We start from the raw sequence: 55485 nt of genomic DNA, 5'->3' as shown, positions 1-55485 counted from the left end.
CGGCGGAAGTGGTCGCACTGAGCCTGAAATCCATCGGCATGGAAAACACCTTCTATTGGTACGTCACTGCGATGATGGCGGTGGCCTTCCTGTTCAGCTTGCGCCTGCCTAAACAGGCGGCGTACCTGCATCACGATTTGTAAGGGATGAGTTATGACGCTGCGCACGAGCAATCAACTGTTCGACGCTTACTTCACCGCCGCCAGCATGGCCGAAGTGTTCTGTGACCAGGGACGCTTGCAGGGCATGCTGGATTTCGAGGCGGCGCTGGCCCGGGCCCAGGCTCGGGTCGGGTTGATTCCCCAGGCTGCCGTCGCGCCGATTGCCCAGGCGTGCCTGGCTTCGCTGTATGACGTCGATGCGCTTGGCGCGGCCATTGCCACGGCGGGTAATTCCGCGATTCCTGTGGTGAAGGCGCTGGGCAAGTTGATCGCCAGCGAAGATGCCGACGCCGAGCGTTATGTGCACCTGGGCGCGACCAGTCAAGATGTGATGGACACCGGCCTGGTGCTGCAAGTGCGTCAGGCGCTGGTGCTGATCGAGGCGGATTTGGCGCGCCTGGGGGACGTGCTGGCTGCCCAGGCGCAGCGCCACGCCGCCGTGCCGTTGGCTGGCCGCACTTGGCTGCAGCACGCGACACCGGTCACCCTGGGCATGAAAATCGCCGGTTGGCTGGGCGCCGTGACACGCAGTCGCCAGCGTCTTGCCGAGTTGAAACCGCGCCTGTTGGTGCTGCAATTTGGCGGTGCGTCCGGCACCTTGGCTGCGCTCGGCGAACACGCCATACCTGTTGCCGAAGCCTTGGCCGCCGAGTTGCAACTGGGCTTGCCGGAGCAGCCCTGGCACACCCAGCGCGATCGCCTGGTGGAATTTGCCAGCGTGCTCGGTCTGATCGCCGGCAGCCTCGGCAAACTGGGGCGCGACATCAGCCTGTTGATGCAAACCGAGGCGGCAGAGGTGTTTGAGCCCGCCGCCCCGGGCAAGGGCGGTTCATCGACCATGCCGCACAAACGCAACCCCGTAGGCGCCGCCGTATTGATCAGCGCTGCCACCCGCGTGCCGGGCCTGGTGGCGACCATGTTCAGCGCCATGCCCCAGGAGCACGAACGCAGCCTGGGCCTGTGGCACGCCGAATGGGAAACCTTGCCAGAGATTTGCCGCCTGGTGTCCGGCGCCTTGCAACAGGCGCTGCTGGTGAGTGAAGGGCTGGAGGTCGATACCGCGCGCATGGCGCAGAATCTCGACCTGACCCAGGGCCTGGTGTTGGCTGAAGCAGTCAGCATCGTGCTTGCCCAACGCCTGGGCCGCGATACCGCACACCACCTGCTGGAGCAATGCTGCAAACGCGCCGTGGCCGAGCAGCGTCACTTGCGCGCCGTACTGGCGGATGAGTCCCAGGTGACTGCCGAGTTGTCAGCGGCTGAACTGGACCGCCTGCTCGACCCGGCTCATTACCTGGGCCAGGCCCAGACCTGGGTCACGCGTGCCGTGACTGAACACTTTGCTTTGACTGCCTGAGGAGACCGCTGTGGCTTTTGTACAACTCGCCGAGGGCGAATTGCATTACCAATTGGACGGGCCGGGGGATGCACCGGTGCTGGTACTGTCCAACTCCCTGGGCACCGACCTGCATATGTGGGACGTGCAGATTCCGGCGTTCACCGAGCATTTTCGCGTGTTGCGTTTCGATACCCGCGGTCACGGCAAATCCCTGGTCACCGAGGGGCCGTACAGCATCGAACAACTGGGGCGAGACGTGCTTGCGTTGCTGGATGCGCTGGATATCCAGCGCGCGCATTTTTGCGGCCTGTCCATGGGCGGCTTGATCGGCCAATGGCTGGGCATCCACGCCGGCGAGCGTTTGCGGCGTCTGGTGGTGTGCAATACCGCCGCCAAGATCGGCACGCCTGAGGTTTGGAACCCGCGCATCGAAATGGTCCTGCGTGACGGCGCCGCTGCGATGGTGGCGTTACGCGATGCTTCGATTGCGCGCTGGTTTACCGCGGATTTCGCTGCGGCCAACCCGCACCAGGCCAAGCAGATCACCGACATGCTCGCGGCCACATCGCCCGAGGGCTACGCCGCCAATTGCGGCGCCGTGCGCGACGCGGATTTTCGTGAGCAACTGTCGTTGATCAAGGTGCCTACCCTGGTGATTGCCGGCACTGAAGATGCGGTGACACCGCCGGCTGGCAGCCACTTTATCCAGCACCATGTGCAGGGCGCCGAATACGCCGAGTTCTATGCGGCGCACCTGTCCAACGTGCAAGCCGGCGCTGCCTTCAGCGACCGCGTGATCAACTTTCTGCTGGCTCGCTGAGGAGCGTTTTGTGGACGAGAAACAACGTTACGCCGATGGCCTGCAGGTGCGCCGCGAAGTGCTGGGCGATGCTCATGTCGACCGCAGCCTTAATGCCCTCACCGAGTTCAACAGCGAGTTCCAGGAAATGATCACGCGCCATGCCTGGGGCGATATCTGGACGCGCCCCGGGCTGCCTCGGCATACCCGCAGCCTGATCACCATCGCCATGTTGATCGGCATGAACCGCAGTGAAGAGCTCAAGCTGCACCTGCGTGCGGCCGCCAGCAATGGTGTGACCCGCGCCGAGATCAAGGAAGTGCTGATGCAGAGTGCGATCTATTGCGGAATACCGGCGGCGAATGCGACGTTTCACTTGGCCGAGTCGGTGTGGGATGAGCTCGGGGTTGAGTCCCGCCAGCCTGACTGAATGATCATCGAGTGAAATCTCTTACGTTGAATAGTTTTTCAACGGCATATACTGCCAATCCCAGTGCGGATGATGTTGAGTTAGAGCTGACGCTGACTGCTTCAGTTGTGCCTATCGATATCAAGCGAGTGATATAGAGGTCAGGTTTCTCGAGCGCTGTGCATTTTCCTGACACGACATGAGCCCTGACGCCCAATGAAATTAATGCTTCATCCAGCCAGGGCGGTTGCCTTGGTGTTCCTGGCAGCGATTGTGGCTGGAACGGTCATTTTGATGCTGCCGATCTCTCAATCCGAGGGTATCGCGGCTCCTTGGCTGACTGCCTTCTTTACTGCGGTATCGGCTGTCTGCGTGACCGGGCTGGTAGTGGTGGATACCGGCACGTACTGGTCAACCTTCGGCCAATCAGTGATTTTGTTACTGTTCCAGCTCGGTGGCTTCGGCATCATGACAGTGGCGACCTTGCTCGGTTTGATGGTTAACCGCAGTTTTCGTCTACGCACCAAAATGGTTGCACAGTTGGAATCACGCTCATTAGGGGCGGGCGACATCGCCAGCGTGGCCAAGCTGGTGTTGTTAGTGACATTCGCCTTGGAATTCATTGCGACCGTGTGGCTTACACTTAGACTCCATTGGGCTTATGACTTGCCGTGGGCCGTTGCAGCCTGGAATGGCCTGTTCCACGCAGTATCGGCATTCAATAATGCGGGTTTCTCCCTTTATCCCGACAGCCTGATGCGCTATGCCTCAGATGGCTGGATCCTGCTGCCGATCATGGTTGCGATTGTTATCGGCGGCATTGGGTTTCCCGTGCTGTATGACTTGCGCAGTAGGTTCAAGCATCCCCGTCGTTGGTCCTTACACACCAAATTCACCCTGACTGGAACGGTAATCCTGTTACTGGGCGGGTTTTTCACCGTGCTTCTGTTCGAGTGGGACAATTCGGCGACGATTGGGCCGATGGCGTTAGCCGATAAAATCCTCTCGGCTGCATTTGCTTCCGTTTCTGCGCGTACTGCCGGGTTCAACGCCCTCGATATAGGTGCATTGACGCCTGAAAGTTGGGCAGTGCACTACTTTCTGATGTTTGTCGGGGGGGGCAGCGCCGGAACGGCGGGTGGGGTCAAAGTCGGTACTGTCGCCATTTTGGTCTTGCTGGTTGTTGCCGAAATTCGTGGTCACAGTGACAGCGAGGCATTTGGCCGGCGAGTCGGTGCCCCGGCCCAACGTCAAGCCATCACGGTGCTCGTTCTAAGCAGCGCCATGATCGTACTGGCGACGCTCTTTATCTTGCGTGGAACAGATTTGCCTACCGATCAGGTCATATTTGAAGTCATCTCGGCGTTTGGCACCGTCGGGTTGTCCACTGGCATCACCGCTGATCTACCCCCATCGAGTCAACTGGTGCTGACGCTGCTGATGTATGCCGGACGGGTCGGCACCATTACACTTGCGGCGTCATTAGCCTTGGGCGAGCGCCGCATGCCCTATCGCTACCCTGAGGAACATCCAATTGTTGGCTAAACTTTTGTTTTCAGAGCAGTTTTCATTTTCCAAGGGCGATAGCGTGGTGGTGGTCGGTCTTGGCCGCTTCGGCGGCTCCGTGGCTCAGTCGCTGATGCGCCTTGGTCACGATGTGATGGGCATCGACCTGGACCCCGCACCTGTCCATGAGTGGGCAGATCTGTTGACTCATGCGGTTCAGGCCGACTCCACCAACCTGCAGGTCTTGCGCCAGTTGGGAGTTGCCGACTTCGCTCATGCCATTGTAGGGATAGGCACCGATCTGTCAGCCAGCTTGCTGACCATCATGACGCTGACCGAACTGGGTATCCCTGATATCTGGGTCAAGGCCCGCACTGCCGAGCATGGGCAAATAGCCCAGCGCATTGGTGCCCATCATGTTGTCTATCCGGAGAGAGAAATGGGCGAGCGTGTTGCTCATCTCATTACCGGGCGGATGATCGACTTCATCGAGTTCGATGACGGCTTCGCCATTGCCAAGATTCATTCACCCCTGTCGAGCCATAACAGCACGCTGGCCGACGGCCAGATCCGTGAGAAATTTGGCGTAACGGTCGTAGGGCTGAAGCGCGCGAGTCAAGACTTCCAGCATGCAACTCCTGGTTCGCTGGTTCTGCCGGGTGATTTGTTAATTGTTTCTGGCCCAACCCATCTGATACAAAAATTTGCGGGTCACTCGACATAACCCGCGTGGCTGCAATGGGATCAGCTCGGTCACCGTCGGCAGCCGCATCACCTACGATTGGTATGAAACGCTACGGCGTCATAGAGGGTCAGCGGGAAACGGATCAGCACTTGGGCTAGCAGGCGCAATCCCGAGCGTAAAAAGAGTGAAAACCCACCCCCTGGTTATCAGGTGGGTTTTTATCACGTACACCTAGGCTCGGAATTCATTCACCGTGCGCCGATGCAAACTTGGCGTGGGGTGAGGTTATGCCATATCGGGGGTCAGACACTGGTTTCGACAGGTTTGTAGTTTTGCGTGGTATAGCGCTGCCTCAAATTGGGCTCTTCTTCACCCGAAACGAACCCGCCGCCACTGTACAAAGTGCCTGCTTTACCCTCGCCCATGTTGATAAAGGCATAGTTCTTTACATTAGAGTCGATGGTGACTTTATCGTCTCCGTCTCCGGCTTGAATGAACAGCCTGGAACCACCTGCTGGATCGTTTTTAATAGGCAGGAGGAATTGTTGCCCATTCACTTCAGCTAACAATGAATTGTCTTCTGCTGCGCTGATACGAATAGTGTCATTGCCGCTGCCGGCGGTTATTTGCATGACGCCGTCGCCGAACTGCCTTGGGTTGGCGTTTGGCGAGAACTTGAAGGTGGTCTCGTCATGTTTGAACTCGGCGCCTTTTTGCAGGTGAGGTGCAATGGCGATGATTCCGGGTTGCGAGAATGTTTTCACGCCCGCTGACTCGGGGGCGGAGGTATAGCCATTGGTCCCGGAAACCGTGTGGTTGTCGTTAAGACTCACAGTGGTTTGGAACCAGACGTCGTCTGCAATCGTGACGTGGTCATCGCCACCCTTGGTTTTTATTTCCACGGTCTCGGTTATGCCGCCAGCATTCTGAACCGGTAATAGGTATCGCCTGCCGTTTATTTCTGCGACGACCCCAATGTCCGGAAGACTCTTGAGGTGAACGTTGTCTGCACTATTACCGGTTTCGATGGTGACTTTGTTGCGCAGCATGGGAACGCCGTGAAAACTGCCTTCATGAGCCGTTGCCGAGGTGATCTTGACGTTGCCGTTATCGTACGTGTGAGTGGTCGGGGTACTGGTGAGGGCGCGTGGTACTTCGGTGATGGGGTTTGATTCGATGGGCTGTTGTGCTGGAGCCGTAGCTGCGGAATTGACGGGTTTATCCATCGAGGAGTTAGGGTTGTAAAGGCTGTGCGAATAGTTGTTCTGTAAGGGAGTTGTCAACATGACTAAGTCCTTTTAAAGGTTGGCAAGTGTGAGAAGGTTGGGCAGTGCGCGGTAAGTCTTGCGAACTACTGATCCGATAGTGGGCGGGAAGGAGTACTGAGTTCCAACGCCACTTTTTTCACTTTCCTACGTATTCAAAGGGCTTATGGTCAGTGGGTGGTTAATAAGGTGGGCGTGGTGGGGCAGGATGGGACTACCTGTCTGACTTAAACATCTTACTGTTGTAACTGTTTGTAGCTTTCAGTGTGAGTCCGCATCCCATATCCAGTTCCATACACCCGGCAGATGGGCCTCTTCATTCACATCCTTCACGGTGCGTGCCAGTGCTGCGCGTTCCAGCATGGCAGTGTCGGTGTAGAACGGCTCGGCAGCGGTCTTCACTCCGTTGATTCGCGCGCTGTCCATCAGGATCTGCATGTATTCCTGCATATGCCGGGCGGTGTAGCGGTTGATGTCATGGAAGGTCACTACCACCGGTATCACGCCTTCCACCATCGGCAGTTCACCCAGCGCGATGCGCTCACGCACGACCGACAGCTGCCGATACAAATTGGCCCGCCGGCGCGGGCTGGCGTTGAAGCCCCAGATCTTGCCGTCATTGGCGCTGAGGTCCGTCAGCAGTACGTGCATGCCATGCCGCTGGTAGGCGGCGAAGGTACGGCGGTCGTAGTTCCAGAACGGTGGGCGTACCAGCATGGGCGGCGTGCCGGTGATGGCGGCAATGTCTGCCGCACCTTCGGTAAGGGTGCGTTCCAGCTCTGCATCGTTCAGCCAGCGGTGATTGGTATGAAACGCCGTCGCCGTGTGGAAGGCCAGTACATGGCCAGCGGCGAATTCACGTTCCATGGTCTTGCGCCCGCGAGAACTGCCGCCGGAGCGAGCGGCTTCGGTCTGAGAGAAGAACACCGCCTTGATCCCCGGCAATACCGGGTTATTCGCCAGATCCGCCACGACCGAACGGCTCGGGTTGTTGTAGCCCGAGGCGCTGGGGCCGTCATCGAAGGTCAGCAGAAAGCGGATCGGCGCCTGGGCTTGCAAGCGTTGCTGGGTTGCCGGTGTCAGGGCAATGGGCGCGCCGATGCAGCCACTCAGGCTCAGGGCCAAGGCAAACACTACGCTCGCTGCGGCAAAGGGTTTCATCAGGTACGCAGGCTCGATAAAGGCCGCTGCTGGGGGGATCAGCAGCGGCAGGCGCGCACCATACAGCAAGTCCGGCGCCGGTTTACAGCAGACTGATGGGGTAGCTGACGATCAACCGGTTTTCGTCGAATTCGTTGTTGCTGTAGTCGCGGCGCATGCTCGAATTACGCCAGCGCACCGTGAGGTTTTTCAGGCCGCCGCTCTGCACGGTGTAGCCCACTTCACTTTCGCGGCCCCACTCCTTGCCGTCGGTGATAGTGCCGGTGTGCACGTTGCTGCCGCTGATATAGCGGTTCATCAGGGTCAGGCCAGGAATGCCCAGGGCGGCAAAGTTGTAGTCGTGGCGCACTTGCCAGGATTTTTCCTCGGCGTTGTCGTAGCTGGAGTTATAGCTGTCGTTGGCCAGGGTGCCGCCACTGGTGCCGTTGACGCGCATCCAGGCGCTGTTGCCGGTGAGTTTTTGCAGGCCAACGTAGAAGGTATTGCCGCCGTACCTGGCAGAAAGCAAGCCGGACCAGGTTTTGTTGTCCAGGTTACCTGCGCGGGCGCTGCCATCGTCCTTGCCGTAGAAGAACCCGAGGTTGGCGCCGAGGATCCAGGCGCCGACAGGTTGGCTGTGGATCAGGTTGAGATACTGCTGGCTGTAGATGTCCTTGAGCTGGGCATTCCATACGCCGACCTGGGTGCGCTTGTCGTTGAATGCGTACTCGGCACCTTGGAAATTGAAACGGTCGGAAGTGAAGGCGGTTTTGCCGAACATCGACATGTCGCTCATGCTGCCGTCGTCACGCGGGCTGTTGGCGCGGAACTGGCCGCCATACAGGGTCAGGCCGTCGATTTCCTTCGAGGTGATCTGCCCGCCGCGCAGGGTCTGCGGCAGGGAGCGGCCGTCGTCGGAACGCAAGATCGGCAGCACCGGCATCCATTCGCCTACCTTCAGCTCTGTCTTGGAAAACCGCGCCTTGAACGCCACGCCCAGGCGCCCGAACTCATCCGCCGGACGGCCATCATGGTCCAGCGGCAGCAACTGGGTGCCGCCCGTGCCGCGCCCGCCATCAAGCTTGAGCGAGTACAGGCCCAGCACATCCACACCAAAACCCACGGTGCCTTGGGTAAAGCCGGACTTGGCGTCGAGGATGAAACTCTGCGTCCACTCCTGCGCGCCACCCTGGGCCTTGGTCGGGTTGGTGTAATTGCGGTTGAAGAAGAAGTTACGCAGGTTGAGGTTGGCGCTGGCATCTTCAAGAAAACCGTGTTCTTCGGCGATTGCAGGAACGGCAAGACTGCCGACAGCGGCAGCCAGCAACAGCTGGCGCGGGTGAAAAGTGCTCATGGTGTTGGACCTGTTGTTATTGGGTTTATGCAGGTGGCGGCCATGGTGCGCGGCGGTATGGGGGCGATGAAAGTGGGGGAGGGCGGGTTGTGGGCGGTGATCGAACGCAAGTTGGCGAGGTAAAAAACCAGGCATAAAAAAACCGCTTCCGGTAAGGGAAGCGGTTTTCTTACACACGCGCTATCAGAACAACTTCAACGGCGGTGCTTGTTCTTTCAACGGCTCGTTCTTGGCGGTCTGCTCATTCCAGCCACCGCCGAGGGCCTTGTACAGGTTGACCTCGCTGGTCAGCTGCGCCAGGCGGTCGGTGATCAGCGATTGCTGGGCACTGAACAGTTGGCGCTGGGCGTCGAGGAAAGTCAGGTTGCTGTCGACACCAATGCGGTAGCGACGCTCGGCCAGGCGGTAGTAATCCTGGTTAGCCTCGACGAAGCCACGTTGGGCATCCAGTTGCTGCTTGTAGGTCTGACGCGCAGCGAGGCCGTCGGAGACTTCCTGGAAGCCGGTCTGGATGGCTTTCTCGTAGTTGGCCACGTTGATCTCTTTCTGGATCTTCGAGTAGTCCAGGCTTGCGCGCAGGCTACCGGCGTTGAAGATCGGGATGTTGATCTGCGGGGCAAACGCCCAGGTACCCGAACCGCCTTTGAACAGGCCGCCCAGGGTTGGGCTGGCGGTACCGGCACTGGCCGTCAGGCTGATGCTCGGGAAGAACGCCGCACGGGCCGCGCCGATATTGGCATTGGCAGCCTTGAGGTTGTACTCGGCCTGCACAATGTCGGGACGACGTTGCAGCAGGTCTGACGGCAAGCCGGCAGGCACTTCGCTGAGCAGGTCATCGGACAGCGGCTTGCTGGCGATATTCGCCGGCAGGCCGGTGCCCAGCAACAGGGTCAGGCTGTTTTCGTCCTGAGCCACCTGGCGCGTATAACGTGCCAGTTGCACCCGGGCGTTTTCCACCGAGGTGCGTGCCTGGCTGAGGTCCAGCGCCGACGCCACGCCGACTTCGTTGCTGCGCGAGGTGAGCTTGAAGCTCTGCTCGAACGCACCCAGGGTGTCCTGGGTCAGCTTGAGCAGTTCCTTGTCGGCCTGCCAGGTCAGGTAGGCATTGGCCACGCTGGCCACCAGGCTGATCTGGGTACTGCGCCGCGCTTCTTCAGTGGCGAAGTACTTCTGCAGCGCTTCTTCACTCAGGCTTCGCACGCGACCGAACAGGTCCAGCTCATAAGAGCTGATCCCCAGGCCCGCCGAGTACTGGCTGGCGATAGACGATTCGCCGGTCTGTGACAGCTTGGCCGGGGTGCGCGAACGGCTGCCGTTACCGGTGGCCGATACCGCCGGGAACAGGTCGGCACGCTGGATCTGGTACTGCGCTGCATAGGCGTCGATGTTCAGGGCCGCGACACGCAGGTCACGGTTGTTCACCAACGCGGTCTGGATCAGCTGTTGCAGGGCAGGGTCATGGAAAAACTGCTTCCAGCCCTGCTCGGCAGCGGCCTGGTTCGGCGCCTGGGCCGACGAATACGCCGGCCCCTGCGGGAACTGTGCAGCCACCGGCGCATCGGGGCGCTGATAGTCAGGTATCAGCGAGCAGCCACTGAGCACGAATGCCGTGACGGCTAGGGAAAGTAGCGACTTGCTCATTGGCCAGCCTCTTTAGGAGTTTCAGTAGTGTCTTTCTTTTTGCGTTCGCCGGCCGAGGACACGGTTGCGTAGAACAGTGGCACCCAGAAAATGGCAAGCACAGTGGCGGTGATCATACCGCCGATCACGCCGGTACCGATCGCGTGCTGGCTGCCTGAGCCGGCACCGCTGGAAATCGCCAGCGGCAGTACGCCGAGCACGAACGCCATGGACGTCATGATGATCGGGCGCAGACGCATACGGGACGCTTCGATAGCCGCCTCGACGATGCCTTTGCCTTGCTCGTGCAGCTCTTTGGCGAATTCCACGATCAGGATGGCGTTTTTCGCCGCCAGGCCCACCGTCACCAGCAAGCCCACCTGGAAGAACACGTCGTTGGACAAGCCCCGCATACTGGTAGCGATCAGTGCACCGATCACACCCAGTGGCACAACCAGAATCACCGCGATCGGGATCGACCAGCTTTCGTACAGTGCCGCCAGGCACAGGAACACCACCAGCAGCGACAATGCGTACAGGGCTGGCGCCTGGGAGCCGGACAGGCGTTCTTCGTACGACAGGCCGGTCCAGGCATAGCCGACACCGGCCGGCAGTTCTTTGGCAATGCGTTCGACTTCGGCCATCGCGTCACCGGTACTGTAGCCTGGTGCCGGGGTACCGAGGATTTCCATCGCCGCTACACCGTTGTATCGCGAAAGCTTGGGCGAACCGTAGATCCACTGGCCCGACGAGATGGCCGACAGCGGCACCATTTTTCCGTCGCCGCTGCGTACGTACCATTTGTCCAGGTCTTCCGGCGACATGCGGCTGGCGGCGTCACCTTGCACATACACCTTCTTCACACGACCACGGTCGATGAAGTCGTTGATGTAGCTGCCACCCAAGGCAATGGCCAGCGTCTGCTGGATATCGGCAAGGCTGATGCCCTGGGCACTGGCTTTCTCGTCGTCGACGGTCAGCTCGTACTGCGGCTCATCGTTCACGCCGTTAGGACGTACGCCCGCCAACACCTTGCTTTGTGCCGCCGCACCCAGGAACTGGTTACGTGCAGCCATCAGCTTGTCGTGGCCGACGCCACCCTGGTCTTGCAGGAACACGTCGAAACCGGTGGCGTTACCCAATTCCAGAACCGAAGGCGGCACGATGGCAAATACCATGGCGTCCTTGAAGGCCCCGAAGAAGTAACCCTGGGCACGCTTGGCCACTTCGAATACCGATTGGGTCGAGTCACGCTCGTCCCACGGCTTGAGCATCACGAACGCAAGGCCCGAGCTCTGGCCACGGCCGGCGAAGTTGAAGCCGTTTACGGTAAACACCGAGTTCACCGACTTGCCTTCGCCAGGCTCGCCTTCCTTGTCGTTCAGCAGGAAGGCACGCATATCGTCGACGACTTTTTGCGTACGCTCAGCCGAAGCACCGACTGGTGTCTGCACCTGGGCGAAGATCACACCCTGGTCTTCCTCTGGCAGGAACGCGCTTGGAATACGGGTGAACATCCAGATCATGCCGGCCAGAATCAGCACATACACCAGAAACGCCGGGATCTTGTGCTTGATCATGTTGCCCACGCCGCGCTCGTACTTGAGTACGCCGCTGTCGAAGGTGCGGTTGAACCAGCCAAAGAAGCCGCGCTTGGGCTGGCCGTGCTTTTCCGGATCGATCGGCTTGAGCATGGTGGCGCACAAGGCCGGGGTGAAGATCAGGGCAACCAGTACCGACAACGCCATCGCCGAAACAATGGTGATGGAGAACTGGCGGTAGATCACACCGGTGGAGCCACCGAAGAACGCCATCGGCAGCAATACCGCCGACAGTACCAGGGCAATACCCACCAGGGCGCCCTGGATCTGGCCCATGGACTTGATCGTCGCTTCCTTGGGCGACAGGTGCTCCTCGGCCATGACCCGTTCGACGTTTTCCACCACGACGATGGCATCGTCCACCAGCAAGCCGATGGCCAGGATCATGCCGAACATGGTCAGGGTATTGATGGTGAAGCCGCACGCGGCCAGGATCCCGAAGGTACCCAGCAATACCACCGGTACGGTCATGGTGGTGATGATGGTGGCGCGGAAGTTCTGCAGGAACAGGAACATCACCAGGAACACCAGCACGATCGCTTCGACCAGGGTGTGAACCACGCCGGAGATCGACTCGGTCACTACCGGCGTAGTGTCATAGGGCACCACCGCCTTCATGCCTGGCGGGAAGAACGGTTCCAGAGACTTCACTGTTTCGCGGATGGCCTTGCCGGTGTCCAGTGCGTTGGCACCGGCCGCCAGCTTGATTGCCATACCCGAGGCCGGCTTGCCGTTGAATTGCGCACTGATGCTGTAGTTCTGGCCGCCCAGTTCGATACGCGCGACGTCACCTAGGCGAACCTGGGAGCCGTCGGTGTTCACCTTCATCAGGATCTTGGCGAATTCCTCTGTGCTTTGCAGGCGCGTCTTGCCGATGATGGTGGCGTTCAGTTGGGTGCCGGGCAGCGCAGGCAGGCCGCCCAGTTGGCCGGTGGCCACCTGCACGTTCTGGGCCTTGATGGCATTGCTGACGTCCACTGGCGTGAGCTGGTAATTGTTCAGTTTGGCCGGGTCGAGCCAGATACGCATGGCGTACTGCGAACCGAACACCTGGAAGTCACCCACCCCCGCGGTACGGGAGATCGGGTCCTGGATGTTGGACACGATGTAGTTGGAGAGGTCGTCCTTGGTCATGCTGCCGTCTTCCGACACCAGACCGATCACCATCAGGAAGTTCTTCACCGACTTGGTGACGCGGATACCCTGTTGCTGCACTTCTTGCGGCAGCAGCGGGGTGGCCAGGTTCAGCTTGTTCTGTACCTGAACCTGGGCGATATCCGGGTTGGTACCCTGGTTGAACGTCACGGTGATGGTCATGCTGCCGTCGGAGTTACTGTCCGAGGATACATAACGCAGGTTGTCGATACCGTTGAGCTGTTGCTCGATGACCTGCACCACGGTGTCCTGCACGGTTTGTGCGGAAGCGCCCGGGTAGGTCACCTGGATATCAATGGCCGTTGGCGCAATGGCCGGGTATTGGTTGATGGGCAACTTCAGGATCGAGAGTGCCCCGACCAGCATGATCACCAGGGCAATTACCCAGGCGAAAATGGGACGGTCGATAAAAAATTTCGACATGGATTACTCCCCTTGACCAGCAGCGGCAGCAGGCGCTGCAGCAGTACCGGCGGGTTTAGCGTTGGAGGCTTCCGTGACCTTCACCTCGGCGCCCGGCTTGACGTACTGCAAGCCTTCGGTGATGACGCGGTCACCGGCATTGAGGCCTTTTTCCACCAGCCAGTAGGCACCCGCGGTACGGTTGGCAACCAGTTCGCGTTGCTCGACCTTGTTGTCCTTGTTCACGATCAGCGCCGTCGGAATGCCGCGCAGGTCACGGGTCACGCCTTGCTGCGGAGCCAGGATGGCCTTGCTGTTCACACCGGCCAGCAACTGGGCGTGTACGAACATGCCCGGCAGCAGCACGTGGTCAGGGTTGGGGAACACGGCACGCAGGGTCACGGAACCGGTGGTCTGGTCGACCGACACTTCGGAGAATTCCAGCTTGCCGTCCTGGGCGTAAGGCGTGCCGTCTTCCAGGGTCAGCTTGACCTTGGCTGCGTTTTCGCCGGCCTTCTCCAGCTGGCCGCTTTCCAGGTCGCGGCGCAGTTTCAGCATTTCAGCCGAGGACTGCGTAACGTCGACGTAGATCGGGTCCAGTTGCTGAATCACGGCCATGGCATCGGCCTGGCCATTGCTGACCAGTGCGCCTTCGGTCACCGAAGAACGACCAATGCGCCCGGAGATCGGTGCAAACACTTTGGTGTAGCGCACGTTGATCTGGGCGGTTTGAACGTTTGCTTCGGCGGTCATGCGGTTGGCGACGGCGGTGTCGTATTCCTGACGGCTGACGGCCTGTTCATCGACCAACTGCTTGTAGCGGTCGCTGATGGACTTGGTCTGGGACAGGCTGGCTTGTGCGCTTTTCAGCGTGGCCTCATACACCGACGGGTCGATCTGGTAGAGCTGTTGCCCTTCCTTCACGTCGGCGCCTTCCTTGAACAGGCGCTTGAGAATGATGCCGTTGACCTGAGGCCGGACTTCCGCGATGCGAAAGGCCGTGGTGCGGCCTGGCAGCTCGGTGGTCAGGGTATAGGCTTGCGGTTGAATGGTGACCACGCCGACCTGAGGGGTTTGAGCGGGCGGTGCCGCTTCTTCCTTTTTACATCCGCTGAGCAGCGATGCCAGGGCGACGGCAGTGACCAGAGCGGTAACAGCTGGCTTAAGTTGCATGAAGATCCTCGGGTCAGGCGCGCAGAGTGCGCACAAGAAGTGTGGAAGGGTAAAAAACAAGCCGTGAGTGGATAAGTAGCTTGCTACGCAATATACTTACGTTCATGGTTGTTTGTAAACTCTTGACAGGCTTGGCGCATTGTTGACAAAGCACTGCCGCAAGCCTCGATTCTAGTACGTTCGGTGCCCATGACGGCGTCGTCCCATAATTATTCAGATGATGGTCAAGTACCATCCACAGTGTCCCGATTGAGGTTTTACTGCCATGGTTCGTCGCACCAAAGAGGAAGCTCAGGAAACGCGCAGCCAGATTCTCCAAGCCGCCGAGCAAGCCTTTTATGAGCGCGGCGTCGCGCGGACCACCCTGGCGGACATCGCCACGCTGGCAGGGGTGACGCGCGGGGCTATCTACTGGCACTTCAGCAACAAGTCCGACTTGCTTCAGGCACTGCTCGACACGTTGCACGAGCCCCTGGACGAACTGGCGCGGGCCAGTGAAAGCGAGGACGAAGCCGACCCGCTGGGCTGTATGCGCAAGCTGCTGATTCATCTCTACCATGAAGTGGCCCTGGACCCGAAAACCCGGCGCATCAACGAGATTCTGTTTCATAAGTGCGAGTTCACCGATGAAATGTGTGACATGCGCCGCCAACGCCAGACCCACACCCTTGAGTGCAACCTGCGCATCGGCTTGACGTTGCGTAACGCGGTCCATCGCGGGCAACTTCCAGCCACGCTGGATACCACCCGCGGCGCCGTGTGTATTCATGCCTTTATCCACGGCTTGATCGGCCAGTGGCTGCTGGTGCCTGACAGTTTTCAATTGCATCAGGACGCCGAGCGCTGGGCTGATATAGGGCTGGACATGCTGCGCCTGAGCCCCAGCCTGCGCAATTGAGACAAAATGCGTAATTGCGACCAGTTGTGTCAACAGTAAAGCCTAAGGACGGTCAATCGTCCTCCTGCCTGATTTGTGGGATGACTTTATATACGGGCTGGCGGGCCGTTGATAGGTAGCCGGCTAAGTATTTTGTAGCGATATTGTTGCCGTTCTGTGAAGCAATGTTTCCGCAGGCGCTACAAACAGGCAAATGTGGGAGGGGGCTTGCCCCCGATAGCGGTGGATCAGTCACTGATGTGTTGACTGAAGCACTGCTATCGGGGGCAAGCCCCCTCCCACATTGGTTTTGCGGATCAGGTTAGATCGGCAGCGTCGGGTAGTCGGTGTAACCCACCGGGCCTTTGCCATAGAAGGTTTCTGGGTGCGGTTTGTTCAACGGCGCATCAGCCTTCAAGCGCGCCGGCAGGTCCGGGTTGGCGATGAAAGGAATACCGAAGGCCACCGCATCCGCTTTGCCCGCCGCCAGCCAGGCGTTGGCGCTGTCTTTGGTGAAACGTTCGTTGGCGATGTAGACGCCGCCGAAGGCTTTTTTCAGTTGTGGGCCGAGGCTGTCCGCGCCTTCTTTTTCACGGGAGCAGATGAAGGCGATGCCACGCTTGCCCAGTTCGCTGGCGACGTAGGTGAAGGTTTCGGCCAGGTTGGCGTCGCCCATGTCGTGCGCATCGCCACGCGGTGCCAGGTGCACGCCCACGCGGCCGGCGCCCCATACTTCGATGGCGGCGTCGGTGACTTCCAGCAGCAGGCGCGCACGGTTTTCCAGGGAACCGCCGTATTGGTCGGTGCGCTGGTTGGTGCTGCTTTGCAGGAACTGGTCGAGCAGGTAGCCGTTGGCGCCGTGGATTTCCACGCCGTCAAAGCCTGCGGCCTTGGCGTTTTCGGCGCCCACGCGGTAAGCGTCGACGATGTCGGCGATTTCAGCGGTTTCCAGGGCGCGCGGGGTAGGGTAGTCGGCCAGTGGGCGCACCAGGCTGACGTGACCTTTGGCCTGGATCGCGCTGGGGGCCACCGGGGTTTCGCCGTTCAGGTAGGACTCGTGGGAGATGCGACCCACATGCCACAGTTGCAGGAAGATCTTGCCGCCCGCGCCATGCACGGCCTTGGTGATGTTGGCCCAGCCACGCACCTGGTCGTTGGACCAGATGCCCGGCGTGTCCGGGTAACCCACGCCCATGGGCATCACCGAGGTGGCTTCGCTGAGGATCAACCCGGCGGATGCGCGCTGCACGTAATACTCGGCCATCAGCGCGTTGGGCACGCGGCCGGCGTCGGCACGGCAACGGGTCAGTGGCGCCATGATGATGCGGTTCGACAGTTCCAGGTCGCCCAGTGTGATTGGATCGAAAATAGTCGTCATGGGAAAACACCTTTGTCTTTAAGTTGATCAGTTGGTCGCGGGGGCCAGGTCGGCACCGCCGCTCTGGCGGAAGGTAATCAGGGTCACCAGCAGCGCGAGAATCGCCAGTGCTGCAGCGGCCAGGGGCACGCTGGTCAGGCCGAAGCCGTGGGCAATCACGCTGCCACCGACCCAGGCGCCGAGGGCGTTACCGATGTTGAAGGCACCGATGTTCAGGGTGGACACCAGGTTGGGGGCGGCCTTGCCGAAGGTCACCACGTTGATCTGCAGCGCTGGTACGGCGGCAAACGAGGCGGTGGCCCACAGGAACAGGGTGATTTCGGTCGGTATCAGTGCAACGCTGGTCCAGCTCAACACCGTGGAAACCACCGCCATGCTGATGAACACGCCGATCAGGGTGGCCGCCAGGCGTTTGTCGGCCAGCTTGCCGCCGATGATGTTGCCCACCGTGAGGCCCAGGCCGATCAACAGCAGGGTCCAGGTCACGCCTTTGGGCGACACGCCGGTCACATCGCCCAGCAGCGGGGCTACGTAGGTAAAGAGGGTGAACATGGAGGCGGCGAACAGCGCCGTCATGCTCAGCGACAACCAGATACCCGCGCCTTTGAGGGCAGCGAGTTCGGCGCGCATGTCGAGTTTTTCTTCGTCACGCTTGGCCGGCAGGAAGCGGATCAGGCCGATCAAGGCGATCACGCCAATCACGGTCACTGCCCAAAAGGTCGAGCGCCAGCCAGCTTCCTGACCCAGTGCAGTGCCCAACGGCACGCCGAGCACGTTGGCCAGGGTCAAACCGGTGAACATCAAGGCCACCGCAGAAGCGCGTTTATTGGCCGGCACCAGGTTGGCCGCCACCACGGAACCGATCCCGAAGAAGGCACCGTGGCACAGCGCCGTGACGACGCGGGCAAACATCAGCACGTTGTAGTCACTGGCCAGGGCGCAGAGGAGGTTGCCGACAATAAAGATGCCCATCAACGCTACCAGAGCGGCCTTGCGTGGCAGCCTGGCGGTGGCCAGTGCCATGAAGGGCGCGCCGATGGCCACGCCCAAGGCGTAGCCGGTGACCAGCCAGCCGGCGCCGGGAATCGACACACCCAGGTCCGCCGCGACATCGGGCAGCAGCCCCATGATGACGAACTCGGTGGTGCCGATGGCGAAGGCGCTCAGGGCCAGTATGAGGAGCGAGAGGGGCATTTGCGTTTCCTTGGTTATTGCGGTGCGCTGAGTTCGGTTATGAGCGCCGTGAGAAAGGCTTGGATCGTCTCCTCATTGCGTTTGAAAAAGTGCCATTGCCCGGCCTTCTGGCTGCTGATCAATCCCGCCCGTTGCAAGGTTGCCAGGTGCGCCGACACGGTCGACTGGGACAGGCCGCAGCGCTGGTCGATCTGCCCGGCGCAGATGCCGTATTCGTGGTTGTGCAGTTGCTCGGGGAATTGCACTTTCGGGTCTTTGAGCCAGGTGAGGATGTCTCGTCGTACTGGGTGCGCCAGGGCTTTTATTATTTCGTCGAGGTCGATGGACATGGCAGGGTGCTCGGTGTCGTAAAGCGTTATATCGCGATGAGGCGAACTTTAAATCGTCATATCTCGATATACCAATATGATTTTGATCTGAGGCCAAAGCGAATCGGTATATCGGGTTATAACGATATGAGTGCGGCAGTGATAGACTGCGCGCCATGAATTATCTCGCACATCTGCACCTGGGCGGCCAACTTCCTGCGCAACTGCTGGGCAGCCTGTATGGCGACTTCGTCAAAGGCCGCCTGCAGGGCCAGTTCAGCCCGCAAATCGAAGCAGCGATCCAGTTGCACCGTTCGATTGACCGGTTTACCGATAGCCACCCGTTGGTGGGCGAGGCGTTGTCGCGCTTCAGCCTGACCCGCAGGCGCTATGCCGGGATCGTGCTCGATGTGTTTTTTGACCATTGCCTGGCGCGGGATTGGGCGTTGTATGCCGAGCAGCCTCTGGAGCGTTTTACCTCGCAGGTGTATCGCGTGCTGGCGGCAGAACCTGAGTTACCGGGGCGGCTGGCGCAGATTGCGCCGTATATGGCGGCGGATGACTGGCTGGGTTCGTATCGCGAGTTCGCGGTGATGGAGCAGGTGCTGCGTGGAATTTCGCGGCGGCTGACTGACCCGCAGGCACTCGGATTTGCGATGCACGAGTTGCGCGAGCTTTATAAGCCGTTAAGTGAAGATTTCCGGGTGTTCTATCCCCAATTGCAGAGATTTGCACAGATCCAACTGACCACCGATGTCTAAATGTGGGAGGGGGCTTGCTCCCGATTGCGGTGTGTCAGTCACTGTCTATGTTGACTGAACAACTGCTATCGGGAGCAAGCCCCCTCCCACATATGACTGTGCCCGCTTTATGCCGCGAACGCAGGTCGAGCAGCCACTTGCTCAGCTTCCGGCACCGGGCCAAACAACGCCTTTTGCACCGCCTGCTGCGCCTGATACGCCAGTGCCGCGCGTTCCTGCCCGGCGCAGGCAATCGGCTTGAGCAGATGAATCTGCACATCGCCCTGGTCGTTGGAAAACAAGCGCATCAAGTGCGAGAGCAAATCGTCATCGCCAATGAACGGCGCCAGCGGATCAACCCCACCGTCACGCAGATAACGAATCGCCACCGGTTGCAGCGACACATCCGCATCGATTGCACTGGCCAGCAAACGCCCGTGAAAAGTACGCAAGCTGCGCCCGTCGGTAGTGGTGCCCTCGGGGAACATCAGCAGCGGGTGCTGTTGCTCCAGATGGCGGGTCATCTGTTTGCGGATTAACTGGCTGTCACCCGCGCCACGACGAATGAACAGACTGCCGGCCTTGGCCGCCAGCCAGCCGGCTACCGGCCAGGTGCGGACTTCGGCCTTGGACAAAAACGACAGCGGCGTGACCATGCCCAGCAGTGGGATGTCGGTCCAGGACACGTGATTGCTCACCCACAGCATCGGCGCTTGCGGCAACTCGCCGTGCACCGTTACGCGAAAGGGCAGGGCGTTGCTCAATCGCGCCATAAAGAACCGCGACCAACGCTGGCGCCGCACCATCGAATTGGCCACGCCCAGACGTTCGAACAGGCCAAACACACTGGCCATGCTCAAGCCCAGCGCCACCACCAACAGCACGCGGGTGATGCGCCCGTAGATGCGCAGGCGGTTCATCACATCGCCGCCTTGAAGTGGCGCGCGTAGCGCGGGCACAACTCATCGCGCTTGAGCAGGATGAACACATCGGCCACCTGGAAGTCTTCATCCCAGCACGGCTCGCCGCAGATCTTCGCGCCCAGGCGCATATAAGCTTTGAGCAGCGGTGGCATTTCGGCGATGACGTTGGACGGCAAGTCCAGGGCCGGCAGTGGCTTTTTCGGCTCGGCGCGCAGGTGTTCGTTGCACAGGTAGCGCTCGCGCAAGCGCTGCATGATTGCGTGGGCCTGAATGCCGCCATCGTGCATCGGGATGCTCGCGCAGCCCATCAGGTAGCTGTAGCTGCCCTGGTTGAGCACTTCGGCCAGTTCGCCCCAGAGCACCGCGATGGTGCCGCCGTTGCGGTAAGCCGGGTCGACGCAGGTGCGACCGATTTCCAGGATCGGGCCTTGCAAGTGCAGCAAGCCATGCAGGCTGAATTCTTCTTCGCTGTAGAACCGGCCCAAAGTGCTGGCGGCCTGGTGGTCGAGCAGACGGGTGGTGGCGACGAGTCGACCGCTGTTCAAGTCCCGCACGCCGATGTGGCTGCAGTGAACATCATAGTCATCCATGTCCAGGCCCAGTTCCGCGCCTTTCAGCTTGGCGTTGAACTCGCCGCTGAACACGTTGAACCGCAGGGCCTGGGCTTCCTGCAAGGCCTTGGCGCCCACCAGGCGTTCGGCTTGCAGACGGCGTTCATTGCCTTTGTCGCTGATGCGGGCGATCTGAGTCATAGCGAGTCTCCGGGTGCCGGCCAGGTTGCGGCCAGTCGACTTTGTTGTCCAAAGTCAGGCTATGTAGCCTCGGTGTCATCTCCATGAACTTACGGTGACGGTTGGGTGACAGCCCCCGTGTAGCAAATCTGTCATTGGTCTGCGCTAGGCTCGCGGGCTTGAATGCCCCCTTGAGTTCGTGCCCATGGTCCGAGGCCTGCTGTGCGTTGTTGTGCTTTTAGTCACCGCTACCGTCCGCGCTGAAACCTGGCCCGAAAAAGAATGGGCCACGGGCACGTCACTTGAAGGTCCCGCTGTCGATGCCCTGAACGCCTACGCTTTCCCGACCCGTGACGACACCACCCGCAAAGGCATTCGTACCGACGCGCTGCTGGTCATTTGTGACGGCGAAATCATCTACGAACGCTACGCCGCGCCAACCACCGCCAGCACGCCGCACCTGACCTGGTCGGTGAGCAAAAGCCTGATGGCCACTGTGCTCGGCGTGGCCTACGGCGAAAACCGTTTCAAGCTCACCGACCCGGCCGCACGTTTTTATCCGCCAATGAAGCAGCACCCCAAGGTGAGCATGGCCGACTTGCTCCATTGGGCTTCGGGGCTGGATTGGCAGGAGGACTATGAATACGCCCCGTTGAAGTCTTCTGTTGTGGCGATGCTCTATACCCGTGGGCGTGACGATATGGCGCAATTTGCCGCCGATACCGAAGCCGCCGCCGAGCCCGGCCAGGCGTTCCGTTATTCCAGTGGCGACAGCAATATTCTGTCCGCTGCGCTTAAAGGGATGCTCGGCCACCAGGCGTACATGAGCTATCCGTGGGATGCGCTGTTCAAGCCATTGGGCATTCGCAACGCGACGTGGGAAACCGATGCCGACGAAACCTTTGTTGCCTCGTCCTACGCCTACCTCACTGCTCGCGATCTGGCGCGGGTCGGGCTGCTGATGGCACGGGATGGGCGCTGGGGTGAGCAACAGTTGCTGCCCAAAGAGTGGGTGGCTTTCAATCGGCGGCCTTTCGACAAATACAAAGCCGGCCAGGATGAAGCGGTACCGGGCGGCCACTGGTGGCTCAACAAGGGGACGCCCCAACCCTGGCCCGACGCCCCGACCGACACCTTTGCTGCGCTGGGGCACTGGGGCCAGGCACTGTTTGTACTGCCCTACGAGCACTTGGTGATCGTGCGCTACGGCGATGACCGCGATGGCAGCTACCGCCACAACGAACTGCTCAAGCGCGTGCTGGCGGCGGTGCGGTCATGATTCGTCGTCGGCCATTTACCAGCCTGCTGCTACTGCTGTTGCTGGCCCTATTGGGTTGGGTATGGCACGAGCGCGTCAACCTGCAAGCCTTCCCCGACATCATCGCGGCGTACACGGCCAAGGAGTATTGCTCGTGTCGGTATGTGGAGAACAACCCGGCGCAGTATTGCCTGGGGTATGTGAAGCAGTACGTGTCGACCAGTGCGTTCACTGACTCGCCGGAACGCAGTGAAGTCACCACAAGCGGTTTAGGGCGTACGCACACGGCGCGGTGGTTGGGCGACCGTCAAGGCTGCCGCCTCAACCCCTGACACACCCAAATTCCCCTGTGGGAGCTGGCTTGCCTGCGATAGCGTCAGGTCAGCCAACATCACTGGTGCCTGTGCCGCCGTCATCGCAGGCAAGCCAGCTCCCACATTTAGATTATCTGCGTGGGTTCTCGGAAAAAGAACCGGCCTTGAGGTTCCACAGGGTGGAACCACCTTTGATTGTCCTCACGCCCACATCGCGCTTAGCTGTCGATGTGTCGCCAACAAGAACGGGACCACCCGCCTGTGAGGAGAATCACCATGCGCCCACACCAGCACATTCTGGATTGGCTCAGCGATGTCGCCAGCGACTTGCACGCTGTGCGCCACGATATCCACGCCCATCCCGAACTCGGCTTTGAAGAGAACCGCACCTCAGCGCTGGTCGCGCAGTCCCTGCGGGATTGGGGGTATGAGGTGCATACCGGCATCGGCAAGACCGGTGTGGTCGGCGTGCTGCGCAATGGCAGCAGTTCGCGCACGCTGGGTATTCGTGCCGATATGGACGCCTTGCCCATCATCGAAAACACCGGTGCGGCCTACACCAGCCAGCACGCCGGTTGCATGCACGCCTGCGGGCATGACGGCCACACCACCATGCTGCTCGGCGCTGCCCGCTACCTGGCGGCGACCCGGCAATTCGACGGCACCCTGAATCTGATTTTTCAACCCGCCGAAGAAGGCCAGGGCGGTGCCGAGGCGATGTTGGCGGATGGTTTGCTGGAGCGCTTCCCGTGTGACGGCCTGTTCGGCATGCACAATATGCCGGGCTTGCCGGCTGGGCATCTGGGCTTGCGAGTCGGGCCGATGATGGCCTCGCAAGACTTGCTCACGGTGACGCTGGAAGGTGTCGGCGGCCACGGTTCCATGCCGCATCTGACGGTGGATCCGCTGGTGGCGGCGGCGAGTATGGTCATGGCCTTGCAGACGGTAGTAGCGCGCAATATCGATACCCAGGAAGCCGCCGTGGTTACGGTCGGTGCGCTGCAAGCCGGCCAGGCCGCCAATGTGATTCCCCAGCAAGCCTTGCTGCGCCTGAGCCTGCGTGCACTCAACCCCAAGGTGCGCGAACAGATGCTGGAGCGGGTCAACGCGATCATCAACACCCAGGCCGCCAGCTTCGGCTGCACCGTGCAGATCGAGCACCGTCCAGCCTACCCGGTGCTGGTCAACCATGGCGAAGAAACCGAATTCGCTCGCCAGGTCGGTGTGGCCTTGCTCGGCGCCGATGCGGTGGACGGCAACACTCGCACGCTGATGGGCAGTGAAGACTTCGCCTGGATGCTGCAACGCTGCCCCGGCAGTTACCTGTTTATCGGCAACGGCGTGTCGCGGCCGATGGTGCATAACCCCGCCTATGACTTCAACGACGACATCCTGCTGACCGGCGCCGCCTATTGGGGCGCGTTGGCCGAGAGCTGGCTCAAGCCTGCCTGACGACTGCACTTTTTTCTGCCGCTGGACCCTTTCCCTTATAGGTTGAATGGAGTGCTCCTCATGCAGACTTTAAAACCAGGCGTCTCGCGCACCCGCCAAGTGGTGGCCGCCGTGATCGGCAATGCACTGGAATGGTATGACTTCATCGTCTACGGCTTTCTCGCCAGCATCATCGCCCGGCAGTTTTTCCCGTCGGAGGATGAATACGCTTCGCTGCTGATGGCCCTGGCCACCTTTGGCGTGGGCTTTTTCATGCGGCCGGTGGGCGGGATCCTGTTGGGTATCTACGCCGACCGCAAAGGCCGCAAAGCCGCGATGCAATTGATTATTCGGTTGATGACCGTGTCCATCGCGCTGATCGCCTTCGCCCCCAACTACGCCGCCATCGGCATGGGCGCGCCGTTGCTGATTGTGGTGGCGCGGATGCTTCAGGGGTTTGCCACCGGCGGTGAATACGCGAGTGCCACGGCGTTTCTGGTGGAGAGCGCACCGGCCCATCGCAAGGGGTTGTATGGTTCCTGGCAATTGGTGGGGCAGTGCCTGGCGGTGTTTGGTGGTGCGGCGATGGTGGCGCTGGTCACGCACTTATTCTCCCCCGAAACCCTCGACCTGTGGGGCTGGCGCCTGCCGTTTGTGCTGGGCTTGCTGATCGGCCCGGTGGGGTTGTGGATCCGGCGGCACATGGAGGACCCGGAAGAGTTTATCCAGGCGCGTAAAAACGCCACCGGCCCGGCACCGAGCCTGATGCAGGTGCTGCGTGAGCATCGGCGCAGCATCCTGGTGTCCATGGGCCTGGCGTGCGGGGCGACGGTGTCGTTCTATGTGGTGTTGGTGAACATGCCGACCTTCGCCCACAAGAATCTCGGCCTGCCGTTGGACCAGGTGCTGATGGTGCAGATGTTTGCGGTGGCGCTGATGACCGTGGTGATTCCCTTGTCCGGCCTGCTCTCGGATCGCTTGGGGCGGCGACCGGTGTTGATGGCCTTCACCCTGGCGTTCTTCGTGATGGTCTACCCGTTGTATGTATGGGTGGCTGCCGCGCCGTCCATTGAGCGTTTGCTGGTGATGCAGGTGATGCTGTGCACGGCCATTGGCGGGTTCTTCGGCCCGGCGCCGACGGCGTTGGCTGAACAGTTTCCCATCGAGGTGCGCTCGACCGGCGTGTCGGTGGCCTATAACGTGGCGGTGATGGTGTTCGGCGGTTTTGCGCCGTTGATCGTGACCTGGTTGAGTAAGGTACTGGGCACGCCGGTGGCGCCGTCGTTCTACGTATTGTTCGCGTGCGTGCTGACGCTGCTCGGCACTTATTGCATGCGCGAGGCTCCGCGGGCGAGCAAGCCGCTGGCGTTTTCCAGAGAGGTGAAGCCTTGAGTATTGTCGATTGGGATGCCACGCAACTGTCGCAGGCGATCCATGGGCGGCAGGTGTCGTGCGAAGAGGTGATGCAGGCGTACCTGGCGCAGATCCAGCGTTTCAACCCCCGTGTGAATGCGTTGGTGTCGTTGCGCGACAGCGAGGTTGTGCTGGCCGAGGCAAGGGCCTGCGACCGGGAGTTGGCCCAGGGCCAATCCCGCGGTTGGATGCATGGCATGCCCCAGGCCATCAAGGATCTGGCGGCAACCCAAGGTTTGCGCACCACGTTGGGCTCACCATTGTTTGCCGAGCATGTACCCAGCGAAGACGCCATCAGCGTGGCGCGGGTGCGCGCCAGTGGCGCGATCATCATCGGCAAGACCAACGTGCCGGAGTTCGGCCTGGGGTCCCACACCTACAACACGCTGTTTGGCACCACCGGCAATGCCTATGACCCACGCCTGACGGCCGGCGGCAGCAGCGGCGGGGCAGCGGTGGCCCTCGCGTTGCGGATGTTGCCGGTGGCCGATGGCAGCGACATGATGGGCTCGCTGCGCAACCCGGCGGCGTTCAATAACGTGTTCGGCTTGCGCCCGTCCCAGGGCCGCGTGCCCCACGGGCCGATGCCGGAGCTGTTTGTGCAGCAACTGGGCACCGAAGGCCCGATGGGGCGCAGTGTCACGGATGTAGCGCGGCTGCTGAGCATCCAGGCCGGTTACGACCCCCGTGTGCCCTTGTCATCCCAGGACGATCCCGCGATGCTGGGCCAGTCGTTACAGCGCGACTTCAAAGGCACGCGCCTGGGTTGGCTGGGTGACTACAACGGTTATCTGCCGATGCAAGACGGCGTGCTGAGCCTGTGCGAGGCGGCACTCGATGATTTCGCCACGCTGGGCTGCGAGGTGCAAAGCTGCCAGCCGGACTTTTCCCTGGCGCGCCTGTGGCGTTGCTGGCTGGTACACCGCCATTGGCTGGTGCACGGCAACCTCGGCGCGGCCTACGCCAACCCGCGAAAACGCGCATTGCTCAAGCCCGAAGCGCAATGGGAAGTGGAGGGCGGCCAGGGCCTGAGTGCCCAGCAGGTGTACCAGGCGTCGGTGGATCGCAGCGAGTGGTATCGGGCCCTGGCCAAGTTGTTTGAGCGTTACGATTTTCTGCTGTTGCCCACCGCCCAAGTGTTCCCTTTCGATGCACAACAGCCTTGGCCACGCCTCGTTGGCGGGCGCGAAATGGACACCTATCACCGCTGGATGGAAGTGGTGATCGGCCCGACACTCGCCGGTTTGCCGAGCATGAGCATCCCGGTGGGCTTCAACCCCCAAGGGCTGCCCATGGGCCTGCAAGTCATCGGCCCGGCCCAGGCCGACCGAGCCGTGCTGCAACTGGCATTTGCCCATGAACAGCTGACTCAATGGGTGCAACGCCGGCCGCCGGCGTGCATTGCCACCACCACCTGACCTGCGACCGGGCCTGTATCTTGCTGTGTAAAACAGATCATCCACCAGCAACAGGGAGATCGAACATGGAGACAGGCACGGTACGCTCGGTTGAGCGCGCACTGGCAATCGTCGAGTTGCTGGGCGAGCACCAGGCCCTTGGGCTGGAAGAACTGCACTACCTTACGCGGCTGCCCAAGGCCACGGTGTCGCGCATGTTACTGACCTTGCAGGATCAGGGCTGGGTCTACCGCGGCCTGAGCGATCGGCGTTACCGCCTGCGCGCTCGGCGTTTGTTCGGTGATACCAAGCAACGCTTCAAGCGCCAGGTGGTGGAAAGCGCGGCGCCCTGGTTATTGGAGCTCAGCGAGCGCACGGGGTTGGTGGTGGACTTGTCGTGTTTCGACGGCGAGCGCCTGGAAGTCATGGAAAGCGCGATTCCCAGCGTGTTGCGCAAGCTCTACCCGAACAACTGCCAGATCGTCGGTCAGTACGCCAGCCTGTTTCACTCGGCGATGGGCAAGGCATGCCTGACGCAGTTGCCCCTTGATGAAGTGCAGCGGCTGGCGTGTCGCGATCGTGTGGCCGCCGATGAGCAAAGCCATGCTTGCGAGCAAACCCAGCACCAGGGGTTCGGCCAGCGTACCGAGGGCTATTGGGAATACCCGGTGCGTTTGCCCTTCCTGATTCGGGCGGTGGCGTTGCCGGTGCACGCCAATGGCCGGTTGGTGGGGAGCATGGCGTTGCATTGGCCCATGCATCAGGCGCCGGTGGAGCGGGTGTTGAATTTGCATATGGCCAGCCTTGAACAGGCGGTGTGCGAAGTTCAGCGAACGCTGGATTAAAAACACCGCAAAACCCTGTGGGAGCTGGCTTGCCTGCGATGGCGATGTATCAGTCAACCATTTCTCGCCTGGCACACCGCCATCGCAGGCAAGCCAGCTCCCACAATGGATTTGCGCCGTTCGTGAGATTGCGCTTAATGTTCGCCCAGGTTTTTTGCCCCATGAGTCTTTATGTTCAATGTCAAACCTCTGGTCTTCGCCCTGCTGACCTGCGCCACCGTGCCTGCCCACGCCGATTGGTACCTGGATAACGAATCCTCGCGCCTGTCTTTCGTCACCACCAAAAACACAGAGGTTGCTGAAGTCCACCGCTTCCTGGTGCTGCACGGCAAAGTCGATGCCAAAGGCGCGGCGCAGTTGCAAGTGGAGATGGAGTCGATCAACAGCGGCATCCCGCTGCGCGATGAGCGCATGCGCAAAGAGCTGTTCCAGATCAAGGCCTTTCCCGACGCATTGATCAGCGCACAGATCAATCTGCAACCGATCAACGACCTGGCGTCCGGCGCGCAACTGGAGTTGCGCCTGCCGCTGAGCGTCACCCTGCACGGCAAGACCCAGACCTACAGCGCCGAATTGCTTGCCACGCGCCTGGATGAGCGACGTTTCCAGGTGGTGACCCTGGAGCCTGTGGTGTTGCACGCCGAGGACTTCGATCTGGCGCCGGGTGTGGCGGCGTTGCGCAAGGCGGCGGGGCTCAAGTCGATCAGTTTGTCGGTGCCGGTGGGTGCGGTACTGATCTTCACGGCGCGCTGACATGAGTGGCGCAGTGTTCCCGTGGCGCAGCGCCAATCAATTCGAACTGCTGATCGACGGGCCGAGTTTCTTCCCGCAGATGCTGGTGGGCATCGCCCGGGCCGAGCAGCAGGTGGATCTTGAGCTGTATCTGGTCGAAGCCGGCGCCTGTGCCGACGCGATGGTGCAGGCGCTGGTGCTGGCCGCCGAACGTGGGGTGCAGGTGCGCTGCTTGTTCGATGACTACGGCAGCCTGGCGTTTACCCTTGGGCTGCGCAAGCGCTTGACCGACGCCGGCGTGGAGCTGCGTTTTTACAACCGCCTGAATTGGCGGCGCTGGATGCGCAACCTGTATCGCGACCACCGCAAGCTGCTGCTGATCGACCAGCGCGTTGCCGTGGTCGGTGGTACGGGCGTCACCGATGAGTTCTGGACGCCGGGGCAAGACAGCGCCGATTGGCATGAAGTGATGGTGCAGATCAGCGGCCCGCTGGTACTGGACTGGCAGGCCCTGTTCGACCGGCAATGGCACGCTAACGCCGCGCGCCGTGAATGGAAACCGGCGACCCATTTCGGTTTGCCGCGCTTGCCGAAAGTGCCAGCGACGGGCCCTGGGCTTGGTCGCGTGGCGTACGCCGACGCTCGTCAGCACCGCGATATCCTGCAGTCGTTGATTCGCGCGTTGAACAGCAGCAAAGGGCGTATCTGGCTGGCGACTCCCTATTTTCTGCCGACCTGGAGCGTGCGTCGTGCCTTGCGCCGGGCGGCAGGGCGCGGGGTGGATGTGCGTTTGCTGCTCACCGGGCCCCGTACCGATCACCCGTCAGTACGCTACGCCGGCCATCGTTATTACCCGCGTCTGATGCGTGCAGGCGTGCAGATTTTTGAATACCAGCCGTGCTTTTTGCACCTGAAGATGGTGCTGGTGGACGATTGGGTCAGCATTGGCTCGTGCAATTTCGACCACTGGAATTTGCGCTTCAACCTGGAAGCCAACCTCGAAGCGTTGGACCCGGGATTGACGGCGGCGGTGGTGGGCAGTTTCGAAGCGGATTTTGCCCAAAGCCAGGTGGTGAGCCTGGAGGCCTGGAAGGCGCGGCCGTTGTGGAAGCGGGTGAAGCAGCGGGTGTGGGGGTGGATTGATCGGTTGGTGGTCAATCTGCTCGACCGGCGCGGCTAACAAGAACAATGAGGTCAAATGTGGGAGGGGGCTTGCTCCCGATGGCGGTGTTTCAGTTAACAGATTCATTGACTGACCCACTGCTATCGGGAGCAAGCCCCCTCCCACATTTTTGACCGCGTCAGGCGTTAGAGCAGTTCAAAGGTCTGCTGCTGCACATCCTGGGAATCCAGCCCGATCTGCACATTGAACTCACCCGGTTCCGCCGCGAACTTGAGCTGGGCGTTGTAGAACTTCAAGTCGTCCTCGGTGATGGTGAAATGCAGCGTGCGCGCTTCGCCGGCCTTGAGCATGACCTTCTGGAAGTTCTTCAGCTCCTTGATCGGGCGGATCATCGAGCCGGCCACATCCTGGATATACAACTGCACCACGGTTTCACCATCGACCTTGCCGGTGTTCTTCACGGTGACGCTGGCGTCGAGCTTGCCGGTCTTGTTCAGGGTGGTGGACGACAGCGCCATGTCCGACAGGCTGAACTGGGTGTAGCTCAGGCCATAGCCAAAGGGAAACAGGGGGCCTGTGGTGTCATCGAAGTACTGCGAGGTGTAGTTGCCCGGCTTGCCTGGGGTGAACGGCCGGCCAATGGTCAGGTGGTTGTAGTAGGTGGGAATCTGCCCTACCGAACGCGGGAAGGTGATCGGCAGCTTGCCCGACGGGTTGTAGTCCCCGAACAGCACGTCGGCGATGGCGTTGCCGCCTTCGGTACCTGCGAACCAGGTTTCCAGGATCGCGTCAGCCTGTTGGTTCTCTTCGAGAATCGACAGCGGGCGGCCGTTCATCAGCACCAGCACCAACGGCTTGCCGGTCGCCTTGAGGGCCTTGATCAGGTCGCGCTGGCTTTGCGGGATGTTCAGGTCGGTACGGCTCGACGACTCGTGGGACATGCCACGGGATTCGCCCACGGCCGCGACGATGACGTCGGCGTTCTTCGCCGCTTTCACCGCTTCGTCGATCAATACTTGGGCAGGGCGTGGGTCATCCACCACTTCCGGAGCATCGAAGTTGAGGAAGTTGAGGTAGTCGAGCACCGCCTTGTCGCCGGTGATGTTGGCACCGCGGGCATAGATCACTTTGCCCTTTTCGCCGATCACGGCGTTCATGCCGTCGAGCAGGGTCACTGATTGCGCAGGTCGGCCGGCAGCCGCCCAACTGCCCATCATGTCGATCGGCGCCTTGGCCAGCGGGCCGACCAGGGCGATGGTCGCGGATTTTTTCAGCGGCAGGGTGTCGTTGTGGTTTTTCAGCAACACCAGGCTACGGCGCGCAATGTCGCGGGCCTCGGCGCGGTGCAGGCGGCTGTCGGCGTAGGTGTCGACCGGGTCATCCTCGGCCTTGCCGATGCGCAGGTACGGGTCCTTGAACAGGCCCATGTCGTACTTGGCGCCGAGCACTTCGCGCACGGCATTGTCGATGTCGCTCTGTTCGATCTCGCCGGACTTGAGCAGGCCGGGCAATTCCTTGCCGTACAGCGAGTCGTTCATGCTCATGTCGATGCCGGCCTTGATCGCCAGCTTGGCGGCTTCGCGCCCGTCCTTGGCCACGCCGTGCTTGATCAGCTCGAAGATCGCGCCGTGGTCGCTGACGGTCAGGCCCTTGAAGCCCCAGTCCTTGCGCAGCAGGTCGTTCATCAGCCAGGTGTTGGCGGTGGCAGGCACGCCGTTGATCGAGTTCAACGCGACCATCACGCCGCCGGAACCGGCCTTGATCGCCGCGTGGTAGGGCGGCAGGTAGTCCTGGTACATCTTGACCGGGCTCATGTCGACCACGTTGTAGTCGCGCCCGCCTTCCACCGCGCCATACAGGGCGAAGTGCTTGACGCTGGCCATCAGGCTGTCGGCATTCGCCGGGCTTGCGCCCTGGAACGCCTTGACCATGACTTCGGCAATCCGCGAGACCAGGTAGGTGTCTTCGCCGAAACCTTCGGAGGTACGGCCCCAGCGCGGGTCGCGGGAGATATCGACCATCGGCGCGAAGGTGATGTCGAGGCTGTCGGCAGCGGCTTCCTGGGCGGCGATACGCCCGGAGCGGCCGATGGCGTCCATGTCCCAGCTGGAGGCCAGGGCCAGGCTGATCGGGAAAATGGTGCGGTGGCCGTGGATCACGTCATAGGCGAAGAACATCGGGATCTTCAAGCGGCTGCGCATGGCCGCGTCCTGCATCGGACGGTTTTCCGGGCGGGTGATGGAGTTGAAGGTGCCACCGATGCGGCCGGCGGCAATTTCCTTGCGGATCATCTCGCGGGGCATTTCCGGGCCGATGCTGATCAGGCGCAATTGGCCGATCTTTTCATCCAGGGTCATTTGCTTGAGCAGGTCGCTGACAAAGGCGTCCTTGTCTTTAAGCGCAGCAGGCTTTGTTTCTGCCCAGACGGGGTGGGTGGCCAGAGTGGCAACAAGGCCGAGCAAACACAGCTTCTTCATGAATATCCTTTTTCGGCTCACTGCACAGCGGTTACGCTGGTCGGCCAAAATGTGGGGAGCGTCTATTGTTGTTCGGGTGTTGTTCAGATAAATGCAGCACACTCTGAACTCTTTTTCGCGCTGGGCATCTTTGTAGCTGATTGGCTCGATGCATTCCAGTGGTGGCGGATTATGCCCCAAGCGCGTGGTTTATAGGGTTAGTCGTCAAATTCCATCAAGATTGGGCAGGAGAAACACCATGCAAGCAGCACAGACTTACCGTTGGGGCTTCAAGGCCGCGGCTTTGCTATTGATCAGCACCGTGCTGAGCGGTTGCGGCATCAACAACATCCCGACCCTGGACGAACAGGCCAAGGCGGCCTGGGGCCAGGTGCAGAACCAGTATCAACGCCGTGCCGACCTGATTCCCAACCTGGTGGAAACGGTGAAGGCTTATGCCGCCCACGAACAGGAGACCCTCACCGCCGTGATCGAAGCGCGGGCCAAGGCCACCTCGATCCAGGTGGACGCCAGCACCCTGGACAACCCGGAAAAACTCAAGCAGTTCCAGCAAGCCCAGGATGGCTTGAGCGGCGCACTCAGCCGTTTGATGGTAGTGTCCGAGCGTTACCCGGACCTCAAGGCCAACCAGAATTTCCTGGCCTTGCAATCCCAGCTTGAAGGCACCGAGAACCGTATCGCCGTGGCCCGTCGTGATTTCATCCAGACCGTGCAGGCGTACAACACCGAAATTCGTACTTTCCCGGGCCGTCTGTGGCACAGCGTGATGTACAGCGATTTGCCGATTCGCGCCACGTTTGAAGCCACCAGCGCCGATGCCGACAAGGCGCCGCAGGTGAAATTCAAATAACGCTGCCTTGAGGTGTCGATGCGTTTATTACGGATAGGCCTGGCATTCTGGCTACTGGCCTGCATGGGCATGGCCCAGGCGGCCCTGACCTTCCCGGCACTGACCGGGCGGGTGGTGGACAACGCCCAGATGATCGACCCGGCAACGCGCCAGCAGCTCACTCAACAGCTGCAGGCGCTGGAGCAGACCTCCGGTGACCAGCTTGTGGTGGTCACCGTGCCCGACCTGCAGGGCGTCCCGATTGAAGACTACGGTTATCAATTGGGGCGCGCATGGGGCATCGGCCAGAAGGGCAAGGACAACGGCGCGCTGTTGATCGTTGCCCGTGATGAGCGCCAATTGCGCATCGAAGTCGGTTACGGCCTGGAAGGCGTGCTGACGGATGCGCAGTCCTGGGTGATCATCAACCAGGTGATCCTGCCCAAGTTCAAGACCGGCAATTTCAGCCAGGGCATCAGCGACGGCGTGGCGGCGATGATCCAGGTCGTGGGCGGTGAACCCCTGGCGGTGCCCGCCCATGTGGCGGATGCGAATTTCGCCAAGGATAATCCCGGGTTTTCCATCGGCCTGTTTATCCTGCTGATCGGCGTATTGTGGCTGTGCAATCGCATGGGCTTGCCGGTAGGCGCTATCCTGCTGGCCATTCTCAGCAGCAGCGGCCGCGGTGGTGGTGGGGGCGGCGGTGGCGGTGGTTTCCGTGGCGGCGGTGGTGGCTTCGGCGGTGGCGGGGCTTCGGGCGGCTGGTAATGACAATAACGAGAAAAGAGCATCTACAACCATGGCATTACTGACTGAACATGAGCAGCGCCAAGTCGCCGAAGCAATTGCCCGGGTCGAAAAAAACACCGACGCAGAACTGGTGACCGTGCTGGCGGCGCGTGCCGACGACTACGCCTACATCCCGTTGCTGTGGGCCAGCCTGATCGCGTTGGTGGTGCCGGGCGTGGTGCATTATTTGTCGGGCTACCTGACCATGTACACCTTGCTGTTGGCGCAATGGGCGACGTTTATTGTGTTGTGCCTGGTGTTTCGCTTGCCCAAGGTCACCACCCGCCTGATTCCCCGCTCCGTACGCCACTGGCGCGCCTCTAACCTGGCGCGTCGGCAGTTTCTGGAGCAGAACCTGCACCACACGTTGGGCAGCACTGGCGTGCTGATATTTGTCAGCGAGGCGGAACGTTACGTGGAAATCCTCGTCGATGACGGCATTTCCAAACGCCTGGATGACAGCAGTTGGGACGCCATCGTCAAGACGTTCACCCAGCAGGTGAAACAGGGGCAGACGCTGGCCGGGTTTATTGCGTGCATCGAGGCGTGCGGCGAGTTGCTCAAGGTGCATGTGCCGGTGACGCAAACGCGCAATGAGCTGCCCAATCGCCTGGTGGTACTCGAATAACCCGGCCAACTCAGTTCCAAATGTGGGAGGGGGCTTGCTCCCGATGGCGGTGCACCAGTCAATGAATCTGGTGGCTGACATACTGCAATCGGGGGCAAGCCCCCTCCCACATTTGGATCTACTGTGGCTGCTGGAACTGACCATTGGTCAAATAACCCCGTGCCCTGAACCCCTATCCCCCCTAAAATGCCCGGCATTCTTTGCCCGAGGCGTTTTTGTTCATGTCCGTCACCGCTCAACCCGCCAACCCTGCGCCGGATCATCACGCCCAGTTCATCCAATTGCTGAGCGCAAGCCTTGCGCAAAACGCCTTTATCAAGCTGGTGCTGGCCAAGTACGTCGGTGAGGAAGCCGAGCTGCAACGGCTGATCATCAAGCCGGTCACCGTCAAAGACCAGCCGTGCCTGTCCTTCGTGTACCGCTACAAGACCCGCGACATCACCAAGAATTTCCCCTCGGCCGACGGCGTGGCGGCGATTGCCGAGCTGTTGCCTGCATCATTCAAGAACGCGCACTTGCTGTCGCTGACTGACGAAGCCCAGCTGGAATACAGCAAGAAGAACAAAAGCTCGCTGTTCAAAAGCCAGCCGCAGCAACTGCGCGAAGCACCGTCAGCCGAGCATAACCGTGAGAAGAACCGCTACCTCGACCTGAGCCGGCCGTTTCTCGCCGATCTGGGAGTGACCGATGCCAGGCAGGCGTTGATTCCCTCGATGTCGCGCAAGTGGAAGCAGATCAACAAGTTCATCGAAGTGTTCAGCCATGCGCTGACGTCGTCGCCGTTGAAACTCGACCAACCGGTGCGCGTTGCCGATTTCGGCTCGGGCAAGGGCTACCTGACCTTCGCCATCCATGATTACCTGCGCAATACCCTCAAGGCCGAGGGCGAGGTTACCGGTGTTGAATTGCGCCAAGACATGGTCACCCTGTGCAACAGTGCTGCCGCACGCCTGGAGCACCCGGGGCTGGTGTTCAAGTGCGGGGACGTACGCAGTGTGGCGCCGAGCGAGCTGGACGTGATGATCGCTCTGCATGCCTGCGACATCGCCACCGATTACGCGATCCATACCGGCATCCGCTCCGGCGCGTCGATCATCATGTGCTCGCCATGCTGCCACAAGCAGATCCGCCTGCAGATCCAGAGCCCGGCGCTGCTCAAGCCGATGCTGCAATACGGCCTGCACCTGGGCCAGCAGGCAGAAATGGTCACCGACAGCTTGCGTGCGTTGTTCCTGGAAGCCTGTGGCTACGAGACCAAGGTGTTCGAGTTCATCTCGCTGGAGCACACCAACAAGAACAAGATGATTCTTGCGGTCAAGCGTGCGCAGCCTTTGGACAACGCGCAGTTGCTGGTGAAAATCCAGGAGCTCAAGGCGTTCTACCACATCACTGAGCACTGCCTGGAAACCCTGTTGCGCGGGGATCGCTACCTGGCCTGAAGTGAGCGCGTTCCCTGTGGGCGCTGGCTTGCCTGCGATGACGATGGTGGCTGTACCACGGCTATCGCAGGCAAGCCAGCTCCCACATTTGGAATGCGTGTGTGGTCAGAAGAATCGCGTCACGCTGATCTTCGCATCGCGCCCCTTGGTATAGGCGCGGTCGCCGCTCAACGCCGGGCGGAAGTTTTCGTTGAACAGGTTGTCCACCGTGAAGTTCACCTCGGTGCCTTTGAGGTAAGCCTGCTGCGGTTTCCATTTGGCGAACAGGCCTTGGGTGTTGTAACGCTTGTTGCCGTACTGGTCGAAGAACAAATCACCCACGCCGGAGCCCGGGCCACCGGAGTATTTGTCGCTGGGCAAGCGGTCGGTAGCGCCGATGAATTGACCCATCCAGCCCACCTGGGCATCCCAGGCCGGGATGTTGGTGCCCAGTACCAGCACCCATTTGGTCGGTGGGATATCCCGTGCCGCCACATCCGGGCCCCACGGGTTGGTGTAGGCGCCCTGGTGCTGGCCCTTGGCATAGGCAAACGATACCGAACCAAACAGGTAGGTGGAGTTATAGATCGATTCGAGTTCGACACCCTTGATGGTCATGCCACCGATATTGCGATAGTTGGACATCGGCCCCGGTGGGCACGCTGAGGAGATGCTGCCGCCGTTGATGGCCTGGTTCTGGCAGCCCACGCCGGTGGCCTTGAAGATTTCGTCTTCGATCTTGTTGTGGAACAGGGTAGTGCGCAGTTGCAGGTTATCGTCCTGGACCAACAGGTTGTCGAAGTTGGTGATGTTGCCCAGGGTGATCGAGGTGATGCGCTCCGGGTCCAGGTCCACGCTGGTCGCGGTGCGGCTGCCCAGGCCCTGTACTTCATATTGTTCGTCGATCACCGGGGCGCGCCAGGTCTGGCTCCAGTTGGCGAACAACCCCACATTCGGCGTCACGGTCCAGAACAGCGCCAGGCGTGGCGACCAGCCGGTGTAGGTGCGGTCGCTGTAATCGTGGCCAACCGCGGGGTCGGGGTTGTTGTAGTAGGGCGCATCGTTGCCCTCGCCGCGATTGCGCACGTGGTCATAGCGCAGCGACGGCGTGATCGTCACATCGCCGAGGGTTACCGCGTCCTGGATAAAGAAGCTGTTGGTATCGACCTTGCCTTGGGGCATGAAGCCCGGCTGGAAGTGCCCATAGTTGTAGCGCGGCGTGTTGTAGGTGGTGCCGGGCATCCACATTTCGGTTTCGCGGATGTGCTTGCGGATCTGCCCGCCGACGGTCACCGCGTGCTGCAAGGGCCCGGTGTCGAACAAGCTGACGTTGCGGATGTCGAGGTTTTTGTCGGTGTAGGCGGTGTCCATCTTGCGCCCGCCGGTAGCGAGTTGGAAAAACGCGGTAGCGTCACGCTCGTCGGTCTGTTCGGTATTGGACTGGGAGTATTTGACAGTGAGGTCCACCAGCGGGTTATCCAGCGGCTGGTAGTGATACTTGCCCGACCAGGTGGTATCGACCGTATCGCGGTGCGCGAGGAAGCGCTTCAAGGCCCCTTCGTAGCCGTAGCGGTCGATGTTGAACTGGGTAGGCGGCGTCGGGTAGCTCGCGGCGGAAAACGGTGTCCAGCGGTTGCTGTGAGAACGCGAGTACGACAGGCCGACACTCTGCTCATCGGTGAAGTACGCGTTGACCTTGAACAACTTGCCGTCCACATCCTGCGCGCTGTTGGGCAAGCGCTGGGGGTTGATCGGGTACTCGTTGTTGTCGTTGGGCAACTTGGCGGCCACCTTCATATCGCCGCCGTCGCGTTGGGTCAGGTAGGCCAGGGCGTCGAAACGGCCATCGTCGGTGCGGCCATACACGGCACCGCTGTAGACCTGTTCATGATCATTGCTGGAGTAGCCGTATTTGAGCATCGCGCCGCTGTTGCGACCGTCCTGGAGCAGGTCCGGGGCGTCCTTGGTGATCATGTTGACGGTGCCGCCGAAGCCGCCATTGCCGGTGAACGGCGAGTTGGGGCCTTTTTCCACTTCGATGCGCTTGATCAGCTCGGGTTCGATAAACACCGTGCCTTGCTGGTAGCGCTCAAAGCCGGTCTTGGTGGCGCCGTCCACGGTCAACGGCACGTCTTCGGCATCGCCGAAACCACGGATGTTGATGGTCTGCCCGCCAGGTTTGAGCGAGCCGCCCTGGCTGACACCGGGCAGGGTCTGCAACAGGCTCGGAATGTTATTGGACTGGTAGCGGTCGATATCGGCCTGGGTCAGGGTGGAGCGGTTGACGGTGCCGGCGTTCACTTCGTTGCCGGTGCCGATCACGCTCAGCGTGTCCAGCTGGATCGCGGCGCTGCTGGTGGCCTTGCCCTCATCGGGGCGCACTACGTAGGTGCTGCCGACCTTGATCAGGGTGAACTCGCCGTTTTTCAGCAGGGAGCGAATCGCTACTTCCGCGGTGTAGTCACCGTCGAGCGCCGGCGCTTTCAGGTTTTTGAGCAGGCTTTCATCGAACAGCAGCTGGATTTTCGCCTGCTGTGCCACCTGGCTCAGGGACGTGGCCAGTGACTGGGCCGGCAGGTGCAGGGTGAACGACTCGGCCTGGGCGTTGAGGCTGAAGGCCAGGCACGTGGCCAGGAGCGTGGGTCGAAGAAACAGGTGCGAAGCGTGGCAAGGCGCGCGAAACATGAAATCCCCCGGAGCGGCTAAATAGCCAAAAAGGTGTGCGTATCAAACACGGACAGGAGGAAGACGGGGCAGACCAAAAAAACCACACATGCGAATGCAAAATATTCTCATGTGGGCAGTATGCAGGCTATTTGCTCGGCTCGATTTTCACACTGCCATCGGCCAAGACCACGGTTTTTACCGGCAACAGGGCGGGCAAGGCGTTGAGCAGGGCATCGGGGTCATTCACATCCAGGTTGCCCGACACCTTGAGTTGCGCCACGGCCTTGCTGACCTGCAACGGCGCCTGGGGACGGTACAGGCTCAGCTCGTCGATCAGGCTGGCCAGTTCGCGATTGCGAAACGATAAATGCCCGCTGCGCCAATCGGCCACTTCTTCAGCGCTGAGGGTTTGTTGTTGCAGGGTGCCTTTGGCGTAGCTGTAAGCGGCACGTTGCCGGGCGCCGAGCAGGGTGGTGGGGCTTTTGCTGTCCGGCTCGAACGCCACCTGGCCATGGGCAACGCTCACCACCAGTTGCTGCTGGCCGCGGCGCACGTCAAAACCAGTGCCCACCACCCGTATGATCGACTCGCCGGCTTGCACGTAGAGTGGCCGCTCCTTGTCGGCCGCCACTTCGATATACAGCTGGCCTTTGTCCAGATGCACGACACGTTGATGGGCGCTGAAGTCCACGCGGATGCGGGTGTTGGCATTCACGTACAGGGTGCTGCCATCGGGCAGGTTCAAGGTACGCATACTTTTGGCATGAGCGGCGACCTGGGTGTGATACAGCTCGCGGGGCGCGCCGATGTGGGTCGCCAACACGGCGCACAGCACGGCAGCGGCCACCGCAAGGGCTGGGCGCCAGAGGGGGCGTTTGCGTTTGGCCAGCGGCAGCGGTTTGTTCAGTTGTTGCAACTGGGCCAGGTCGGCCCACAGCTGTTCGAATTCGGCATAGGCACGCGCATGGGCTGGCACCGCCTGCCAGGCGGCAAAGGCTTTGCGGTCGGCACGGCTGGCAGCGTTGCGGTTGCGTGCAAACCAACTGGCGGCCTGGGCGTCGATGGAGTCGCTCGCTTGGCTGTCCAGGGCGTCGATGTCGCTCAGGCGGTTCATTCTGGCTGCTCCGTGCCGGGGTCGGATTGAAGGCGTCGCTTGCAATGCAGCAGGGCCAAGGCAATGTGCTTTTCTACCATGCTGGTCGAAATGCCCATGCGTTCGGCGATCTGTGCCTGGCTCAAGCCTTCGAAGCGGTGCAGCATAAGGGCTTCTCGCCGGCGGGGCGAGAGTTCGGCGAGGACTTCTTTCAACTGTTCCAGGCGTTGCAGGCGCAGGGCGGCGGCCATGGGGTCGTGCTGTTCGTCGGTGACCGGCTCGGTATCCATTTCGGCGTGATCGGGATGGGCGGTGTGCCGTACCTTCTGTTTGCGCCAGTGATCGCGCAACAGATTGCGCGCCATCTGGAACAGAAACGCCCGGGGCTGCTCGACCTTGGCTCGGTCGCGGTAGCCCAGCCACTGGGTAAAGACATCCTGAGTCATGTCCGCCGCGTCGCTGGCGTTGTCCGTGCGTTTACGCAGGAAATACAGAATATCTGCATAAAACCCGCGACAGGCATCGGCCGACGACGGGTCGGGCTTGGGACGAGACATGGATATCCTTCTTGACGAAGCACGAGGTGGAAAGGTCGTGAATGATATCGAGAATTATTGCTATTTGTCTCTATTTAAAGGCTGTACTCAATTCAACTGTGGGAGGGAGCAAGCCCCCTCCCACACAGGCCCTGAGTTTATTTCAGAAGTGTTTTGAGTTGCTCGATCCCCGCCTCACCCAGCGGGAACACCGGCAACCTGGGATCCCCCACCTCCAATCCAGTCAGGCGTAACCCGGCCTTGATCGTCGTCGGCAACCCGCCCTTGAGGATGAATTGCAGCAACGGCAACTGTCGGTAGAACAGCTCTCGCGCTTTATTCAAGTCATTGGCCAGCACTGCCTGATACAGGTCCAGATTGAGTTGGGGGATCAAGTTCGGCGCCGCGGTGCACCAGCCTTTGGCACCGGCCGCGAAGGCTTCCAGGGCCAGCGGGTTGCAGCCGTTGTAGAACGGCACGTCACTCTCCAGTTTTAACTGGTGCATGCGCTGGATGTCGCCCGTGCTCTCCTTGACCATGGTCACGTTGTCGACCTGCTTGAGGATGCGCAGGATCAACTCCACCGACATGTCGGTACCGCTGGTGGCCGGGTTGTTGTAGAGCATGATCGGCACGCCGATGCTGTCGCCGATTGCGGCGTAGTGGGCGAGGATTTGCGCTTCGCTGAGTTTCCAGTATGAGGCGGGCAGCACCATGACCACATCGGCACCGTGCGCCTCGGCATAGCGCGCACGGCGAACGGCCTTGGCGGTGGTCAGGTCGGACACGCTGACAATGGTCGGTACGCGTTTGGCGACTTTCTCGATGCTGTAGGCACTGACTTCGTCCCACTCGGCATCGCTCAGGTAAGCGCCTTCGCCGGTGCTGCCCAGCGGCGCGATGGCGTGGATGCCGCTGTCGATCAAGCGGTCGATAGAACGCCCGAGTGCATCGAAGTCAACACGCTGGCCATCAGCACTGAACGGGGTGATGGTGTAGCCGATGATGCCGTGAATAGTTGGATTGGACATGGGAAAACTCCGGTCGAAAAAGGGGGCGATCAGTTCAGGCAATCGGCATGTTTACGCAGATTCTGCCGCGCGTAGTAATTGAACGCAGCGCCGTGGCGCTTGGGCTTGGAAATCCAGTCGTGGGCCTCGCGCCCCAGCTCTGGCAGGATCGGCTTGACGGTGCCCGCGGACATCGCCAGCAACTGCAACTTGGCCGCCCGCTCGATCAACTGCGCGATGACACAGGCTTCTTCGATGCTGGCCCCGGTGGACAACTGGCCGTGGTGCGAGAGCAGGATGGCGCGCTTGTCGCCCAGCGCCGTGGTGATGATTTCCCCCTCTTCATTGCCCACCGGCACGCCGGGCCAGGCCTCCAGGAACGCGCAATCTTCATACAGCGGGCAGAGGTCCATATGCGACACCTGCAACGGCACTTCCAGCATCGACAGCGCGGCAATGTGCGTGGGGTGTGTATGGATGATGCAGTTTACATCCGGGCGCCCGCGGTACACCCAGGTGTGAAAGCGGTTGGCCGGGTTGGGGATGCCATGACCTTCGAGCACTTCCAGGTCTTCGTTGACCAGCAGCAGGTTGCTGGCGGTGATTTCGTCAAAACCCAGGCCCAGTTGCTGAGTGTAGTAGGTGCCAGGCGCAGGCCCGCGTGCGGTAATTTGCCCGGCCAGGCCGGAGTCGTGGCCGTGTTCGAACAGAATTCGGCAAGTCAGCGCCAGCTTTTGGCGCTCGGTCCACGTATTATCTGCCAGGCTGTTTTGCATCTGGCTCAGGGCTTGCTTGACCAGTTGGTCTTTTGGGAGTGCTAATGTCTTGGCCATATCGGTGTCCTTTGGGTAGTTCAATGGACGTCGGATTTGCTGCTCGCCCGCTGCTCGCAAGGTCGTTGGGTGACTGCAAATGACACTAAAGATGCTATATGACACCTTGTGTCATTGACAAGCACGGCTCATCGCTTTCTGCATGGATTAACCGCAGCAAATGTCTATCCGTTTGAAATTACTGAGAAAAAAACTTGGCGTAACCCTGGAGGCCCTGGCCGAAAAATCCGGGATGACCAAGAGTTACCTGTCGAAAGTGGAGCGTGGGCTCAACACGCCGTCCATTGCCGCTGCGCTGAAACTGGCCAAGGCGCTGAACGTGAAAGTCGAAGAGCTGTTCAGCGAAGGCAACGTCAGCCTCGACAGCTACAGCCTGGTGCGCAGCCATGAACGGCCCGACACGTCACCGGGTTATGCGGTACTTGCCCATCAGGTGAGCGAGCGCAGCCTGTTGCCGTTCATCATCTACCCGCCGGCGGAGTTTACCGACAAGACCTTCAAGGAGCATTTGGGGGAAGAGTTTTTGTTCGTGCATGAAGGCCAGGTGGAAGTGGATTTCATGAGCGAGCGGGTGCTGTTGAAGCGCGGCGATGCGCTGCATTTCAATGCGCAGAAACCCCACCGGATTCGCTCGGTGGGAGAGGTGCAGGCGCAGTTGCTGGTGGTGGTGCACAGCGCTGAGGAATGACGCTGATCCCGATTTGAAATGCAATCAAATGTGGGAGCGGGCTTGCTCGCGAAAGCGCAGTGTCAGTCACTGAAAATGTTGACTGACCCACCACATTCGCGAGCAAGCCCGCTCCCACATTTTGCTCAGTGTTCGACCGGGACTGAAAGCGCCGGATTACCCAGCGGATGCGTGCGCGCCGCGAAGAATTCAAGCTGCGCTCCTGTCCCTTCAAACAGCTGCGAATACCGCTGTTTCTGCTGACGAATAAAGCCATCAGTGCGCCCCGACACCGAGATCGCCAGGGTGGTGATACCGGCCTGGCGAATCGCATCCGCCAGGTGTTTATCCTGCGGCCCCAAGTCATGGCCGAAAATGCACAACGCGCCTTCATGGCTCAGCAACTGCTCATAACAGAACGACAGATAATCCGAACTGCGAATGCTCTTGAGCTTTTCTTCCACCTTGCCTTCACTGACGAACAGCGGCACATCGTCCAGCGTCTTGATCGTGTTGTTGATCGCGAAACTGCTGAGCAAGGTGCTGTCGGTGGACGGCAGTTTGCGCGCTGTGCCGTCAAGGTTGCGCACCAGATGCAGGCCGCCGTGCAGGTAGAGAATGCGCGTGGTGTCGGTGTGGGTATTGCGCAGGTCGAAGCTTGAATCGGCGCTGCGGAACAGGTCGTCGATCCCGGGCGTGTGCAGGATTGCCCAGTAGTTGAGCAAATCGTAGTTGCTGGTGAAGACGGTGGCGTAGCGTGCCAACTCATTGTTGATCGTTGCCAGGGTCGATGGCTGCACCAGTCGCCAGGGGATGTGTACGGTGTGAATGGTGTTGATCAACGCTTCCTTGATCGCGTAATAGCGATTGCGCGGCGCCGCCGAACTGACCGCCAGGGCCTTGTTGACCCGGCTGGTGGTTTTCAAGGCGCCCAGGGCTTGCTCGAAACTGCGGGTTTGCAGGGCATCGAACACGCTGAGTTCGGATTGGCTCAGGGGTTTTTCTTCAACGGTGCGAGCGTTTTCAAACAGCGAGTCGTAGGCAAAGTCTTCCCAGATCGTGCGGCTGGCGCCGTTGCCGATCAGAATCCCGTTGAAGTCGATGGCGTCGCGCAGGGCGCTCCAGTCTTCAAGGTGGGCGTCAATATCCTGGAAATCCTTCATTGCGGCGGGTCTACTCGAAATCGGCTGAAGGGTGACTTTATCACGAGCTGAAGTTGATCCTGATCAAGATGCGCCATGCGGTACCGGTGGATTCTGTCGGCATAAAGCCTCTGAGGATCGACCATGAGCAGCACATTCTTCATCCCCGCCGTCAACATCATGGGCAGCGACTGCCTCGACGAAGCCATGACCGCCATTCGCGCCTACGGCTTTCGTAAAGCCTTGATCGTTACCGACGCCGGCCTGGCCAAGGCTGGCGTGGCCAGCATGATCGCCGAGAAGCTGGCGATGCAGGATATCGACTCGGTGATCTACGACGGCGCCAAGCCCAACCCCACGGTGGAAAACGTCGAGAAGGGGCTGGCGCTGTTGCAACAGACGGCCTGCGATTTCGTGGTGTCCCTGGGCGGCGGCTCGCCCCATGACTGCGCCAAGGGCATCGCCTTGTGCGCCACCAACGGTGGACGCATCGGCGACTATGAAGGCGTTGACCAGTCGAGCAAGCCGCAACTGCCACTGGTCGCCATCAACACCACCGCCGGCACTGCCAGCGAGATGACGCGGTTTTGCATCATCACCGACGAAACCCGTCACGTGAAAATGGCCATCGTCGATCGCAACGTCACGCCGCTGCTATCGGTCAACGACCCGGCGCTGATGGTCGGTATGCCCAAGGGCCTCACCGCCGCCACGGGGATGGATGCGCTGACCCACGCCATCGAAGCCTACGTGTCCACCGCCGCCACACCGATCACCGACGCCTGTGCGATCAAGGCCATCGAGCTGATCAGTGCCAACCTGCGCCTGGCGGTGCGCGACGGCAACGACATGGCCGCACGGGAAAACATGGCTTACGCGCAGTTCCTCGCCGGCATGGCATTCAACAACGCGTCCCTGGGATTTGTGCATGCCATGGCTCACCAACTGGGCGGTCTGTACGACTTGCCCCATGGCGTCTGCAACGCCGTGCTCCTGCCCCACGTACAAAGCTTCAATGCCAGCGTCAGTGCCAAGCGCCTGAGCGACGTGGCCCGCGCCCTCGGCGCGGACATCAAGGGCATCACCGTGGAGGAGGGCGCCCAGGCCGCCATTGCGGCAATCCGTCGGTTGTCCCAGGACGTGGAAATCCCCACCGGCCTGCGTGAGCTGGGTGCCAAGTTGCAGGACATCCCAGTGCTGGCCGCCAACGCCCTGAAGGACGCGTGCGGGCTGACCAACCCACGTCGGGCGGATCAGCGTCAGATTGAGGAGATATTTCGTAGCGCGTTTTGATAGGGCAGCCTCAGGCGGCAGGCGTTAAGCTACACGCTCAACGCGTTCTACTTGAGCAAGCTTGCGGCGTGCCGCTGAGGTTACCTAATGAGAGTTCTGTTATTCGGCGCCACCGGCATGGTCGGCCAAGGCGTGCTGCGCGAGTGCCTGCTGGCGGCGGATGTGCAGGAAGTGGTCGCCGTCGGCCGTACGCCCCTGACCCAGCAACACAGCAAGCTGCACCAGGTGCTGCACAGCGACATGCTCGACTTACAGCCCCTGGAGAACCTGCTGCAAGGGTTTGATGCGTGTTTCTTCTGCCTCGGTGTCTCGTCGGCGGGCATGAACGAAGCCCGGTATACCCACCTCACCTATGACCTCACCCTGGTAGCTGCCAGTACCCTGGCGCGGCTTAATCCGCAGATGACCTTTATCTACGTTTCCGGCGCCGGCACGGACAGTTCCGAGACGGGCCAATTGATGTGGGCGCGGGTCAAGGGCAAGACGGAAAACGCCTTGCTGCGCCTGCCGTTCAAGGCGGTGTACCTGTTCCGTCCGGGGATCATTCAGCCGTTGCACGGCGTGCGCTCAAAGACGCCCTTGTATCAAGCTTTCTATAGCCTACTGGGGCCGGTGCTTTCGTTTGTGCGGCGGGTAAAACCGGCTTGGGTGGTGAGCACCGAGACTGTCGGCCGGGCAATGTTACAGGCCGCGAGCCTGGGCGCGCCGCAGCCGGTGGTAGAGCAGGCCCAGATCAATCGCCTGGCGGCTGAGCGCCACTGAACTGGATCAATGCCACGCCGCCGATCAACAGCAACGCGCCCAACACCCGCGGCGTTGTCAGTTGGCGTTGCACCAGGCCGAACAGGCCGAAATGGTCGAGCAGCAACGACGCTAGAATCTGCCCGGCCATCGCCAACGCAATAAACCCTGACGCGCCGAGTTTGGGCAGCAGCATCAACGCCAGTGAAATAAAACAGACGCCGAAGGCGCCACCGGCCCACATCCACAACGGAGCCTTGGTGATAAACGTCAGGCTCGGCAAGGGCAGACGCAAAGCGATAATCACTGGCAGCAGCACGATGATACTCACCAGCAACGACGCCAAGGTGGCCCACAATGGATGGCCGAGGCCGCGCCCAAGATTAGCGTTGATTGCACTTTGAAACGGCACCACGGCTCCGGCGATCACCGCCAGCGCTAACAAACCCATCCAATGCAACACGCTCATCTCCATGCTCCCAGAAGTTTCGCTGGACTCTAGGCTATTCGTCGCGCAGATTTAAATTCCAAGTTCTTATATAGACCATGCAGCTGATGAATGATCTACGCCGCATCGACCTTAACCTGCTGGTGATCCTCGACGCCTTGCTCAGCGAGCAACACGTTACCCGCGCCGCCGAGCGCCTGCACCTGAGCCAGCCGGCGGTGAGCCACGCGTTGGCCCGGCTGCGCGATATGCTTGGCGACCCGCTGTTGGTGCGTCAGGGCGGCGCGCTGGTGCCCACGGCTCGGGCTCTGGAGTTGGCAGCGCCATTGGCCGAAGCGCTGGGCCAGGTGCAGGCATTATTGGCGCCGAATCGTTTTGACCCCACCTCGGCCAAGCGCCGCTTTCGCGTGGCGATGTCAGACTACAGCGCAGCGATCCTCCTACCTGGATTGGTCCGCGTCCTGCGCAGCGAAGCGCCGGGCATCGACCTGCAGATCATCCAGGCCAGCCGCGAAGGTATGGTTGACGGCGTGCTCAATGGCGATCTCGACCTGGCGGCGGGCGTATTCCCCGACATGCCCGCCGAACTGTGTACGACGCCATTGTTCGAAGAGCATTACACCTGCCTGGTCGACCGCCACAGCCTTGCACCCAGCGGTGCGCTGGACCTGCCGACTTACCTGTCACGCCCACATGTACTGTTGGAGATGCGCGGCAGCGGTACGCCGGAAATCGAACGGGCACTGGCTGCGATACGTGAACGGCGGCATGTGGCAATCAGCCTGCCACACTGGGGCGTGGCGCCTCAGTTGATCGAGGGCACGGATCTGATTTTGACGGTGTCGTCCCGGGGTTTACTGAATATCGACCATCAACATTTGCTGACCGTGCCACCGCCGTTTCATATTCCCTCGTTTGCTTTTGAGCTCGCCTGGCATGTGCGGCGGGGTGGTGATTCTGGGTTGCAGTGGTTGATTGGGCGGGTGTGCGGTGTATTGTCCGATGGTCACCGATAATAAGAGAAAACCTAAATGCTAACCGGCTTCAACCACCTGACCCTGGTCGTCACCGACGTGCCGCGCAGCGTCAGTTTTTATCACGATCTGCTGCGTGTTCAACTCGATGCCACTTGGGACAATGGTGCTTACCTTTTCTTGCCCGGGCTTTGGCTGTGCCTGTCGCTGGATCCGGTGCGCTCGACCACTGCGGCAATGGATTACACCCACTATGCCTTCACCGTCGATGCCGCTGATTTCACCGCATTGGTCGAACGCCTGCGGGCCGCCGGCGTGCAGGGGTGGCGTGACAACCGCAGCGAAGGCGCGTCGTTTTATTTCCTCGATCCCGACGGCCACAAGCTGGAGGTTCATGTCGGCGATCTGGCCTCGCGCCTGCAAGCTTGTCGCGCCAAGCCTTACGCAGGAATGAAGTTTTACCCACCGCAGTGAAACATGCAGAATCAATCACCTTTAAGAGTCCCTCAGAGCGTCTATTCATGACCCCATCCTTGCTGCTCGCCGTCCTTGCTTCGGGTTTTATCTACGGTATTACACCTGGCCCAGGTGTTTTGGCCGTGTTCGGCATCGGTGCTGCGCGTGGCCGACGTGCCGGAGCGGGTTTTTTGTGCGGGCATTTGCTCGGTGATGTGGTGTGGTGCAGTACTGCGCTGATTGCCATCGTCGGTGCGCGAGAAGTGGGCAGCAGTGCGTTTGATGTATTGGGCGTACTCAGCGGTGTGTATCTGTTCTGGCTCGGCTGGCGGGCGATCCGTACCCAGCGCCGCAACGGCGATGCTCCCCAGGGCGCCGCGCGGCACCCGTTCTGGCATGGCATTGTGTTCGGCTTGACCAACCCCAAAGCCTATCCGGTTGCCGTGGCGACCTTCACCGCGTTGCTGTCCAGCCGTGCCGAGTTGTTGACGTGGTCGATGCTGCCGTCGCTGATCTTCCTGAGCTTTGTGGGCGGCCTGTTGGCCTATGGGATTTTGATCGGCGTGGTCGGCGCCCAACGAGTGCGCACGGTGTATCAACGCCATGAAATCCTGATCACCAAGCTCTGCGGCGTGATGTTCATCGGCTTTGCCATTAATGCCCTGGCGCATGCATTGCCGGGCTTGTTCGCAAGCAAGCCTGCATGAAATGACGACAACCGTTCGTCGCACTGACAAGTTTTTTCTAAACCTTTGCGGCTCTGAAAATTCGAATCCAGGGCGGGTGTAGATCCCCGTACCTATTTTTGCTCTGGAGGAACCCATCATGAGCCGCATGGCTATCCGGTTACGCACCGCCAGTTTCGCGATGCTGCTGGGCCTCGGCGCCAGCAATGCTTTCGCCCAGTCGCCTGCTGAATTTATCGAGCAGGCTTCGGCCAAAGGTATGGCCGATATCGAAACCAGTCGCATGGCCCACGCCAAGACCTCGTCCCAAGAGATCAAGGACTACACCATTGAGGTCATCAACGAGCGCACCCTGGCCAACCAGCACTTGGCAGCCATTGCCAAGAAGCTCGATTTGCCGGTCGCGCCACGGGAAAAGATCGTCGATAAAGCCGAAACCCTGATGCCTGAACTCAAGGATGGCGACTCCTTTGACGCTGCCTATACCGCACAGCAGGTCAAGGAAAACGAAGACGCCATCGCCCTGTTCAAGAAAGAAGGTGCCGCGTCGGATGTGCCGGAGATAAAAGCGCTGGTGGATGAGACGCTGCCCAAGCTCGAAGAGCGTCTGCAAAAAGCCCGTGCCCTGGCGTCGACCTATGGCAAGGGTCACCAAGGCGACGGTTGAGACCGTAGCGTGAAATGAAATCGGCGGTTGGGGCCTACCCAACCGCCGTTTTTTTATGCCTGGTTCAGGTCTGTCTTGGTCGGCGCAGCGTTGTCAGCGCAACCGTTGTTCAAACTCAGGCTGCTGGTGTTGCCAATGTCGCGGTATTCCTGGCGCAGCTTTTCCAGTTCCTTGCGGTCCAGGCCATCGAGGCTGAGCACGGCATTCTGGGCATCCTTGGATACGCGCAGCAGCTCATCAATCTTGATATGCAGGATATCGTTGTCGCGGTTTTGCGTGTTCTGGATCAGGAACACCATCAGGAACGTGATAATGGTCGTCGAGGTATTGATGATCAGTTGCCAGGTGTCGTTGTAGTGGAAATAGGGTCCGCTCAGGCTCCATATCAGGATCAGTGCGACGGCTGTGTAGAAGGTTCGGGGGCTGCCTGCCCAGCGGGACAGGGTTTGCGAGACCGTGGAGAATTTCATTACCGTTTCCTGTGTGAAGAGGTGATGAACAATTGACCACGGCAGTTCTCTGAAATTTCTTTTAACAAATATCTCGGCAAGCAGCGCTGTACGGTTCAGTCGCCGCCAAAGTCAGAGCGCCAGCTCTGCCTGACCTGCGCCTTCCAGCGCCAGCAAATACTGCTTGGCCTGCAACCCCCCGGCAAATCCGGTCAGCCCGCCTGATGCGCCAATCACCCGGTGGCAGGGGGCGACAATCGAGATCGGATTACGCCCATTCGCCGCACCGACTGCGCGTACAGCCTTGGGGTTGCCGATCTGTTGGGCAATCTGGCCGTAGCTGCGCGTTTCGCCGAAGGGAATTGTCAGCAGAGCCCGCCAAACCTGTTTCTGAAAATCGGTACCGGCGAAATCCAGCTCCAGCTCAAACCGATTGCGCGATCCGGCAAAGTATTCCGTTAACTGGCGTTGGGTTTCCAGCAATACCGGGCTGTCATTGGCCTCGACCAATTCACCCAGGCGCACACGGTTCGCGCGTTCCACTTCCCATAAAATGGCGCTCAGTTTGCCGTTGCGCGCCACCAGGGTCAGTTCACCGACAGGGGAAGGCATGAGCTTGAATTGGTAAGTCATGAGCGTGCTCCTCGAACAGGCGTTTAATGGGGATGACGCTACTCTAGTTCCGCCAGCGGGTATGGAAACTACGTTTCTTGCGTTCAAATTCTTGTCAGTTGAACGTTGCGGTAAACCCTTCGGTGTTGCTTCGCCGCGATTATCGATCCTGTTGCAATACCTTGAGTGCCGCGGACGCCAGAAACCCCGAGCGGCTTTTTTCTTCCGGGTGATTCAGTACATAGTCATCGATGCGATTCAACAGATACCCCGGCAGGGTGATGTTGAGTTTTTGCGCCTTGCCCAGGTACTTGGTGACGTCGATGTCTACCACCGCCCAGGTGCAGCCTGCGTACTGTGGGTTGGCGGCGTGCAAGGTGACTTTCTGGGCACTGGGGATCGGCGCGCCATCTTCTGCAAGGATCTCGAAGTGCCCCTCGATGGCTTCGCGGGCCATGGCCATGGCGTCGTCCAGGTCATCGCCGGCGGAATAGCACCCGGGAATATCCGGGACTTCCACGCCCCAGGCGTGGTCCTCGTCGCCCGTTGAAATTGCGATGGGATAAAGCATGTGTGTTGCCCTCCAGGGACGGTTAACTCAGCAGAGCCTGTTTCAAAATGCTCTTGGCGGTTTTATCCAGCAGGTCCTTTTTTGGATGAGGAATCGTGACCAGACCGGGCTTTGTCCGGTGCTTGAAGTGATGATGACTGCCCCTGATGCGCACCAGATACCAACCGTCTGCAACGATGTTACCTATCAAATAGCGGCTATCCACATCACCTCCTTGTGGTGTGTGTTGGTGGTGACTATAACTACTGAAAAAAAATTATCAACACTCTACCTACCGATGGTCGATGTCCGATATTTCGGTAGCGGTTGAAGGAAGTGTATGGCGGCGCTGGAATGGCGCCGCCGAGACGTATTGCGGGATTTTTCGCGGTATTACGGGATGTGTAATGCCTGTTCAAGTACACCAATAAATGCGTCCACTAATACGCCTCTTCCTGAAGTCGGGGTAAGTACCAATAACTGCGCACATGCGTCCACTTCCTGCAGCGGTCGATACGTCACGCCTTTGTTCATCAAGCTCCGGGTACATTCCGGGACCAGCGCAACGCCTTGCCCGGCCGCCACCAAGGCAATGATCGAAGTGATCTGTCGCCCGGTCGGCCCAGGGCGCAGGGGCTGGCCGTGGTGTCGGTAAAGTTGCTCGATGGACTGGTTCAAGCCAGACCCGTAATCGGCCGGAAACAGAATCAGCGGATAAGTGCTGAGTTGCGCCACGCCGAGCATCGTTTGGCTGGCCAATGGGCTGTCGCTGGAGACGGCGGCCACCAACCGCTCCTCACCCAGCGATAACGCCTGGACATCGGCGCTTTGCGGCATCAGGCGGCTCAAGCCGATATCCAGGCGTCCGTCCGCCACCTGGGCGCCCAGGCTGCCGGAGGCGCATTCCACCAGGGTCAACTGCACATCGGGAAAGCGCTGGGCGAATGCCTGGATCGCCTGGCTGAACAGGTCCGACAGCGCGATTGAACTGGCATATCCCAGTGCCAGTTGGCCCGCAGTGCCGGCGGCCAATTTACGCGCGATCACTTGCGCCAGTTCTACTTGCTCCAACACACCGCGGGCATAGGGCAGGAACGAACGTCCCTGAGCGGTGAGGGTGACCGTGCGGCTGGTGCGGTCAAACAGCTTGAACCCCAACGCTGCCTCCAGCGCAGAAATCTGCCGAGTCAGCGGCGGTTGGGCCAGATGCAGGCGAAGTGCCGCACGGCCGAAGTGCAGTTCTTCAGCGACCGTCAGAAAGTAACGCAGCTTGCGTAGGTCGAGCATCCTGATCCTTGGGTATCAATCGGTCGGAATTCGGTATTGGTTAAAGGCACGCCGGCCATTCTATAAAGGCCGCACAAAATAAAACGAGAGGTTTCATGAAACCGCGCCTGCATTGTGCCCGCCTTGCCCTGTTCCTGTGTGGCTGCGCGGCGTTCCTCAACCTCTACGCCACCCAGAGCATCCTGCAGGTGTTTGCGGCGCAGTTCGACATCAGCGCCAAGGCTGCCGGCTGGAGCATTACCGTGACCACGCTGGCGGTGGCGATCACTGCGCCATTTGTCAGCCACCTGACCCGACGCTTCGAGCAACGCACGGTGATAAGCCTGGCGGCGCTGTTGCTGGCGGGGCCGGCGTTGATGACGGCTTATGCTGACAGCTTCGCCGGAGTGTTGGTCTGGCGCTTTGTCGAGGGCATGCTGATCCCCATAGTGTTTGCCACGAGCGTGGCTTACATCGGCGATCGCTGGAGCGGTGGCACGGTGACTGAAGTCACCAGCCTGTATGTGGCGGGTACCGTGCTGGGTGGGTTCGCCGGGCGGTTCGTCACCGGGGTGGTGACCGAGTACGTGGGCTGGCGCGAAGCGTTTGAGTGGCTGGCCGTGTTGAGCCTGATGGTCGGCGGTTTTATCCAGTTTCTGCTGCCCGCCAATCGCCCGCGGGCGAAGCTGGCCAAGGCGGCTTGGTCAGGTGTTTTACGCACGCCGCTGATGGCTGCGTATGCCGTAGGTTTTTGCGTGTTATTTTCACAGGTCGCCGCCTTCACCTACGCAGGTTTGTACCTTGGCCTACCGCCTTTCAACCTCGGGCCTGCGGCCTTGGGAGCGCTGTACACCGTATTTCTGTTGGCGCTGATCGTGATACCCATCGCCGGCCGCCTCAGCAAAGCCCGCCCACAGGCAGAACTGCTGAGCATCGCCGCGGTGCTGGGCGTTTGTGGTTCGGCCCTGACCCTGGTGCCTTCCCTGGGGTGCATCGTGGTAGGCCTGGCCTTCAGCTCCACCGGCGTGTTCCTCGCCCAAGCCGCTGCCAATGCCTTCATCACCGCCAACGCTGGCGACAGCAAAGCAAGAGCAGTGGGGGTCTACCTGACCTGTTACTACCTGGGCGGTAGCTGCGGAGCTATCGTGCCGGCGCTGATTTGGGAGCGCTGGGGCTGGGCCGGGTGTGTGGGGCTGATCATCGGTTTGCAACTGCTGACCCTGTTGATCGCGTTGGTGGGCTGGAAGCCTGTCAAACCCGAACGGGTCAGTGCACAACGTTCTTGAATCTCAAATCCCACGCATAAAAAAACCGGTCACCAGGGACCGGTTTCTATGCATCTTTCGCCAGATTTAGCCTGACGCAGGTGCCACTTTCAAGTGGAGCGGGTAGAGGGAATCGAACCCTCAACTAAAGCTTGGGAAGCTTTCGTTTTGCCACTAAACTATACCCGCTCAGAGCGGCTGACTTTGTACCAGATGTTCGCCGCAATTTGAAGTTTTTCTTTGAAAAATGTGTGGGTTGCGTGTGGCGAGGGCGCTTGTTCGCCGTCGCCAGTCTCCATTTCAAAGGGTAGCTGCATGCTGCGTCTGCCCCTGGTGATATCGCAGCCGGCTCACCTGTCGCTCTGGTTTCAAGAAGCCCACCACTGCCTCACGGCTATCCCGGCACGCCGCTTTGTGCTCCATATCCAGAAAGTGCCCCGTGGCCTGGATGGTGCTAAAGCTGCTCTTGGCCACATGCTGGCCAAACAGCCTGGCATCCTCGGCGCTGGTGTATTCGTCCCATTCGCCGTTCAAGAACAACACCGGAATGTCGATCTGTTTGGCCGCCCTGAGGTAGCACAGCCGGTCGCTGTTGAGTACGTGGCTGATGTGAAAGTGCATCTGCCCATATTCGTGCTCGGCCAGGTTGCTGACGTGGCGGTAGTTGAAGCGCTTGAACAGCGACGGCAGATGCTTGCCGATGGTGCTGTTGACCAGGTGGCCGATGCGGTCGCGGTCGAGGTTGCCGAGGTAGTCGACACCGCGCTCAAGGTAATCGCGCATCGGCGCATTGATCACTGGCGAGAATGAGCTGATCACGGCTTTTTCCACACGTCGAGGCCGGTGTGCAAGCGCGACCAGCGTGGCGGCACCGCCCCACGAAAAGGACAGCACATGCTCTGCGGCGAAGTGATCGAGCAGTTCCAGGAGAATCTGACCCTCAACTTCCTTTGTCAGCATCTGCTCATGGCGGTTATGGATTTTGGAACGGCCGGCGTAAGGCTGGTCGTACAAAACCACATTGAATTGCGGGTACAGGCTTTTCACGGTTTGAGCGAAGGACGCCGTGGTCGCCATGGAGCCATTGACCAGGACGATGGTCTTTTCAGCCGCGTCCGCGCGATAGAACTCCGTGTACACCCGATACTGACCCTGTATATCCAGCACAGCGATTTCTGGCCTCATGTCGTAAGACTCCTGGCAAGCGGGTAGTGCGCGCAGATCACTCTGCACGAGCTTTGTGACAGGTAGGCATACGCCTTGAAATGAGGGCCCATGTCGGTCCGATGACGGCTGGCCGGCGGGTATTGTTATGAAGGGCGGTTTGCCGGGATGGCCCGCAGATCAAGCGCGGGCGAGGCAAGGTGTTTCTTGGAGATTATAGGGCGACTCATCAGTCATGATGTGGCGCAAGCCCTGAGTCAAGCAGCACAACCGGCAGGCCGCAAGTTGAACGGCCGGATTTTTGCCGGCGCTGGCCGAACGGTCGTCAGACCTGTCGGATTTCGTCGTCGGTCAATGGTCGGTATTGGCCCGGCGCAAGGCTTGTATCCAGAGCCAAGGGGCCCATCCGTTCGCGATGCAGGCCGGTCACCTTATTGTCGAAATGGCCAAACATCCGCTTCACTTGGTGATAGCGGCCTTCGATGATGCTCAAGCGCGCCGTCTTTGGGCCCAGCAACTCAAGTTCGGCAGGTTGGGTGGTGAGATCTTCGAAGGCGAAATACACACCCTCGGCAAAAGTCACCGCGTACTGTGCACCGATGTCCTGCTCGGTTTCCACGCGATAAACCTTGGGCAACTTGGTCTGTGGTTGCGTCAGGCGCCGCGACCACTGGCCGTCGTTGGTAATCAGCATCAGGCCGGTGGTATTGAAATCCAGGCGACCGGCGATATGCAGCTCGGCCTTGTCTGGTACATCCAGCAAGTCCAGGACAGTGGGGTGTTGCGGGTCCGATGTGGCACTCACGCAGCCCTGGGGTTTGTGCAGCATGAAATAGCGCGCCGGTTTGCCTGCCTGCAGTACTTCACCGTCAACGCAGACATGGCTGAATTCGCGCACTGGATGATGAGGGTCGCTGATCTCGACACCATCGACGGTCACCCGGCGCCCCGCCAGCAGCAGGCGCACTTGCTGGCGATTGAACTGCGCCAGGTTGCTGAGGAAACGATCAACGCGCATTGCGGTTACGCAACTGTTCGTCCGCCCGGGCACAGCGCGGGCACAGGCAGGCTTTATTGCGCAGTTCATCGGACAAGGCTTCAAGCACCGCCGGATCGATGGTTACGCTGAAGCACCAGCAGGGCTGGTCGGCGGTACGCGGATCGGCCAGGGTGCAGTCGTTGCGAGCGCCGCAGGCAGGGCAAAGGGTGGGTGTGGTCATCGGTCGGTTCAGGCAGGAATCGGGCAGGGGCGCACAAGTCCTTGCACGATACAGCGCCGCTGAGTCCGGTTCCATCGCCGCGTCCTGAAGGCGAGCATTCACTTCGTCTGAAACAGATGTTTCGACTTGTGTCGTAGGCGCACCAGATTCGGTTTTTGATGTCAGATATTTCGTCATTCAGTGAAGGCTGAATGCCGCTCTCCAGCGTCGCTGGAGGAGCTCTTCCGCGGTCCAGGAGGCCGCCATGTATAGACGACTGCTGCTTATCGCTTTGCTCGGCCTGACCTTGTCAGCTTGTGTGCCCTACTACGATGGAGGCGCCACTTACTATC

The 55485-nt window shown here is 60.4% G+C and carries 56 protein-coding genes and 1 tRNA gene (2 of these 57 cut by a window edge); 29 read left to right on the top strand and 28 right to left on the bottom strand.

Annotation, left to right across the window (positions count from 1 at the left end):
* The 6 genes from E4P01_RS16625 to E4P01_RS16600 all read left to right on the top strand — a co-directional run.
* Positions 1 to 143 carry the 3' end of an MFS family transporter gene (locus E4P01_RS16625; protein WP_032877321.1) on the top strand. 1153 nt of this gene lie to the left of the window's left edge, so the window shows 143 of its 1296 coding nt (coding positions 1154–1296); its start codon lies beyond the left edge, outside the window; its stop codon occupies positions 141 to 143.
* Between the two features lie 10 nt (positions 144 to 153).
* Positions 154 to 1518, top strand: coding sequence for a 3-carboxy-cis,cis-muconate cycloisomerase (locus E4P01_RS16620; protein WP_216090854.1), 1365 nt, complete (start codon positions 154 to 156; stop codon positions 1516 to 1518).
* A gap of 10 nt (positions 1519 to 1528) precedes the next feature.
* Positions 1529 to 2320, top strand: a complete 792-nt coding sequence (pcaD, locus tag E4P01_RS16615) for a 3-oxoadipate enol-lactonase (protein WP_216090855.1) — start codon at positions 1529 to 1531, stop codon at positions 2318 to 2320.
* A gap of 10 nt (positions 2321 to 2330) precedes the next feature.
* Positions 2331 to 2729: a 4-carboxymuconolactone decarboxylase gene (gene pcaC, locus E4P01_RS16610; RefSeq protein WP_078741193.1), complete on the top strand. Its 399-nt coding sequence runs from the start codon at positions 2331 to 2333 to the stop codon at positions 2727 to 2729.
* A 195-nt stretch (positions 2730 to 2924) separates the two neighbouring features.
* Positions 2925 to 4253, top strand: a complete 1329-nt coding sequence (locus tag E4P01_RS16605; RefSeq protein ID WP_216090856.1) for a potassium transporter TrkG — start codon at positions 2925 to 2927, stop codon at positions 4251 to 4253.
* Positions 4243 to 4938, top strand: a complete 696-nt coding sequence (locus tag E4P01_RS16600) for a TrkA family potassium uptake protein (protein ID WP_216090857.1) — start codon at positions 4243 to 4245, stop codon at positions 4936 to 4938. The genes E4P01_RS16605 and E4P01_RS16600 overlap by 11 nt, the downstream gene beginning before the upstream one ends.
* A 263-nt stretch (positions 4939 to 5201) precedes the next feature.
* Here the strand turns inward: E4P01_RS16600 and E4P01_RS16595 are convergent, their stop codons facing one another.
* The 6 genes from E4P01_RS16595 to E4P01_RS16570 all read right to left on the bottom strand — a co-directional run bounded on the left by E4P01_RS16595 (position 5202) and on the right by E4P01_RS16570 (position 14609).
* Complete coding sequence (locus E4P01_RS16595) at positions 5202 to 6185, bottom strand: hypothetical protein (protein WP_216090858.1); 984 nt, start codon at positions 6183 to 6185, stop codon at positions 5202 to 5204.
* 240 nt (positions 6186 to 6425) lie between these two features.
* Positions 6426 to 7325 carry a polysaccharide deacetylase family protein gene (locus E4P01_RS16590; protein WP_216092230.1) on the bottom strand — a complete coding sequence of 300 codons (900 nt, stop codon included), beginning with the start codon at positions 7323 to 7325 and terminating at the stop codon, positions 6426 to 6428.
* An 82-nt stretch (positions 7326 to 7407) separates the two neighbouring features.
* Positions 7408 to 8658: an OprD family porin gene (locus E4P01_RS16585; protein WP_216090859.1), complete on the bottom strand. Its 1251-nt coding sequence runs from the start codon at positions 8656 to 8658 to the stop codon at positions 7408 to 7410.
* Between the two features lie 183 nt (positions 8659 to 8841).
* Positions 8842 to 10299, bottom strand: a complete 1458-nt coding sequence (gene adeC / locus E4P01_RS16580; protein WP_032877316.1) for an AdeC/AdeK/OprM family multidrug efflux complex outer membrane factor — start codon at positions 10297 to 10299, stop codon at positions 8842 to 8844.
* The gene (locus E4P01_RS16575) at positions 10296 to 13457 is read right to left on the bottom strand and encodes an efflux RND transporter permease subunit (RefSeq protein WP_032877315.1); all 3162 of its coding nucleotides are present in this window, start codon (positions 13455 to 13457) and stop codon (positions 10296 to 10298) included. The genes adeC and E4P01_RS16575 overlap by 4 nt, the downstream gene beginning before the upstream one ends.
* 3 nt (positions 13458 to 13460) lie before the next feature.
* Positions 13461 to 14609, bottom strand: a complete 1149-nt coding sequence (locus E4P01_RS16570; protein WP_078820508.1) for an efflux RND transporter periplasmic adaptor subunit — start codon at positions 14607 to 14609, stop codon at positions 13461 to 13463.
* 265 nt (positions 14610 to 14874) lie between these two features.
* On the opposite strand from E4P01_RS16570, the gene E4P01_RS16565 reads away from it, so the two are divergent.
* On the top strand, positions 14875 to 15507 hold the full coding sequence (locus E4P01_RS16565; protein WP_005785903.1) for a TetR family transcriptional regulator: 633 nt from the start codon (positions 14875 to 14877) through the stop codon (positions 15505 to 15507).
* A 301-nt stretch (positions 15508 to 15808) separates the two neighbouring features.
* On the opposite strand, the gene E4P01_RS16560 is transcribed toward E4P01_RS16565, so the two are convergent.
* The 3 genes from E4P01_RS16560 to E4P01_RS16550 are packed head-to-tail and all read right to left on the bottom strand — an operon-like array spanning position 15809 to position 18387.
* The gene (locus E4P01_RS16560) at positions 15809 to 16864 is read right to left on the bottom strand and encodes an alkene reductase (RefSeq protein ID WP_216090860.1); all 1056 of its coding nucleotides are present in this window, start codon (positions 16862 to 16864) and stop codon (positions 15809 to 15811) included.
* Between the two features lie 27 nt (positions 16865 to 16891).
* Complete coding sequence (locus tag E4P01_RS16555; RefSeq protein ID WP_216090861.1) at positions 16892 to 18058, bottom strand: MFS transporter; 1167 nt, start codon at positions 18056 to 18058, stop codon at positions 16892 to 16894.
* 14 nt (positions 18059 to 18072) lie between these two features.
* Positions 18073 to 18387 (bottom strand): helix-turn-helix transcriptional regulator, encoded by a 315-nt coding sequence (locus E4P01_RS16550; protein WP_032877312.1) that lies wholly within the window; start codon positions 18385 to 18387, stop codon positions 18073 to 18075.
* Between the two features lie 155 nt (positions 18388 to 18542).
* On the opposite strand from E4P01_RS16550, the gene E4P01_RS16545 reads away from it, so the two are divergent.
* Complete coding sequence (locus E4P01_RS16545) at positions 18543 to 19127, top strand: ACP phosphodiesterase (protein WP_032877311.1); 585 nt, start codon at positions 18543 to 18545, stop codon at positions 19125 to 19127.
* A 107-nt stretch (positions 19128 to 19234) separates the two neighbouring features.
* Here E4P01_RS16545 and E4P01_RS16540 read toward each other — a convergent pair whose 3' ends face one another.
* Both E4P01_RS16540 and olsB read right to left on the bottom strand, forming a co-directional pair.
* A complete protein-coding gene (locus E4P01_RS16540; protein ID WP_216090862.1) occupies positions 19235 to 20026 on the bottom strand; it encodes a lysophospholipid acyltransferase family protein in 792 nt (263 codons plus the stop codon).
* A complete protein-coding gene (gene olsB, locus E4P01_RS16535) occupies positions 20026 to 20781 on the bottom strand; it encodes an L-ornithine N(alpha)-acyltransferase (protein ID WP_005785912.1) in 756 nt (251 codons plus the stop codon). Before olsB ends, E4P01_RS16540 begins: the two co-directional genes overlap by 1 nt.
* A 184-nt stretch (positions 20782 to 20965) precedes the next feature.
* Between olsB and E4P01_RS16530 the strand changes: the two genes are divergently transcribed.
* From E4P01_RS16530 to E4P01_RS16495, 8 genes are all read left to right on the top strand, one after another.
* The gene (locus E4P01_RS16530; protein ID WP_216090863.1) at positions 20966 to 22039 is read left to right on the top strand and encodes a serine hydrolase; all 1074 of its coding nucleotides are present in this window, start codon (positions 20966 to 20968) and stop codon (positions 22037 to 22039) included.
* Positions 22036 to 22350, top strand: a complete 315-nt coding sequence (locus E4P01_RS16525; protein WP_216090864.1) for an amidase — start codon at positions 22036 to 22038, stop codon at positions 22348 to 22350. The genes E4P01_RS16530 and E4P01_RS16525 overlap by 4 nt, the downstream gene beginning before the upstream one ends.
* Positions 22351 to 22608: 258 nt before the next feature.
* Positions 22609 to 23784: a M20 aminoacylase family protein gene (locus E4P01_RS16520; protein ID WP_005785919.1), complete on the top strand. Its 1176-nt coding sequence runs from the start codon at positions 22609 to 22611 to the stop codon at positions 23782 to 23784.
* Between the two features lie 60 nt (positions 23785 to 23844).
* Positions 23845 to 25155 carry a citrate-proton symporter gene (locus E4P01_RS16515; RefSeq protein WP_216090865.1) on the top strand — a complete coding sequence of 437 codons (1311 nt, stop codon included), beginning with the start codon at positions 23845 to 23847 and terminating at the stop codon, positions 25153 to 25155.
* Positions 25152 to 26594, top strand: coding sequence for an amidase (locus tag E4P01_RS16510; RefSeq protein ID WP_078820512.1), 1443 nt, complete (start codon positions 25152 to 25154; stop codon positions 26592 to 26594). Before E4P01_RS16515 ends, E4P01_RS16510 begins: the two co-directional genes overlap by 4 nt.
* Positions 26595 to 26659: 65 nt before the next feature.
* Entirely contained in the window at positions 26660 to 27418 is a 759-nt protein-coding gene (locus tag E4P01_RS16505) for a helix-turn-helix domain-containing protein (protein WP_216090866.1), read from the top strand.
* 171 nt (positions 27419 to 27589) lie between these two features.
* Positions 27590 to 28171 carry a YceI family protein gene (locus E4P01_RS16500; RefSeq protein ID WP_032877305.1) on the top strand — a complete coding sequence of 194 codons (582 nt, stop codon included), beginning with the start codon at positions 27590 to 27592 and terminating at the stop codon, positions 28169 to 28171.
* Position 28172: 1 nt separating this feature from the next.
* Complete coding sequence (locus E4P01_RS16495; protein ID WP_216090867.1) at positions 28173 to 29330, top strand: phosphatidylserine/phosphatidylglycerophosphate/cardiolipin synthase family protein; 1158 nt, start codon at positions 28173 to 28175, stop codon at positions 29328 to 29330.
* Between the two features lie 128 nt (positions 29331 to 29458).
* Here E4P01_RS16495 and bglX read toward each other — a convergent pair whose 3' ends face one another.
* Positions 29459 to 31750, bottom strand: coding sequence for a beta-glucosidase BglX (gene bglX, locus E4P01_RS16490; protein WP_032877304.1), 2292 nt, complete (start codon positions 31748 to 31750; stop codon positions 29459 to 29461).
* Positions 31751 to 31988: 238 nt separating this feature from the next.
* Here bglX and E4P01_RS16485 point away from each other — a divergent pair, with 238 nt between their 5' ends.
* From E4P01_RS16485 to E4P01_RS16465, 4 genes are all read left to right on the top strand, one after another.
* The gene (locus E4P01_RS16485) at positions 31989 to 32600 is read left to right on the top strand and encodes a LemA family protein (protein ID WP_032877303.1); all 612 of its coding nucleotides are present in this window, start codon (positions 31989 to 31991) and stop codon (positions 32598 to 32600) included.
* An 18-nt stretch (positions 32601 to 32618) separates the two neighbouring features.
* Positions 32619 to 33347, top strand: a complete 729-nt coding sequence (locus E4P01_RS28245) for a TPM domain-containing protein (protein ID WP_032877302.1) — start codon at positions 32619 to 32621, stop codon at positions 33345 to 33347.
* A 31-nt stretch (positions 33348 to 33378) separates the two neighbouring features.
* Positions 33379 to 33996: a TPM domain-containing protein gene (locus E4P01_RS16470; protein ID WP_005785935.1), complete on the top strand. Its 618-nt coding sequence runs from the start codon at positions 33379 to 33381 to the stop codon at positions 33994 to 33996.
* Positions 33997 to 34217: 221 nt separating this feature from the next.
* Complete coding sequence (locus E4P01_RS16465; RefSeq protein WP_216090868.1) at positions 34218 to 35435, top strand: SAM-dependent methyltransferase; 1218 nt, start codon at positions 34218 to 34220, stop codon at positions 35433 to 35435.
* 105 nt (positions 35436 to 35540) lie between these two features.
* Here the strand turns inward: E4P01_RS16465 and E4P01_RS16460 are convergent, their stop codons facing one another.
* The 5 genes from E4P01_RS16460 to E4P01_RS16440 all read right to left on the bottom strand — a co-directional run bounded on the left by E4P01_RS16460 (position 35541) and on the right by E4P01_RS16440 (position 41553).
* On the bottom strand, positions 35541 to 38099 hold the full coding sequence (locus tag E4P01_RS16460; protein ID WP_216090869.1) for a TonB-dependent receptor: 2559 nt from the start codon (positions 38097 to 38099) through the stop codon (positions 35541 to 35543).
* A 127-nt stretch (positions 38100 to 38226) separates the two neighbouring features.
* A complete protein-coding gene (locus E4P01_RS16455) occupies positions 38227 to 39195 on the bottom strand; it encodes a FecR domain-containing protein (RefSeq protein WP_216090870.1) in 969 nt (322 codons plus the stop codon).
* Entirely contained in the window at positions 39192 to 39731 is a 540-nt protein-coding gene (locus tag E4P01_RS16450) for an RNA polymerase sigma factor (RefSeq protein WP_032877298.1), read from the bottom strand. The genes E4P01_RS16455 and E4P01_RS16450 overlap by 4 nt, the downstream gene beginning before the upstream one ends.
* A gap of 137 nt (positions 39732 to 39868) precedes the next feature.
* Positions 39869 to 40741 carry a dihydrodipicolinate synthase family protein gene (locus E4P01_RS16445; protein WP_005785942.1) on the bottom strand — a complete coding sequence of 291 codons (873 nt, stop codon included), beginning with the start codon at positions 40739 to 40741 and terminating at the stop codon, positions 39869 to 39871.
* A gap of 29 nt (positions 40742 to 40770) precedes the next feature.
* Positions 40771 to 41553, bottom strand: a complete 783-nt coding sequence (locus E4P01_RS16440; protein WP_005785944.1) for an aldolase — start codon at positions 41551 to 41553, stop codon at positions 40771 to 40773.
* A 160-nt stretch (positions 41554 to 41713) separates the two neighbouring features.
* Here E4P01_RS16440 and E4P01_RS16435 point away from each other — a divergent pair, with 160 nt between their 5' ends.
* Positions 41714 to 42241 carry an XRE family transcriptional regulator gene (locus E4P01_RS16435; RefSeq protein ID WP_032877297.1) on the top strand — a complete coding sequence of 176 codons (528 nt, stop codon included), beginning with the start codon at positions 41714 to 41716 and terminating at the stop codon, positions 42239 to 42241.
* Positions 42242 to 42366: 125 nt separating this feature from the next.
* On the opposite strand, the gene E4P01_RS16430 is transcribed toward E4P01_RS16435, so the two are convergent.
* Positions 42367 to 43383 (bottom strand): DUF4917 family protein, encoded by a 1017-nt coding sequence (locus E4P01_RS16430; RefSeq protein ID WP_078820522.1) that lies wholly within the window; start codon positions 43381 to 43383, stop codon positions 42367 to 42369.
* Between the two features lie 123 nt (positions 43384 to 43506).
* On the opposite strand from E4P01_RS16430, the gene yiaY reads away from it, so the two are divergent.
* Both yiaY and E4P01_RS16420 read left to right on the top strand, forming a co-directional pair.
* On the top strand, positions 43507 to 44655 hold the full coding sequence (yiaY, locus tag E4P01_RS16425) for an L-threonine dehydrogenase (protein WP_078820523.1): 1149 nt from the start codon (positions 43507 to 43509) through the stop codon (positions 44653 to 44655).
* Positions 44656 to 44742: 87 nt separating this feature from the next.
* Positions 44743 to 45417, top strand: a complete 675-nt coding sequence (locus E4P01_RS16420; RefSeq protein WP_216090871.1) for an NAD(P)H-binding protein — start codon at positions 44743 to 44745, stop codon at positions 45415 to 45417.
* On the opposite strand, the gene E4P01_RS16415 is transcribed toward E4P01_RS16420, so the two are convergent.
* Positions 45389 to 45865, bottom strand: coding sequence for a DMT family transporter (locus E4P01_RS16415; protein ID WP_032877293.1), 477 nt, complete (start codon positions 45863 to 45865; stop codon positions 45389 to 45391). The genes E4P01_RS16420 and E4P01_RS16415 overlap by 29 nt on opposite strands.
* Before the next feature lie 77 nt (positions 45866 to 45942).
* On the opposite strand from E4P01_RS16415, the gene E4P01_RS16410 reads away from it, so the two are divergent.
* The 4 genes from E4P01_RS16410 to E4P01_RS16395 all read left to right on the top strand — a co-directional run bounded on the left by E4P01_RS16410 (position 45943) and on the right by E4P01_RS16395 (position 48627).
* Positions 45943 to 46860 (top strand): LysR substrate-binding domain-containing protein, encoded by a 918-nt coding sequence (locus E4P01_RS16410; RefSeq protein ID WP_177464402.1) that lies wholly within the window; start codon positions 45943 to 45945, stop codon positions 46858 to 46860.
* Positions 46861 to 46875: 15 nt separating this feature from the next.
* Entirely contained in the window at positions 46876 to 47292 is a 417-nt protein-coding gene (fos, locus tag E4P01_RS16405; protein WP_216090872.1) for a fosfomycin resistance glutathione transferase, read from the top strand.
* A 47-nt stretch (positions 47293 to 47339) separates the two neighbouring features.
* On the top strand, positions 47340 to 47981 hold the full coding sequence (locus tag E4P01_RS16400) for a LysE family translocator (protein ID WP_032877291.1): 642 nt from the start codon (positions 47340 to 47342) through the stop codon (positions 47979 to 47981).
* 118 nt (positions 47982 to 48099) lie between these two features.
* A complete protein-coding gene (locus E4P01_RS16395) occupies positions 48100 to 48627 on the top strand; it encodes a DUF4142 domain-containing protein (RefSeq protein ID WP_005785958.1) in 528 nt (175 codons plus the stop codon).
* A gap of 53 nt (positions 48628 to 48680) precedes the next feature.
* Here the strand turns inward: E4P01_RS16395 and E4P01_RS16390 are convergent, their stop codons facing one another.
* The 5 genes from E4P01_RS16390 to E4P01_RS16370 all read right to left on the bottom strand — a co-directional run bounded on the left by E4P01_RS16390 (position 48681) and on the right by E4P01_RS16370 (position 51525).
* On the bottom strand, positions 48681 to 49097 hold the full coding sequence (locus E4P01_RS16390; protein ID WP_103733494.1) for a low affinity iron permease family protein: 417 nt from the start codon (positions 49095 to 49097) through the stop codon (positions 48681 to 48683).
* A 111-nt stretch (positions 49098 to 49208) separates the two neighbouring features.
* On the bottom strand, positions 49209 to 49709 hold the full coding sequence (locus E4P01_RS16385; protein ID WP_216090873.1) for a methylated-DNA--[protein]-cysteine S-methyltransferase: 501 nt from the start codon (positions 49707 to 49709) through the stop codon (positions 49209 to 49211).
* A gap of 139 nt (positions 49710 to 49848) precedes the next feature.
* Complete coding sequence (locus E4P01_RS16380; protein WP_032877288.1) at positions 49849 to 50259, bottom strand: type II toxin-antitoxin system HicB family antitoxin; 411 nt, start codon at positions 50257 to 50259, stop codon at positions 49849 to 49851.
* Between the two features lie 22 nt (positions 50260 to 50281).
* A complete protein-coding gene (locus E4P01_RS16375; protein ID WP_078820528.1) occupies positions 50282 to 50464 on the bottom strand; it encodes a type II toxin-antitoxin system HicA family toxin in 183 nt (60 codons plus the stop codon).
* A 167-nt stretch (positions 50465 to 50631) separates the two neighbouring features.
* Positions 50632 to 51525, bottom strand: coding sequence for a LysR family transcriptional regulator (locus E4P01_RS16370; RefSeq protein WP_216090874.1), 894 nt, complete (start codon positions 51523 to 51525; stop codon positions 50632 to 50634).
* 95 nt (positions 51526 to 51620) lie between these two features.
* Here E4P01_RS16370 and E4P01_RS16365 point away from each other — a divergent pair, with 95 nt between their 5' ends.
* Positions 51621 to 52790 carry an MFS transporter gene (locus E4P01_RS16365; RefSeq protein ID WP_078820530.1) on the top strand — a complete coding sequence of 390 codons (1170 nt, stop codon included), beginning with the start codon at positions 51621 to 51623 and terminating at the stop codon, positions 52788 to 52790.
* Between the two features lie 94 nt (positions 52791 to 52884).
* Here E4P01_RS16365 and E4P01_RS16360 read toward each other — a convergent pair.
* From E4P01_RS16360 to E4P01_RS16345, 4 genes are all read right to left on the bottom strand, one after another.
* Positions 52885 to 52958, bottom strand: a tRNA-Gly gene (locus E4P01_RS16360).
* A 111-nt stretch (positions 52959 to 53069) separates the two neighbouring features.
* Positions 53070 to 53954, bottom strand: a complete 885-nt coding sequence (locus E4P01_RS16355; protein ID WP_078820531.1) for an alpha/beta hydrolase — start codon at positions 53952 to 53954, stop codon at positions 53070 to 53072.
* Between the two features lie 304 nt (positions 53955 to 54258).
* Positions 54259 to 54951 (bottom strand): pseudouridine synthase, encoded by a 693-nt coding sequence (locus E4P01_RS16350; protein ID WP_216090875.1) that lies wholly within the window; start codon positions 54949 to 54951, stop codon positions 54259 to 54261.
* Positions 54941 to 55153, bottom strand: coding sequence for a cysteine-rich CWC family protein (locus E4P01_RS16345; RefSeq protein ID WP_216090876.1), 213 nt, complete (start codon positions 55151 to 55153; stop codon positions 54941 to 54943). Before E4P01_RS16345 ends, E4P01_RS16350 begins: the two co-directional genes overlap by 11 nt.
* 244 nt (positions 55154 to 55397) lie before the next feature.
* On the opposite strand from E4P01_RS16345, the gene E4P01_RS16340 reads away from it, so the two are divergent.
* Positions 55398 to 55485 carry the beginning of a hypothetical protein gene (locus E4P01_RS16340; protein ID WP_078820533.1) on the top strand. It continues 281 nt past the right edge of the window, so only the first 88 of its 369 coding nucleotides appear in the window; it begins with the start codon at positions 55398 to 55400; the stop codon falls past the right edge of the window.

Source organism: Pseudomonas sp. NCIMB 10586 (assembly GCF_023127895.1).
Classification (GTDB): domain Bacteria; phylum Pseudomonadota; class Gammaproteobacteria; order Pseudomonadales; family Pseudomonadaceae; genus Aquipseudomonas; species Aquipseudomonas synxantha_A.
This window is presented reverse-complemented; position numbering and strand designations above follow the sequence as displayed.

Bases quoted from the DNA above. Each gene is read 5' to 3' on its own strand.
- E4P01_RS16620 (WP_216090854.1), top strand. From the start codon at position 154: ATGACGCTGCGCACGAGCAATCAACTGTTCGACGCTTACTTCACCGCC.
- E4P01_RS16605 (WP_216090856.1), top strand. From the start codon at position 2,925: ATGAAATTAATGCTTCATCCAGCCAGGGCGGTTGCCTTGGTGTTCCTG.
- E4P01_RS16595 (WP_216090858.1), bottom strand. From the start codon at position 6,185: ATGTTGACAACTCCCTTACAGAACAACTATTCGCACAGCCTTTACAAC.
- E4P01_RS16590 (WP_216092230.1), bottom strand. From the start codon at position 7,325: ATGAAACCCTTTGCCGCAGCGAGCGTAGTGTTTGCCTTGGCCCTGAGC.
- E4P01_RS16585 (WP_216090859.1), bottom strand. From the start codon at position 8,658: ATGAGCACTTTTCACCCGCGCCAGCTGTTGCTGGCTGCCGCTGTCGGC.
- adeC (WP_032877316.1), bottom strand. From the start codon at position 10,299: ATGAGCAAGTCGCTACTTTCCCTAGCCGTCACGGCATTCGTGCTCAGT.
- E4P01_RS16575 (WP_032877315.1), bottom strand. From the start codon at position 13,457: ATGTCGAAATTTTTTATCGACCGTCCCATTTTCGCCTGGGTAATTGCC.
- E4P01_RS16570 (WP_078820508.1), bottom strand. From the start codon at position 14,609: ATGCAACTTAAGCCAGCTGTTACCGCTCTGGTCACTGCCGTCGCCCTG.
- E4P01_RS16565 (WP_005785903.1), top strand. From the start codon at position 14,875: ATGGTTCGTCGCACCAAAGAGGAAGCTCAGGAAACGCGCAGCCAGATT.
- E4P01_RS16560 (WP_216090860.1), bottom strand. From the start codon at position 16,864: ATGACGACTATTTTCGATCCAATCACACTGGGCGACCTGGAACTGTCG.
- E4P01_RS16555 (WP_216090861.1), bottom strand. From the start codon at position 18,058: ATGCCCCTCTCGCTCCTCATACTGGCCCTGAGCGCCTTCGCCATCGGC.
- E4P01_RS16550 (WP_032877312.1), bottom strand. From the start codon at position 18,387: ATGTCCATCGACCTCGACGAAATAATAAAAGCCCTGGCGCACCCAGTA.
- E4P01_RS16545 (WP_032877311.1), top strand. From the start codon at position 18,543: ATGAATTATCTCGCACATCTGCACCTGGGCGGCCAACTTCCTGCGCAA.
- E4P01_RS16540 (WP_216090862.1), bottom strand. From the start codon at position 20,026: ATGAACCGCCTGCGCATCTACGGGCGCATCACCCGCGTGCTGTTGGTG.
- olsB (WP_005785912.1), bottom strand. From the start codon at position 20,781: ATGACTCAGATCGCCCGCATCAGCGACAAAGGCAATGAACGCCGTCTG.
- E4P01_RS16530 (WP_216090863.1), top strand. From the start codon at position 20,966: ATGGTCCGAGGCCTGCTGTGCGTTGTTGTGCTTTTAGTCACCGCTACC.
- E4P01_RS16525 (WP_216090864.1), top strand. From the start codon at position 22,036: ATGATTCGTCGTCGGCCATTTACCAGCCTGCTGCTACTGCTGTTGCTG.
- E4P01_RS16520 (WP_005785919.1), top strand. From the start codon at position 22,609: ATGCGCCCACACCAGCACATTCTGGATTGGCTCAGCGATGTCGCCAGC.
- E4P01_RS16515 (WP_216090865.1), top strand. From the start codon at position 23,845: ATGCAGACTTTAAAACCAGGCGTCTCGCGCACCCGCCAAGTGGTGGCC.
- E4P01_RS16505 (WP_216090866.1), top strand. From the start codon at position 26,660: ATGGAGACAGGCACGGTACGCTCGGTTGAGCGCGCACTGGCAATCGTC.
- E4P01_RS16500 (WP_032877305.1), top strand. From the start codon at position 27,590: ATGTTCAATGTCAAACCTCTGGTCTTCGCCCTGCTGACCTGCGCCACC.
- E4P01_RS16495 (WP_216090867.1), top strand. From the start codon at position 28,173: ATGAGTGGCGCAGTGTTCCCGTGGCGCAGCGCCAATCAATTCGAACTG.
- bglX (WP_032877304.1), bottom strand. From the start codon at position 31,750: ATGAAGAAGCTGTGTTTGCTCGGCCTTGTTGCCACTCTGGCCACCCAC.
- E4P01_RS16485 (WP_032877303.1), top strand. From the start codon at position 31,989: ATGCAAGCAGCACAGACTTACCGTTGGGGCTTCAAGGCCGCGGCTTTG.
- E4P01_RS28245 (WP_032877302.1), top strand. From the start codon at position 32,619: ATGCGTTTATTACGGATAGGCCTGGCATTCTGGCTACTGGCCTGCATG.
- E4P01_RS16470 (WP_005785935.1), top strand. From the start codon at position 33,379: ATGGCATTACTGACTGAACATGAGCAGCGCCAAGTCGCCGAAGCAATT.
- E4P01_RS16465 (WP_216090868.1), top strand. From the start codon at position 34,218: ATGTCCGTCACCGCTCAACCCGCCAACCCTGCGCCGGATCATCACGCC.
- E4P01_RS16460 (WP_216090869.1), bottom strand. From the start codon at position 38,099: ATGTTTCGCGCGCCTTGCCACGCTTCGCACCTGTTTCTTCGACCCACG.
- E4P01_RS16455 (WP_216090870.1), bottom strand. From the start codon at position 39,195: ATGAACCGCCTGAGCGACATCGACGCCCTGGACAGCCAAGCGAGCGAC.
- E4P01_RS16450 (WP_032877298.1), bottom strand. From the start codon at position 39,731: ATGTCTCGTCCCAAGCCCGACCCGTCGTCGGCCGATGCCTGTCGCGGG.
- E4P01_RS16445 (WP_005785942.1), bottom strand. From the start codon at position 40,741: ATGTCCAATCCAACTATTCACGGCATCATCGGCTACACCATCACCCCG.
- E4P01_RS16440 (WP_005785944.1), bottom strand. From the start codon at position 41,553: ATGGCCAAGACATTAGCACTCCCAAAAGACCAACTGGTCAAGCAAGCC.
- E4P01_RS16435 (WP_032877297.1), top strand. From the start codon at position 41,714: ATGTCTATCCGTTTGAAATTACTGAGAAAAAAACTTGGCGTAACCCTG.
- E4P01_RS16430 (WP_078820522.1), bottom strand. From the start codon at position 43,383: ATGAAGGATTTCCAGGATATTGACGCCCACCTTGAAGACTGGAGCGCC.
- yiaY (WP_078820523.1), top strand. From the start codon at position 43,507: ATGAGCAGCACATTCTTCATCCCCGCCGTCAACATCATGGGCAGCGAC.
- E4P01_RS16420 (WP_216090871.1), top strand. From the start codon at position 44,743: ATGAGAGTTCTGTTATTCGGCGCCACCGGCATGGTCGGCCAAGGCGTG.
- E4P01_RS16415 (WP_032877293.1), bottom strand. From the start codon at position 45,865: ATGAGCGTGTTGCATTGGATGGGTTTGTTAGCGCTGGCGGTGATCGCC.
- E4P01_RS16410 (WP_177464402.1), top strand. From the start codon at position 45,943: ATGCAGCTGATGAATGATCTACGCCGCATCGACCTTAACCTGCTGGTG.
- fos (WP_216090872.1), top strand. From the start codon at position 46,876: ATGCTAACCGGCTTCAACCACCTGACCCTGGTCGTCACCGACGTGCCG.
- E4P01_RS16400 (WP_032877291.1), top strand. From the start codon at position 47,340: ATGACCCCATCCTTGCTGCTCGCCGTCCTTGCTTCGGGTTTTATCTAC.
- E4P01_RS16395 (WP_005785958.1), top strand. From the start codon at position 48,100: ATGAGCCGCATGGCTATCCGGTTACGCACCGCCAGTTTCGCGATGCTG.
- E4P01_RS16390 (WP_103733494.1), bottom strand. From the start codon at position 49,097: ATGAAATTCTCCACGGTCTCGCAAACCCTGTCCCGCTGGGCAGGCAGC.
- E4P01_RS16385 (WP_216090873.1), bottom strand. From the start codon at position 49,709: ATGACTTACCAATTCAAGCTCATGCCTTCCCCTGTCGGTGAACTGACC.
- E4P01_RS16380 (WP_032877288.1), bottom strand. From the start codon at position 50,259: ATGCTTTATCCCATCGCAATTTCAACGGGCGACGAGGACCACGCCTGG.
- E4P01_RS16370 (WP_216090874.1), bottom strand. From the start codon at position 51,525: ATGCTCGACCTACGCAAGCTGCGTTACTTTCTGACGGTCGCTGAAGAA.
- E4P01_RS16365 (WP_078820530.1), top strand. From the start codon at position 51,621: ATGAAACCGCGCCTGCATTGTGCCCGCCTTGCCCTGTTCCTGTGTGGC.
- E4P01_RS16355 (WP_078820531.1), bottom strand. From the start codon at position 53,954: ATGAGGCCAGAAATCGCTGTGCTGGATATACAGGGTCAGTATCGGGTG.
- E4P01_RS16350 (WP_216090875.1), bottom strand. From the start codon at position 54,951: ATGCGCGTTGATCGTTTCCTCAGCAACCTGGCGCAGTTCAATCGCCAG.
- E4P01_RS16345 (WP_216090876.1), bottom strand. From the start codon at position 55,153: ATGACCACACCCACCCTTTGCCCTGCCTGCGGCGCTCGCAACGACTGC.